At 69.2% G+C, this 57041-nt stretch carries 49 protein-coding genes and 2 tRNA genes (1 of these 51 running past the window's edge); 16 read left to right on the forward strand and 35 right to left on the reverse strand.

The genetic code is table 11. The features are described 5' to 3' along the window. Window positions 1–4: 4 nt before the first annotated feature. From iolD to BOSE46_RS15600, 5 genes are all read right to left on the reverse strand, one after another. Window positions 5–1918, reverse strand: a complete 1914-nt coding sequence (gene iolD / locus BOSE46_RS15580; protein WP_159541104.1) for a 3D-(3,5/4)-trihydroxycyclohexane-1,2-dione acylhydrolase (decyclizing) — start codon at window positions 1916–1918, stop codon at window positions 5–7. A gap of 79 nt (window positions 1919–1997) precedes the next feature. Then, window positions 1998–2843, reverse strand: a complete 846-nt coding sequence (gene iolB / locus BOSE46_RS15585) for a 5-deoxy-glucuronate isomerase (RefSeq protein ID WP_159541105.1) — start codon at window positions 2841–2843, stop codon at window positions 1998–2000. Continuing rightward, window positions 2840–3733, reverse strand: a complete 894-nt coding sequence (locus BOSE46_RS15590; RefSeq protein ID WP_159541106.1) for an aldolase — start codon at window positions 3731–3733, stop codon at window positions 2840–2842. The genes iolB and BOSE46_RS15590 overlap by 4 nt, the downstream gene beginning before the upstream one ends. Continuing rightward, window positions 3733–4656: a 5-dehydro-2-deoxygluconokinase gene (gene iolC / locus BOSE46_RS15595; RefSeq protein WP_159542858.1), complete on the reverse strand. Its 924-nt coding sequence runs from the start codon at window positions 4654–4656 to the stop codon at window positions 3733–3735. Before iolC ends, BOSE46_RS15590 begins: the two co-directional genes overlap by 1 nt. Window positions 4657–4676: 20 nt before the next feature. Further along, the gene (locus BOSE46_RS15600) at window positions 4677–5570 is read right to left on the reverse strand and encodes a TIM barrel protein (protein WP_159541107.1); all 894 of its coding nucleotides are present in this window, start codon (window positions 5568–5570) and stop codon (window positions 4677–4679) included. A gap of 122 nt (window positions 5571–5692) precedes the next feature. On the opposite strand from BOSE46_RS15600, the gene BOSE46_RS15605 reads away from it, so the two are divergent. Together BOSE46_RS15605 and BOSE46_RS15610 are read left to right on the forward strand one after the other, a co-directional pair. Beyond that, window positions 5693–6430 (forward strand): GntR family transcriptional regulator, encoded by a 738-nt coding sequence (locus tag BOSE46_RS15605; RefSeq protein WP_159541108.1) that lies wholly within the window; start codon window positions 5693–5695, stop codon window positions 6428–6430. Window positions 6431–6505: 75 nt separating this feature from the next. Next, window positions 6506–7147, forward strand: a complete 642-nt coding sequence (locus BOSE46_RS15610; protein WP_159541109.1) for a flavin reductase family protein — start codon at window positions 6506–6508, stop codon at window positions 7145–7147. Here BOSE46_RS15610 and BOSE46_RS15615 read toward each other — a convergent pair. The 5 genes from BOSE46_RS15615 to BOSE46_RS15635 form a co-directional block, all read right to left on the reverse strand. Next, window positions 7138–7614, reverse strand: a complete 477-nt coding sequence (locus tag BOSE46_RS15615) for an SRPBCC family protein (RefSeq protein WP_159541110.1) — start codon at window positions 7612–7614, stop codon at window positions 7138–7140. The two genes, BOSE46_RS15610 and BOSE46_RS15615, sit on opposite strands and share 10 nt — an antisense overlap. 28 nt (window positions 7615–7642) lie before the next feature. Next, a complete protein-coding gene (locus tag BOSE46_RS15620; protein ID WP_159541111.1) occupies window positions 7643–8902 on the reverse strand; it encodes a triacylglycerol lipase in 1260 nt (419 codons plus the stop codon). A gap of 57 nt (window positions 8903–8959) precedes the next feature. Then, window positions 8960–10327, reverse strand: coding sequence for a trigger factor (gene tig / locus BOSE46_RS15625; RefSeq protein WP_159541112.1), 1368 nt, complete (start codon window positions 10325–10327; stop codon window positions 8960–8962). A 131-nt stretch (window positions 10328–10458) separates the two neighbouring features. Beyond that, a complete protein-coding gene (locus tag BOSE46_RS15630; protein WP_236551773.1) occupies window positions 10459–12123 on the reverse strand; it encodes an alkaline phosphatase in 1665 nt (554 codons plus the stop codon). A 96-nt stretch (window positions 12124–12219) separates the two neighbouring features. Then, window positions 12220–12293: transfer RNA gene (locus BOSE46_RS15635), tRNA-Pro, on the reverse strand. 31 nt (window positions 12294–12324) lie between these two features. Between BOSE46_RS15635 and BOSE46_RS15640 the strand changes: the two genes are divergently transcribed. Both BOSE46_RS15640 and BOSE46_RS15645 read left to right on the forward strand, forming a co-directional pair. After that, window positions 12325–12870 carry a 4-amino-4-deoxy-L-arabinose transferase gene (locus tag BOSE46_RS15640; RefSeq protein ID WP_159541113.1) on the forward strand — a complete coding sequence of 182 codons (546 nt, stop codon included), beginning with the start codon at window positions 12325–12327 and terminating at the stop codon, window positions 12868–12870. A 47-nt stretch (window positions 12871–12917) separates the two neighbouring features. Continuing rightward, window positions 12918–12991 (forward strand) — tRNA-Gly (locus BOSE46_RS15645). 147 nt (window positions 12992–13138) lie between these two features. Here the strand turns inward: BOSE46_RS15645 and BOSE46_RS15650 are convergent. After that, window positions 13139–13681 carry a type 1 glutamine amidotransferase domain-containing protein gene (locus BOSE46_RS15650; RefSeq protein WP_159541114.1) on the reverse strand — a complete coding sequence of 181 codons (543 nt, stop codon included), beginning with the start codon at window positions 13679–13681 and terminating at the stop codon, window positions 13139–13141. Between the two features lie 151 nt (window positions 13682–13832). Here BOSE46_RS15650 and BOSE46_RS15655 point away from each other — a divergent pair, with 151 nt between their 5' ends. After that, entirely contained in the window at window positions 13833–14468 is a 636-nt protein-coding gene (locus tag BOSE46_RS15655; protein WP_159541115.1) for a hypothetical protein, read from the forward strand. A gap of 1 nt (window position 14469) precedes the next feature. On the opposite strand, the gene BOSE46_RS15660 is transcribed toward BOSE46_RS15655, so the two are convergent. Beyond that, window positions 14470–15042: a YdeI family protein gene (locus BOSE46_RS15660; protein ID WP_159541116.1), complete on the reverse strand. Its 573-nt coding sequence runs from the start codon at window positions 15040–15042 to the stop codon at window positions 14470–14472. A 40-nt stretch (window positions 15043–15082) separates the two neighbouring features. Here BOSE46_RS15660 and BOSE46_RS15665 point away from each other — a divergent pair, with 40 nt between their 5' ends. Further along, window positions 15083–15949 (forward strand): oxidoreductase, encoded by an 867-nt coding sequence (locus BOSE46_RS15665; protein ID WP_159541117.1) that lies wholly within the window; start codon window positions 15083–15085, stop codon window positions 15947–15949. Here BOSE46_RS15665 and BOSE46_RS15670 read toward each other — a convergent pair. The 7 genes from BOSE46_RS15670 to BOSE46_RS15700 are packed head-to-tail and all read right to left on the reverse strand — an operon-like array spanning window position 15870 to window position 22623. Next, window positions 15870–17045, reverse strand: coding sequence for a PP2C family protein-serine/threonine phosphatase (locus BOSE46_RS15670; RefSeq protein WP_159541118.1), 1176 nt, complete (start codon window positions 17043–17045; stop codon window positions 15870–15872). The two genes, BOSE46_RS15665 and BOSE46_RS15670, sit on opposite strands and share 80 nt — an antisense overlap. Window positions 17046–17055: 10 nt before the next feature. Beyond that, window positions 17056–17868: an Fpg/Nei family DNA glycosylase gene (locus BOSE46_RS15675; RefSeq protein WP_159541119.1), complete on the reverse strand. Its 813-nt coding sequence runs from the start codon at window positions 17866–17868 to the stop codon at window positions 17056–17058. Beyond that, window positions 17861–18319: a ribose-5-phosphate isomerase gene (locus tag BOSE46_RS15680; protein WP_159541120.1), complete on the reverse strand. Its 459-nt coding sequence runs from the start codon at window positions 18317–18319 to the stop codon at window positions 17861–17863. The genes BOSE46_RS15675 and BOSE46_RS15680 overlap by 8 nt, the downstream gene beginning before the upstream one ends. Window positions 18320–18352: 33 nt before the next feature. Beyond that, a complete protein-coding gene (locus tag BOSE46_RS15685; protein ID WP_159541121.1) occupies window positions 18353–19891 on the reverse strand; it encodes a CDP-glycerol glycerophosphotransferase family protein in 1539 nt (512 codons plus the stop codon). A gap of 16 nt (window positions 19892–19907) precedes the next feature. After that, window positions 19908–20801, reverse strand: coding sequence for an alpha/beta hydrolase (locus BOSE46_RS15690; RefSeq protein ID WP_159541122.1), 894 nt, complete (start codon window positions 20799–20801; stop codon window positions 19908–19910). 32 nt (window positions 20802–20833) lie between these two features. Beyond that, window positions 20834–21478 carry a disulfide bond formation protein DsbA gene (locus BOSE46_RS15695; RefSeq protein ID WP_159541123.1) on the reverse strand — a complete coding sequence of 215 codons (645 nt, stop codon included), beginning with the start codon at window positions 21476–21478 and terminating at the stop codon, window positions 20834–20836. Continuing rightward, window positions 21475–22623 carry a glutamate--cysteine ligase gene (locus BOSE46_RS15700; RefSeq protein ID WP_159541124.1) on the reverse strand — a complete coding sequence of 383 codons (1149 nt, stop codon included), beginning with the start codon at window positions 22621–22623 and terminating at the stop codon, window positions 21475–21477. Before BOSE46_RS15700 ends, BOSE46_RS15695 begins: the two co-directional genes overlap by 4 nt. Window positions 22624–22696: 73 nt before the next feature. Here BOSE46_RS15700 and pepN point away from each other — a divergent pair, with 73 nt between their 5' ends. Next, the gene (pepN, locus tag BOSE46_RS15705; protein ID WP_159542864.1) at window positions 22697–25216 is read left to right on the forward strand and encodes an aminopeptidase N; all 2520 of its coding nucleotides are present in this window, start codon (window positions 22697–22699) and stop codon (window positions 25214–25216) included. Window positions 25217–25277: 61 nt separating this feature from the next. Here pepN and BOSE46_RS15710 read toward each other — a convergent pair whose 3' ends face one another. Continuing rightward, entirely contained in the window at window positions 25278–26201 is a 924-nt protein-coding gene (locus BOSE46_RS15710) for a hypothetical protein (protein ID WP_159541125.1), read from the reverse strand. Window positions 26202–26387: 186 nt separating this feature from the next. Continuing rightward, the gene (locus BOSE46_RS15715; RefSeq protein ID WP_159541126.1) at window positions 26388–26672 is read right to left on the reverse strand and encodes a hypothetical protein; all 285 of its coding nucleotides are present in this window, start codon (window positions 26670–26672) and stop codon (window positions 26388–26390) included. Between the two features lie 32 nt (window positions 26673–26704). On the opposite strand from BOSE46_RS15715, the gene BOSE46_RS15720 reads away from it, so the two are divergent. Together BOSE46_RS15720 and BOSE46_RS15725 are read left to right on the forward strand one after the other, a co-directional pair. Further along, window positions 26705–27628 carry a mechanosensitive ion channel family protein gene (locus tag BOSE46_RS15720; RefSeq protein WP_159541127.1) on the forward strand — a complete coding sequence of 308 codons (924 nt, stop codon included), beginning with the start codon at window positions 26705–26707 and terminating at the stop codon, window positions 27626–27628. Continuing rightward, a complete protein-coding gene (locus BOSE46_RS15725) occupies window positions 27625–28005 on the forward strand; it encodes a globin (RefSeq protein ID WP_159541128.1) in 381 nt (126 codons plus the stop codon). The genes BOSE46_RS15720 and BOSE46_RS15725 overlap by 4 nt, the downstream gene beginning before the upstream one ends. On the opposite strand, the gene BOSE46_RS15730 is transcribed toward BOSE46_RS15725, so the two are convergent. Genes BOSE46_RS15730 through BOSE46_RS15740 form a run of 3 tightly spaced genes read right to left on the reverse strand, consistent with a single transcriptional unit; the run spans window position 27989 to window position 30464 of the window. Next, window positions 27989–28711, reverse strand: a complete 723-nt coding sequence (locus BOSE46_RS15730) for an acyl-ACP thioesterase domain-containing protein (protein ID WP_159541129.1) — start codon at window positions 28709–28711, stop codon at window positions 27989–27991. The genes BOSE46_RS15725 and BOSE46_RS15730 overlap by 17 nt on opposite strands. Before the next feature lie 20 nt (window positions 28712–28731). Then, window positions 28732–28956 carry a biotin/lipoyl-binding carrier protein gene (locus tag BOSE46_RS15735; RefSeq protein ID WP_056212772.1) on the reverse strand — a complete coding sequence of 75 codons (225 nt, stop codon included), beginning with the start codon at window positions 28954–28956 and terminating at the stop codon, window positions 28732–28734. Then, window positions 28956–30464, reverse strand: a complete 1509-nt coding sequence (locus tag BOSE46_RS15740; protein WP_236551774.1) for an acyl-CoA carboxylase subunit beta — start codon at window positions 30462–30464, stop codon at window positions 28956–28958. The genes BOSE46_RS15735 and BOSE46_RS15740 overlap by 1 nt, the downstream gene beginning before the upstream one ends. 169 nt (window positions 30465–30633) lie before the next feature. On the opposite strand from BOSE46_RS15740, the gene fabG reads away from it, so the two are divergent. Genes fabG through BOSE46_RS15755 form a run of 3 tightly spaced genes read left to right on the forward strand, consistent with a single transcriptional unit; the run spans window position 30634 to window position 33044 of the window. Beyond that, window positions 30634–31389, forward strand: coding sequence for a 3-oxoacyl-ACP reductase FabG (gene fabG / locus BOSE46_RS15745; protein ID WP_159541130.1), 756 nt, complete (start codon window positions 30634–30636; stop codon window positions 31387–31389). 1 nt (window position 31390) lies between these two features. Next, complete coding sequence (locus BOSE46_RS15750; protein WP_159541131.1) at window positions 31391–32416, forward strand: phosphotransferase family protein; 1026 nt, start codon at window positions 31391–31393, stop codon at window positions 32414–32416. Between the two features lie 10 nt (window positions 32417–32426). Next, window positions 32427–33044: a TetR/AcrR family transcriptional regulator gene (locus BOSE46_RS15755; RefSeq protein WP_159541132.1), complete on the forward strand. Its 618-nt coding sequence runs from the start codon at window positions 32427–32429 to the stop codon at window positions 33042–33044. A 9-nt stretch (window positions 33045–33053) separates the two neighbouring features. Here BOSE46_RS15755 and BOSE46_RS15760 read toward each other — a convergent pair whose 3' ends face one another. Both BOSE46_RS15760 and BOSE46_RS15765 read right to left on the reverse strand, forming a co-directional pair. Then, on the reverse strand, window positions 33054–33443 hold the full coding sequence (locus BOSE46_RS15760) for a holo-ACP synthase (protein ID WP_159541133.1): 390 nt from the start codon (window positions 33441–33443) through the stop codon (window positions 33054–33056). Further along, window positions 33440–42448 (reverse strand): type I polyketide synthase, encoded by a 9009-nt coding sequence (locus tag BOSE46_RS15765; protein WP_159541134.1) that lies wholly within the window; start codon window positions 42446–42448, stop codon window positions 33440–33442. The genes BOSE46_RS15760 and BOSE46_RS15765 overlap by 4 nt, the downstream gene beginning before the upstream one ends. Window positions 42449–42639: 191 nt before the next feature. On the opposite strand from BOSE46_RS15765, the gene BOSE46_RS15770 reads away from it, so the two are divergent. Both BOSE46_RS15770 and BOSE46_RS15775 read left to right on the forward strand, forming a co-directional pair. Further along, on the forward strand, window positions 42640–43599 hold the full coding sequence (locus BOSE46_RS15770; protein ID WP_159541135.1) for a LysR family transcriptional regulator: 960 nt from the start codon (window positions 42640–42642) through the stop codon (window positions 43597–43599). Between the two features lie 91 nt (window positions 43600–43690). After that, a complete protein-coding gene (locus BOSE46_RS15775) occupies window positions 43691–45295 on the forward strand; it encodes a M4 family metallopeptidase (protein WP_159541136.1) in 1605 nt (534 codons plus the stop codon). 62 nt (window positions 45296–45357) lie between these two features. Here the strand turns inward: BOSE46_RS15775 and BOSE46_RS15780 are convergent, their stop codons facing one another. Genes BOSE46_RS15780 through BOSE46_RS15790 form a run of 3 tightly spaced genes read right to left on the reverse strand, consistent with a single transcriptional unit; the run spans window position 45358 to window position 48538 of the window. Then, the gene (locus tag BOSE46_RS15780; protein WP_159541137.1) at window positions 45358–46116 is read right to left on the reverse strand and encodes an SDR family oxidoreductase; all 759 of its coding nucleotides are present in this window, start codon (window positions 46114–46116) and stop codon (window positions 45358–45360) included. Further along, window positions 46116–47333: an acetyl-CoA C-acetyltransferase gene (locus BOSE46_RS15785; protein WP_159541138.1), complete on the reverse strand. Its 1218-nt coding sequence runs from the start codon at window positions 47331–47333 to the stop codon at window positions 46116–46118. Before BOSE46_RS15785 ends, BOSE46_RS15780 begins: the two co-directional genes overlap by 1 nt. A 59-nt stretch (window positions 47334–47392) precedes the next feature. After that, window positions 47393–48538, reverse strand: coding sequence for an acyl-CoA dehydrogenase family protein (locus BOSE46_RS15790; protein ID WP_159541139.1), 1146 nt, complete (start codon window positions 48536–48538; stop codon window positions 47393–47395). 104 nt (window positions 48539–48642) lie between these two features. Between BOSE46_RS15790 and BOSE46_RS15795 the strand changes: the two genes are divergently transcribed. After that, entirely contained in the window at window positions 48643–49224 is a 582-nt protein-coding gene (locus BOSE46_RS15795) for a TetR family transcriptional regulator (protein ID WP_159541140.1), read from the forward strand. A gap of 10 nt (window positions 49225–49234) precedes the next feature. Here BOSE46_RS15795 and BOSE46_RS15800 read toward each other — a convergent pair whose 3' ends face one another. Next, window positions 49235–49780 carry a YceI family protein gene (locus BOSE46_RS15800; RefSeq protein WP_159541141.1) on the reverse strand — a complete coding sequence of 182 codons (546 nt, stop codon included), beginning with the start codon at window positions 49778–49780 and terminating at the stop codon, window positions 49235–49237. Between the two features lie 99 nt (window positions 49781–49879). On the opposite strand from BOSE46_RS15800, the gene BOSE46_RS15805 reads away from it, so the two are divergent. Next, a complete protein-coding gene (locus BOSE46_RS15805) occupies window positions 49880–50353 on the forward strand; it encodes a MarR family winged helix-turn-helix transcriptional regulator (protein ID WP_159541142.1) in 474 nt (157 codons plus the stop codon). Window positions 50354–50423: 70 nt separating this feature from the next. Here BOSE46_RS15805 and ettA read toward each other — a convergent pair whose 3' ends face one another. The 5 genes from ettA to BOSE46_RS15830 all read right to left on the reverse strand — a co-directional run. Beyond that, window positions 50424–52106 (reverse strand): energy-dependent translational throttle protein EttA, encoded by a 1683-nt coding sequence (gene ettA, locus BOSE46_RS15810; RefSeq protein WP_159541143.1) that lies wholly within the window; start codon window positions 52104–52106, stop codon window positions 50424–50426. Window positions 52107–52149: 43 nt separating this feature from the next. Then, complete coding sequence (locus tag BOSE46_RS15815; protein ID WP_159541144.1) at window positions 52150–52596, reverse strand: single-stranded DNA-binding protein; 447 nt, start codon at window positions 52594–52596, stop codon at window positions 52150–52152. Between the two features lie 115 nt (window positions 52597–52711). Continuing rightward, window positions 52712–54361: a GTPase gene (locus BOSE46_RS15820; protein WP_159541145.1), complete on the reverse strand. Its 1650-nt coding sequence runs from the start codon at window positions 54359–54361 to the stop codon at window positions 52712–52714. After that, window positions 54358–56073, reverse strand: a complete 1716-nt coding sequence (locus BOSE46_RS15825; RefSeq protein ID WP_236551775.1) for an ABC transporter — start codon at window positions 56071–56073, stop codon at window positions 54358–54360. The genes BOSE46_RS15820 and BOSE46_RS15825 overlap by 4 nt, the downstream gene beginning before the upstream one ends. Window positions 56074–56175: 102 nt before the next feature. After that, window positions 56176–57041: the 3' portion of a PrsW family intramembrane metalloprotease gene (locus BOSE46_RS15830; RefSeq protein WP_159541146.1), read on the reverse strand. 316 nt of this gene lie beyond the right edge of the window; the window shows 866 of its 1182 coding nt (coding positions 317–1182); its start codon lies off the right edge, out of view — the gene reads right to left on this strand; the stop codon is at window positions 56176–56178.

Raw genomic sequence — 57041 nt, forward strand, 5'->3', positions numbered from 1 at the left:
GCGCTCATGCCGAGTCCTCGCCGTCGCGCGGGGCGAGGTGGCTGCGCTGGTGGGTCTTGTGCTCCTCGTACGCCGTGCGGGCCTGCTGGGTCGAGTCGAGCGCGGAGACCTCGGCCACTGGGACGTCCCACCATGCCGGACTGTCCGGGGCGGGAGCCAGCGGGTCGGTCTCGACGTGGATCACGGTCGTCCGGGTCGACTGCTTGGCCTTGAGCACCGCCGTGCGGAAGTCCTCGATGCCGGTCGCGGTCAGCACGTCGGCGCCGAGGCTCGCGGCGTTGGCGGCGAGGTCGACCGGCAGCCGGTCCCCGTCGAGGCCGGTCTCGGTGCGATAGCGGTACTGCGTGCCGAATCGCTGCGATCCCAACGACTCCGAGAGCGCGCCGATCGAGGCGAAGCCGTGGTTCTGCACCAGCACGACGATGATCTTGACGCCCTCGGCGACCGCCGTCACGAGCTCGGTGTTCATCATCAGGTAGGAGCCGTCGCCGACCATGACGAACACGTCGCGTTGGTCGTGCTCGTCGAGCGCGGCGAGCTTGACCCCCAGGCCGCCGGCGATCTCGTATCCCATGCAGGAGAACCCGTACTCGACGTGATAGCCCTTGCGGTCGCGCGTGCGCCACAGCTTGTGCAGGTCGCCGGGCATCGAGCCGGCCGCGCACAGCACCACGTCGCGGGGGTCGGACAGCTCGTTGACGGCGCCGATGACCTGGGACTGGGCCGGCAGGGGCTGATGATCCTGGACGTACGCGGCCTGGACGATCGCGTCCCACTCCCCCGCGAGCTGCGTCGCCCGTGCGGTGTGGGCGCTGTCGACGGACCAGCCGTCAAGGCCCTCGGTGAGCGCACGCAGGCCCTCGCGGGCGTCGGCGACGAGACTGGTGGCAGCGAGTTTGTGCGAGTCGAACGCGGACACGTTGAGGTTGACGAACCGCACGTCGTCCGCGGCGAACACCGTGCGCGAGGCGGTCGTGAAGTCGCTGTAGCGCGTACCGACGCCGATCACGAGGTCCGCCTCCGCAGCGAGGGTGTTGGCAGCCGTCGTGCCGGTCGCACCGATCGCGCCGACGGACCGCGGGTGGTCGTAGGCCAGCGCACCCTTGCCGGCCTGCGTCTCGGCGACCGGTATGCCCGTCGCCTCGGCGAACTCGCGCAGTGCGTCGTTGGCGCGACTGTAGGTGACGCCGCCACCGGCGACGATGAGCGGCTTGCGGGCGTCGCGGATGGCAGCGACAGCACGCTCGAGCGCTGCCGGCTCGGGCACCGGCCGGGCCACGTGCCAGACCCGGCGGACGAACAGCTCCTCGGGCCAGTCCCACGCCTCGGCCTGTACGTCCTGCGGCAGCGCGAGCGTCACGGCGCCCGTCGCTGCGGGATCGGTGAGCACGCGCATCGCGTTGAGCAGCGCCGGAGCAAGCTGCTCGGGCCGGTGCACGCGGTCGAAGTAGGCAGAGACCGGCCGGAAGGCGTCGTTGACCGAGATGTCGCCGTTGGCCGGGTCCTCGAGCTCCTGCAGCACGGGGTTGGCGACCTTGGTGGCGAACGTGTCGCCCGGCAGCAGCAGCACCGGCAGCCGGTTGATCGTCGCCAGAGCCGCGCCGGTGATCATGTTGGTGGCACCGGGACCGACCGATGCGGTGACGGCCATCGTGGCGAGGCGGTCGCGCTGTCGGGCGTACGCCACGGCGGCGTGCACCATGGCCTGCTCGTTGCGGCCCTGGAGGTAGCGCAGGTGTGACGGCTCGTCGGCGACCTCACGCTCCAGCAGCGCCTGGCCGACGCCGGCGACGTTGCCGTGCCCGAAAATGCCCCAGCAGCCGGCGAAGAAGGCGTTCTCGACGCCGTCACGCTCGACGTGCTGGGCCTCGAGGAAGCGCACCAGGGCTTGCGCCACGGTCAGACGGACGGAAGTCATGCCGTCACCTCCGATGAAGAGCACACGGTACGGCGGCGCCGGCATGAACCCTGTCCCATGATTCGCTCGCTGCGCTCGCTCATACGAGCGCCTCCTGCCCGAACGGCAGTCGCGGGTCGACCGGCTGGTCGGCCCAGGTGTCACGGACCCACGTGTGGGCCGGGTCGTCGCAGATCAGCCAGGCACGCTCGGCGCCGGGGCCGGCCATGACGTTGAGGTAGTAGAGGTCGTAGCCGGGCGCCGCGATCGACGGGCCGTGCCAGCCGTGCGGGATCAGGACGGCGTCGCCGCTGCGGATCTCGGTCGTGACGTTGATGTCGGCACCATCGTGGCCGTAGACCCGCTGGAACCCGATGCCGGGGCCGTTGGGGCCGTCCGCGACCTCGAACCAGTAGATCTCCTCCAAGGCGGTCTCACCGTCGCGCTCCTCGTCGTGCTTGTGGGGAGGCCACGACGACCAGTTTCCGCCGGGCGTCAGCACCTCGCAGGCGATGATGCGGTCCGCCTCGAGGACACCGGGGATGCCGAAGTTGTTGACCTGCCGGCTGGACTGGCCCGCGCCGCGCAGTTCGACCGGAACGTCGGCCTTGGCCAGGTAGGCAGGCGCGAGCCGGTTGTCGCAGCGCGACGAGGCGAGGGCGAAGCGGCCTCCGGACTCGCTGCTGACCGACAGCTCGGCGTCGCGAGGGGCGTACACCACGTCGCTCGGCCCGGCGAACACGCTGGTGCGGCCCTCCAGGTCGTACGTGTGACCGTCGACCGTCACGACGGCTGAGCCGCCGAGTGACAGCACGACGTACTCGGAGCCCTCGGTGGCCAGTGCCTGGCTCTCGCCGGCGGCGAGCTCGACGATGCGCAGCCCGCTGTAGCCCCAGCCGGCAGACTCCGGCGTGATGTCCTGGGCCGAGCGCACCACGTACGTCATGAGCGAATCATCTCAACGGTCGCGTCGACGGCCGCCTCGACGTTGCCGTCGGGCGGGAACAGCAGGGTGCGCCCGACGACCATGCCGCGGACGTTCGGGCTGGTCAGGGCCTTGGACCAGGCGGCGAACTGAGCACCCTGGTCGGCCGAGACCTCACCGCCGAGCAGCACGACCGGCAGGGTCGTGGCGGCCAGCACCGACTCCATGTCGTCGACCACGGGGAGCTTGAGCCACGTGTACGCCGACGTGCTGGCGAGCCCCGCCGCGACCGTCGCGGAGCGGACGACCGCCTCGGTCGTCAGGTCGTTGCGGATGCGTCCCGAGGCGTCACGACGCGAGATGAAGGGCTCGACCATCGCCATCACCTGGTGCGCCGCGAGCTCGTCCACCGCATGGGCGCAGGCCTGCATCGTCGCCGGGGTCGCGTGGTCCTCAGGGTCGATGCGGAACAGCATCTTGCCGCCCTGGTAGCCCGCTGCCGCGATCGCGCCGGCGCCGTAGCCGGTGAACCGGTCGTCGATCTCGAAGACCGTGCCGGCCAGGCCGCCGCGGTTCATCGACCCGATGACGACCTTGCCCTCGAGGGCTCCGAGCAGCAGCAGGTCCTCGATGACGTCAGCCGTGCCGAGCACGCCGTCGACACCGGGGCGCTCGAGCGCGCGGACCATACGGCTCAGCAGCTCGGCCCGGTCGCCCATCGCGAGCGCGTCGTCGCCGGCCCGGAGGGCACCGCGGGCCGGGTGATCGGCCGCGACGAGCAGCAGTCGGCCCGTCTCCCCCGCGAGGCTGGTCGGCTGTTGCCGGCTCGCAGCGAGCTCGGCAATCCGTTCCGGATGGAGCGCACGCGTCGTCACGACGCGTGCGATGCTCTCGGCGTTCACCGCGGTCATCAGACTTTCCCCCGTTCGAGCACCGCGGCGACTTCGCCTGCGGTGGGCATGGCATCGGCACACGAGAGCTGTCCGGCGACGTACGCGCCGGCAGCGTTCGCGAACGCCAGTGTGGTCGTGAGGTCCCAGCCGCTGAGCAGGCCGTGGACGAGTGAGCCGCCGAACGCGTCGCCGGCGCCGAGGCCGTTGACCACGTCGACGGGGACGGGCGGCACGACGACGGACTCCTCGCCGCGTACGCCCAGCACACCGGCGGGGCCCTGCTTCACGACAGCGAGCTCGACGCCGGTGGCCCGCAACGCCTTGGCGGCGGCCTGCGGGTCGGTCTCGCCGATCGCGACCTCGCACTCCTCGCGGTTGCCGACGGCCACCGAGACGTATGGGAGGGCGGCCTGGATCTGGGCGGTGGCCGCCTCGGCGGACTCCCAGAACATCGGGCGGTAGTCGAGATCGAGCACCGTGATGCCCCGCTTGCCGCGCGCCTCGAGAGCGGCCAGGTGGGCAGCGCGACTCGGCTCCTGCGACAGCCCGGTGCCGGTGACCCAGAAGACGTCGGCGGCACGGATCGCGTCGAAGTCGAGCTCGTCGACGTTGATCTCCAGGTCCGGCGCCTTGGGCTCACGGTAGAAGTAGAGCGGGAAGTCATCCGGCGGGAAGATCTCGCAGAACGTGACCGGCGTCGGCAGGCCGGCGACGGGTGTCACCCACGTGTCGTCGACGCCGAAGCCCTGCAGCGCAGTGTGGATGAACCGGCCGAACGGGTCGTCGCCCGTACGCGTGATGGTGGCGACCCTGTGGCCCAGCCGTGACGCAGCCACCGCGACGTTGGTCGAGCTGCCGCCCAGGAACTTGGCGAACGAGGTGACGTCCTCGAGGTGGACGCCGACCTGCTCGGGATAGATGTCGACGCCGACGCGTCCCATCGTGATGAGCTCGAACGAGGTCACGCCAGGACAGCCTTCAGGTAGTCCAGGCTGGCGCGGACGTCAGCGATCGGGCCCTCGCCCTCGGGCTCGCCGTCCTTGAACATGACGTCCTGCTCCAGGACGTACCAGCCGTCGTAGCCGGCGCCCTGCAGCGCCTCGACCATGGCCTTGACGTCGACATCGCCGGTGCCGAGCACGCGCCACATGCCGTCGGCGACCGCGTCGGAGAAGGTGATCTCCTTGGCGACGACCTTGGCCGCCTTGGCGGCGTCGACGTCCTTGAGGTGCACGTGCTTGACCCGGTCGAGGTTGGCGAGCGAGATCGCGACGGGGTCAGCCCCCGCGGCCTTGAGGTGGCCCGTGTCGATGCAGAAGCCGATGTGCGATCCGTCGACGACCCGCTGGACGTCGTCGGCGTCCTCGACCATCGTGCCGATGTGGGGGTGGATCACCGCGAGCACGCCACGCTCCGCTGCGTGGTCTGAGATGCGGTCGAGGTTGGTCAGCAGGGTCTTCCACTGCACGTCGTCGAGCACCGGCCGCTCGTCATAGCCGTCGTGTCCGGTGGAGGCGGCGAGCACCACGACACCGGCACCGGTCGCGAGGCAGCTGTCGATGAAGACGTCGACCTCGGCGATGGGCTCGTGGGCCGGGTCGTGCAGCAGCACGGGGAGGAATCCGCCGACGGCCTCGAGTCCGTACGTCGCGAGGAACGTCGCCTTGGCCTCGGCGTCCTCGGGGAGGAATCCGTCGGGTCCGAACTCCGTCGCCGTGAGCCCCAACCGCTCCATCTCGGTCATGACGCGCTCGGGCGGCATCTGGTAGCCCCAGTCGGGCACCTCGCACACCCCCCAGGAGATGGGAGCACCGGCCACTCGGGGGCCGGTCTGACGCAGGTCGCTCGCGGTCATGCTGTTCCTTTGCGGGTTTGTGCTGACAAACTATCAAGAGCGAGTGTGGCGCTCCTCACAAGCCGTGTCAACCCTTTGTCCTGACATATTGACGTCTAGTCATGAACGGATACATTGTCCGCATGCCAGGCCCCAGGTTCACGCTCGACCGGTCGAGCCCCGTGCCCTTGTACTTCCAGGTGGCCGAGCAGTTCGAGCAGGCCATCCTGAGCGGCGAGATCGCGCCGGGAGAACGCATCGACAACGAGATCGCGCTCGCCAAGGACCTCGGGCTGTCGCGCCCGACCATGCGCCAGGCGATCCAGGTGCTCGTCGACAAGGGCATGCTCGTGCGCAAGCGCGGCGTCGGCACCCAGGTCGTGCACGGCAAGATCCGTCGCTCGGTCGAGCTGACCAGCCTGTTCGACGACCTCAGCGCCGCAGGGCAGAAGCCGCGTACGGAGGTGCTCGCGGTCGGCAAGGTCGCCGCCGAGGAGGACGTCGCGCACGAGCTGCAGCTCAAGGTCGGTGAGGACGTGTGGTCGCTCGAGCGCCTGCGCTACGTCGGCAAGCAGCCACTCGCCGTGATGCACAACTTCATCCCCGTCGACGTGGTCGACCTCGACGCCGTCGACCTGGCGAAGACCGGCTTGTACGCCCACATGCGGTCGTCCGGGATCCTCATGCGCGTCGCCCGCCAACGCATCGGCGCACGTGGCGCCGGCGCGGAGGAGGCGGAGCTGCTCGGCGAGAAGAAGGGCGCTCCCCTGCTCACGATGGCCCGCACGGCGTACGACAACGCCGGCCGCGCCGTCGAGTACGGCCGGCACGCGTACCGCCCCGACCTGTACGCCTTCGAGCTCACCCTCGTCGATCGCTGACGCTGCTCTCCGCCACTGAAACGTCACGTCCGAAACCCGCCGGTCCGCACGGCGGAACTCCCTGACGATGGATGCATGACCGTGACCACGCAGACCCTCGACCCGCACACCGTGATCGACCCGGCGATCCTCTACTTCGGCACCCCGGTGGTGCTCCTGACGTCGGTCAATCCCGACGGCAGCAGCAACATCATGCCGATGTCGTCGGCGTTCTGGCTCGGGCACACCGGCGTGCTCGGCATCGGTGCACGGTCGCAGACCGCGGCCAACCTGCAGCGCAACCCCGACTGCGTGCTCAACCTGCCGTCGGTGGAGCTCGTGACCGAGGTCGACCGACTGGCGCTGACGACCGGCCGGAGGGACGTGCCGCCCGCCAAGGCGGGGCGCGGATATGCGTACGAGCCCGACAAGTTCGCGCGAGCAGGTCTGACGGCGCTGCCCTCGGACACCGTCGCCGCAGCCCGCATCGCCGAGTGCCCGGTCAACCTCGAGGCGCACGTGGTCGACTCGCACCCGGTCGGCGACGGCGCGCTGATGTTCGAGGTGCACGTCGACCGGGTCCACGTGCACGAGGCGATCCGCATGCCCGGCACCGACCACCGCATCGACCCCGATCGCTGGCGGCCGCTCATCATGAGCTTCCAGCACTTCTACGGCCTCGGCGACCGCGTCCACCCGTCGCGCCTCGCGAGCATCGACGAGGAGTTCTACCGCTGAGCCTCGACCTCGGACCTGATCGTGGCCAGCGTGCGGTCGATGCCGTCGAGCAGTTCCGCGTCGTGTGAGTCTGCGCCACCGAGGGCGTACCGGGCGGTCAGACGTACGCTCAGCGACGGGTTGGGCAACGCCGTCCGCCGCTCGGTCAGCTCGGTGCCGCCGTCGACGGGCTCGATCTCGTAGGACCAGTCGACGTTGGTCGGCCACACGTGGAACCGGAAGACGCCACGGCCGTTGTCGTTGGCCGGCGGCTTCCACTGGACGATCCGGCTCAGCGTCGGCCAGGCGAAGCCCTTGCGCCGGTTGAGGTTGAGCCCGCGGCGGCCGACTCGCGGCTTGCCGAACAACCACATGCCGACGAGCTCAGGGCTGCGACGCGGCATGGCCTTGACGTCCGAGACCGCCGCCCACACCTCGTCGGGCGTCGCGGCGATCTGGATGCTCGACTCGAGCGGGGGTTGCCCCATGGTTCGGTCCTCTCGGTGCGTACGACGCTCAGGCGCGCCGCGGTGCGGCGGGCAGTGCGCGCACGTTGCGCGTACGGGAGTTGAGCCACTCGACGAGCCAGTCTCCCACCTGGGGGTGGTTGAGGAGCGCGAAGTGGTGGGCGCTCGGCAGGTACTCGAACGTCGCGCCGTCGACGATGGGCCCCGCGCGACCGACACCGGTCGCCGACGAGAAGTGCACCAGCAGGTCGCCGAGCACGGCGCTCAGCGGGTGGCGCTGCGAGGCACCGAGCGTGGCCGCGACGAAGTGGTACTCCGCGAGCGGCAGCGGCGCCGCGGCGATGCGATCGAGGCCCCACTGACCCGTGAGGTCCTGCCCTTCCCACTCGTCCTTGGTGATGTAGCCGTGGCGCAGGTCGACGATGCCGGCCGAGCGGCTCTCGAGGATCGAGCTGAACGGCGTGGACTCCGGCCAGAAGCGCAGCAGGCGGGAGCCGAGGTGAGCGACCTTCTCGAGGTTCGCGCCCGCATGCGGGGTGCCGAGGCACACCACGTCGCGTACGAGGTGCTGCCACGTCTGCCCGGAGGCGGTCGCATGGTTCGTCGCCGCGCGGGCGACCAGGCCGCCCATCGAGTGACCGACGAGGGTGATGCGCGTGACCGGCACGGGCCACGACTCCACGACCTGCTGGAGCAGCGCGTCGAGATGCTTGCCGTTCTCGGAGATGTGCAGCCCGGTGTTGTAGCGGATCATCACTGGCGTGCCGTCGGTCTCGGCCAGGATCCGCTCGGCGTACGTCGTGCCGTGCACCTTGGCGCCGTTGGCCCACGACTCGTCGTTCTCGCACAGCCCGTGCAGGAACACCACGGGATGGCTCGTGCCGTCACGGAATGCCTCGGCGAGGGGCCACGACGTCGCGGGCACGTCCTGGCCCTCGGACCGGATCGCCATCGTGATCGCCTGCGGGTCGTCGAGCATGCGGAGCTCGTCGCCGATCAGGCCGTTGACCGCCGCGACCACGAGCCGGCCCCGCCGGGTGTCCTCGATCGGCCGGCCGATGCCGCGCGTCGCGAGCGCCCGCACTGAGCCGCTCGAGACGCGCAGGACGCCGGAGATCGCGCCGTAGACCGACGTGACGACGGCATCGTGCAGCGACTCCGGGACGTGACCGCCCACGACCCGTGTCGCCTTGAACATGCGGGAGGCGACGGCCGAGTGCAGGTCACGTACGGTGCCGACGATCAGGCGGTCGCTGTAGTCGAGAGCCAGCGCCGCGACGTCAGTCGTCCGTGCAGGTTCATCGGGCATGTGTACATACTGCCGGTATCCGAACCGAAAATGAACTCCCACGCGGGGAGTTATGCATCACGCCTCGGCGGGAGCCTCTGCGTCATCCGCCTCGTCGCCGTAGGTACCGTCAGCGCGCAGCTTGGACAGCTCGATGACGTTGCCGGACTTGTCCGTGACCTTGGCCGACTCCACGAGCGACGCGAGCGCCTTGCCGCGCAGCACCTCGCTCACCATCTCGGGCACGTGGTTGTGCTCCATGATGTGCTGGATGTACGCGTTGGGGTCCTCGCCGGACTGCTGGGCGCGGCGCATGATGTGCTGCGACAGCTCGGCGTCGTCGATGCCGAACTCCTCGTTGGCGACGATCTGGTCGAGCACGAACTGGGCGATCAGCGAGTCGCGCACGCGCTTCTCGAGGTCGGCCTCGAACTCGTCGATCGTCTGCTTCTCGTCATCGAGGTAGGTCTGGAACTCGACCCCGGCCATCGCGAGCTGCTGCTCGATCTGCTGGCGGCGGCTGTCGATCTCCTCGGTGACGAGGTTCTCCGGCAGCGGCGCGTCGATCTTGCTGACGATCTCGTCGAGCACCAGGTCGCGGGCCTCGTTGGCCTGCTCCATGCGCTTGCCGCGCGTGACGCGGTCGGTCAGGTCGGCACGCAGCTCGTCGATCGTGTCGAACTCGGACGCGGTCTGGGCGAACTCCTCGTCGAGCTCGGGGAGCTGCTGCTCCTTGACGTCCTTGACCGTGACGGTGACGTCGACGTCCTTGCCGGCGAGGTCGCCGCCGACGAGCTTGGTCGTGAAGGTCTTGGACTCGCCGGCCTTGAGGCCGATGAGTGCCTCGTCGAGGCCGTCGAGCATCGTGGCCCGGCCGATCGTGTAGGGCATGCCCTCGGCCTGAGCCGCCTCGATGTCCTCACCGTTCTGCGAAGCCGACAGGTCGATCGTCAGGAAGTCGCCCTCGGCGGCAGCACGGTCGACCTCGGCGAACGTGGCGAAGCGCTCGCGGAGCGCCGTGAGCTGCTCCTCGACGTCGTCGTCGCCGACAGCAGCATCCTCGACGGTGACCGCGATGGTGGAGATGTCGGGCAGCTCGAGCTCAGGACGTACGTCGAGCTCGGCGGTGACCTCGATGGGCTCGCCGTCCTCGAACTTCGACAGGTCGATGTCGGGCTGGCTCAGCGGCTGGATCTTGGTGTCCTGCAGGGCCTGGCTGTACCAGCCGGGCAGTGCGGAGTTGATGGCCTCGTCGAGCACCGCGGTGCGGCCGACCCGCTGGTCGACGATCGCCGCGGGGACCTTGCCCTTGCGGAAGCCGGGGATCGTGATCTGCGAGCCGATGGTCTTGTATGCGGCGTCGAGGCTGGGCTTGAACTCCTCGAACGGCACCTCGATGGTGAGCTTGATCCGGGTCGGGCTCAGTGTCTCGGTGGTGCTCTTCACGTGACTGATCTCCTGCATGATCTCGATGCTTGACGGTGGGGGCTGCCGCGGACGTACGCCCGGCGATTGCAGCGACGTACCAGTCTCTCACGGGCGACAAGGCAACCCCGAATCGAGTCTCGCCCCCGCGATCAGGCGTCGAGCGGGTGATCGACCGGCTCGACCCGTGCCACCCCGGACTTCACGGACCACGACGCCAGTCGCCGCGAGCCCGAACGCGGGTCGCGGCGGTCGTGGACGGCATACCAGTCCATCTGGATCCGCTCCGGCGTCACCTCGAGGACGGAGTGCCCGTGGTCGTCGAGGTTGACGAAGCGTACGTGCGGGTTCTCGGCCTGGATCGCTGCCTCGAGGGTCAGCGAGACCGTCCGCGGCCGCGCACCGATGAAGTCGTCGACGTTGTTGCTCGTGATCGAGCTGCACACGAGCTCGGTGGCGACGACGCTGCCGCTCGGGCCGGGCACGTCGTTGGCCCACGCGGTGTGCACGTCGCCGGTCAGGAACACCACGTCGGTCGTGCCGTCAGCCTCGACCCGGCCGAGCAGCCGCCGGCGGTCCGACGGATAGCCGTCCCACTCGTCGGTGTTGGGGGTCGACGACCGGAGCGGCGTGAGGCTGACGGTCTGGCTCAGGGCGAACTCCTCCGCGGCCGGCCGGGGTGGCAGCCGCACGGGCGCGAGCATGACCGGGTTGCCGACGAGCTTCCAGCGGCACGGCGACGTCGCGAGGTTCCCGCTGAGCCACGCGAGCTGGTGCTCCCCCGCGATCGTGCGCGTGGAGTCGTTGATCGCCGGATCGTCCTCGCCGACGCGCTTGCTGCGATAGGTCCTCAGATCGAGCATCGACAGGTCGACCAGCCGGCCGAACTGCAGTCGCCGGTAGATCTTCCGCCCGTCACCCACCACCGCCGTGCCCGAGATCCGCACAGGCATCCACTCGTCGTACGCCTGTTGGGCCGCGCGCACGCGCTTGGCGTACGACCCCTCACGCGCCTGGTGCTCGTACGCTCCGTGAGCCCAGCTGCCGTCGGCCACCTCGTGGTCGTCCCACGTGACGATGAACGGCACCGCGGCGTGCAAGGCCTGGAGATCGCGGTCGGTCTTGTACTGCGCGTGCCTGCGCCGGTAGTCGCTCAGGCTGACGATCTCCCGCGGCGGGTCGTGCCGGCGCACGTCCTCGTTGCGGAAGCCGTACGAGTACTTGCCCGGCTGGTACTCGTACAGGTAGTCGCCGAGGTGGATCACGGCGTCGAGGTCTCCCCGCTCGGCGAGGTGCCGGTAGGAGTTGAACCAGCCTGCCTGCCAGTTGGCGCACGACACGACGCCGAACCGCAGTCGCTCAGGCGTGCTCCCCGGTGCGGGTGCCGTGCGCGTTCGCCCCGTACGTGACACGGCGTCGGCGTACGTGAAGCGGAACCAGTAGTCCGTCGCCGGCGCCAGCCCGGTCGCGTCGAGCTTGACCGTGTGGTCGCGCCCGGCGTCGGTGTGGACCGTGCCGGAGCGCACGACGTCCGTGAATGCGTCGTCGAGGGCGACCTCCCAGCGCACCGCGACGCGAGGCCCCTGACCCGACCCCGGGACCGACTGCTCGGTCGGGGTCACCCGGGTCCACAACACGACTGCGTCGGGGAGCGGGTCGCCCGAGGCGACTCCGTGGCGGAACGGCGACACCGTCGACGACGCCGCCGGGGTCGACAGGACCTCCGACCCCAGCACGCCCACCCCTGCGGCGAGACCGAAGCTGCCGATCAGGAACGTCCTACGATCCGGGAGCAGGGCTCCAGTCCTCGTCGTCACATGCCCATTCGGACAGGTGCGGCAGAACCAACCCTCCAGCGGAGGGTGAACGTCACGCGACGGTCAGACGTACGTCCGGTGCGGCATTTCACGAAGTCGGGATGACAGGATTCGAACCTGCGACCCTCCGCTCCCAAAGCGGATGCGCTACCAAGCTGCGCTACATCCCGTAGCCGCGTCAGTCTAGTGGACACTTGCCCCGTGACCTCGCATCGGTACGACGGGCTCGTCGCTCTCATCCACGAACGGCAGCCTGCGTGCGGCTCGACGACCGTCGTCGCGGTCGACGGACCGAGCGGATCGGGCAAGACGAGCCTCGTCGGCGAGCTGGCCGATGCGGCGGGCGCGAGCGTGCTGCACCTGGAGGATCTCTACCCGGGCTGGCACGGTCTCGCCGCGACTCCTCCGATGGTGCACGGCGTGCTCGAGTCTGTTGCGGTGGGCGACGTGGGCACGGCCGCCCGGTGGGACTGGGTCGAGGACCGACCAGGCGCGCCTCTGCACGTACCTCCCGTGCCTCTCCTCATCCTCGACGGCGTCGGCAGTGGGTCGGGGGCGATACGACCGTTCCTCAGCCTGCTGATCTGGGTCGAGGCACCCACGGCCGTACGGAAGCAGCGCGCCTTGGCGCGGGACGGTGGTGTGTATGCGCCGTTCTGGGACACCTGGGCGGCACAGGAGGCGGCTCACTTCTCGGCCGAGGAGACCCGCCGCCATGCCGACGTCATCGTGCACACCGACGCCTGATCCAGTCCGCGCATGTGGCAAGATGTATGTCGTTGCCGCAAGGCTTCGCGGACGTAACTCAATTGGCTAGAGTCTCTGCCTTCCAAGCAGAATGTTGCGAGTTCGAGTCTCGTCGTCCGCTCCGCCCCGAAGGGGCCCGTCCGGTCGTCGAGACTCGATGGGCCCCTTCGTCGCGCCGGAGGCGCCATAGCAGGGATCGTCGTCCGCTCCACCCCGTGACGTAGGGCCCCTCCATCGAGGGGCCCTACGTCATGCCGAACCTCTGGGGTTAGGCGTTCCCGATCGCCGACACCAGCGCGCCGCTGAAGGCGTCCAGGTCGTCCGGCGAGCGACTCGTGATGAGGTTGCCGTCCGTCGCGACCTCCTCGTCGACGACGGTCGCGCCGGCATTGCTCAGGTCCGTGCGGATGCTGGGGAACGATGTCACGGTCCGACCGGACACGACGCCGGCCTCCAGCAGGCTCCACGGTCCGTGGCAGATCGCCGCGACGGGCTTGCCGCTCTCGACGAACTCCCGCACGAACGCCATCGCGGTCTCGTCGACCCGCAGCTTGTCCGGGTTGACCGTCCCGCCCGGCAGCAACAGTGCGTCGTAGTCGTCCACCGAGGCGTCGCCGACCAGCGCGTCGACGTCGAACGTACCGGCGTCCTCCAGGTCGTTGTTGCGGGCAGCAATCTGCCCATCCTGCAACGACAGCAGATGCGTCGTGGCCCCTGCGTCAGTCAGGGCGCCACGCGGCTGCTCGAGCTCCACTCGCTCGACGCCGTCGGCGGCCAGGATCGCCACTCGTCGTCCGTTCAAGTCCGTCATGTTCCATCCCTCCGATCGTGTCGTGCTGTTCTCGATACCCAGCAGACCGAGGCCGAATCACCCCGAAATTGCTTGACATCCCCGCGACCTGGGTAGTCCCTCCACCACACCTCGTGATGGGCGCACCCGCGCTGGAGGACAGGAGACGGCCATGATCTGGAACAGGGACAAGGGCGAGCACGTCGACACGGACACGCGTACGCGCGACGACGTGGCCGGCCGCACGGCAGCTGTCGACCCCGACGAGCGCGACGCCACGGTCGAGCAGCACCAGCAAGAGCGCTGGGGCGGCATGAACGCGGGTGCCGGATTCTTCGGCTGGCTCGTCGCGGTCGGCATGGCGGTGCTGCTCTCGAGCATCATCGGCGCTGTCGCGGCCGCTGTCGGCAACGCCAATGACGTGACCCAGTCGCAGCTCGACCGGGAGGCCGGCAAGATCAGCATCGGCGCCGCCATCGTCCTGCTCGTCGTGCTGCTGATCAGCTTCTACGCGGGCGGGTACGTCGCCGGTCGCATGTCGCGATTCGACGGAGCCCGACAGGGCTGGGCCGTGTGGCTCATCAGCGTGGTGGTCGTCGTGATCGCCGCGATCATCGGAGCCGTGTACGGCTCGGAGTACGACGTCATGAACCGCGTCGACATCCCTGACGTGCCCATCCCCACCGACGACCTGACGCTCGGCGGTGCGGTCACGATCGCCGCGGCGATCTTCGCGACACTGCTGGCCGCGCTGGCCGGCGGCAAGGCCGGCACGCACTACCACCGCAGGGTCGACCGCACCTGGTAGGTCAGTGCAGGGTCTCCCCGCGCTCGAACATCGCGACGAACTTCGTGATGCGCCGGGCGCGGGTCTCGGGACGCTTGGCGTGATGGAGCTGGTAGTAGACCGCGAACGTGTTGCGCTTGTTGAGCGTCGCGAAGAACTCCTTCGCAGCCGGGTTCGCCTCCAGCGCCTCCAGGAAGTCCGCAGGCACCTCGGCCGTGGACGGGCTCGCGGTCGCGGCGTCCCACCGGCCGTCCTGCTTGGCCCGCTCGACCTCTGCGACACCGGCCGGGCGCATGCGGCCAGCCGCGGTCAGGGCCGCGACTTTGTCGCGGTTGATCTCCGACCACGGGCTCTGCGGGCGCCGGGGCCCGTACGACTGGAGGTAGGCCTGCTCGTCGAGCGATCGCCGCTGGCCGTCGATCCAGCCGAACGCGAGAGCGAGGTCGAGCAGCTCCGCCAAGGTCGGCGTCTGCAGCGCTGAGCCCTTCTTGGCGATCACGAACCACGCCCGATCGGTGTCGGCATGGTGTGCCTCGTACCAGGCCTCCGCTTCGGCGACGTCGGCGAATCGGATGGGCTCGGGGGCGTCGGCCATTCCCGTAGCGTAGCCACGATCTGCCGCCATACTGGGCGACATGACCGATCCCGCTGCTCGAACCGTGCTCATCACCGGCTGCTCGTCCGGCATCGGGGAGGCGACGGCTGCTCGCCTGTCGAAGTCCGGCTGGACCGTCTACGCCACGGCGCGCAGGCCCGAGACCCTCGACGCATTGGCGGCGGGCGGGTGCCGCGCCCTCGCGCTCGACGTCACGAGTGAGGACTCGATGACCACAGCCGTGGACACGGTGCTCGGCGAGGCCGGTCGCATCGACGCACTCGTCAACAACGCCGGATACTCGCAGTCCGGTGCGGTCGAGACGCTGGACCTCGACGACGTACGCCGGCAGTTCGAGACCAACGTGTTCGGCCTGGTCCGGATGTGCCAGCTCGTGCTGCCGTCGATGCGACAGAAGGGCTCCGGGCGCATCGTCAACATCTCGTCGATGGGCGGCCGGCTCGTGTTCCCGGGCGGCGGGGCGTACCACGCGACGAAGTACGCCGTGGAGGCCTTGTCGGACGCGTTGCGGTTCGAGGTCGCCGGGTTCGGCGTCAAGGTCGTGATCGTCGAGCCGGGCCTGATCACGACGAACTTCGAGAATGCCGCAGTCGCGTCGATGGCGGGCAACGACGACGGCCCGTACGCGGAGTTCAACGCCGAGGTCGCCAAGGCGACCAAGGAGGTGTATGCGGGGCCCATGCGGCACCTCGGAGGGGGCCCTGACGCGGTCGCCAAGGTCATCGAGAGGTCGCTGACCACCCGTCGGCCCAGGATCCGCTACACCGTCACGCCGTCTGCGAGCCTGTCGATCCGCAGCCGCAACCTCATGGGAGCGCGTGGTTGGGACGCGGTGCTGCGGACTCAGTTCCCTCAGCCGGCAGCGCCGGCACCCCAGGACGACTGAGGATCAGCACCGCTCGGTCGTCGTCGCCCGTCGTGACCATCTTGAGGATGCGGCGTGGTGCCTGGTCGAAGCCTGCCGTCACGATCGTCGCCGCCTCCGTGCGCAGCCACTCGATGCCGGCCGTGAAGTCCTGCGTCCGCGACTCGACGACGCCGTCGGTGTAGAACATCAGCGCATCGCCGACCTCGAGGCGTCCGGTCGTCTGGTGGAAGTCCGGCCGCTTCATGATGCCGAGCGCCGTGCCGCGCGCACCGTCGATCTGCCACACCGAGCTGGCCGAGTCCCAGCGCAGCGCCGGAGGGTGTCCGGCGTTGATGATCGAGTAATTCCCGCTCGGCAGGTCGATCAGGACGTGCACCGCCGTGGCGAAGCCCTCGTCCCAGTTCTGCCGGACCAGGAAGTCGTTGCCGGCGGCGAACAGGCCGAGCGGAGGCAGGGCACCGATGAGGCCACCGAGCGCGCCCGCGAACTGCAGGGACTGGGTGCCTGCGGCCACGCCCTTGCCGCACACGTCGACCAGGACCATCTCGAGCTTGGTCTCGTCCTCCGACAGGTTGGCGACGAGGAAGTCACCGGCGAACTTGGCGCCCCCCGCCGGCAGCATCGCGGACTGCGACTTCCAGCCCGTGGGCAGCGGCGGAACGACGCCCTGCGCCTGGAGCCGGTCCTTGAGGTCGACCAGCATCGCCTCACCGAGAGGGCCCGGCAGGCCGCTGCGGTGACGGCTCGACTCGAACAGCACGATGACGGCGACGAGCGCCATGACGATCAGAGTGCTGACCCGGCCCGTGGTCATGCCCGACTTGATCGTCTCGTGCGTCACTGTGATCGCCGTCGCCGCGACGATGAACAGCACCAGTGCGAGCAGCGGCTTGTAGCGCAGGGCCATCGTGCCGAGCAGGATCGGGATCACGAAGGTCGCCGCCGGGAATGTGTTGTAGCTGATCAGCGACAGCAGCATGATGCCGGTGGACAGGACGATCAAGCCGCCGAGGACCGCGACCTGTCCTTCACTGGTGCCGGTGCGCCACCGGACGATGCGCTCATCGACGTAGCCCGCCAGTGTGGGCAGCGTCCGCCGGAACCGAGTCGTCACACCATCGACCCTATCCACGATGCTGGCATGTCGGACACCAAAACAGGTTTCTGCCGGCGAGGACTCGGCGTCGCACGGGCATCCCGCAGACGAGACAGGCTTGCCCTTCTCGCCGGTAGACGTAGACCTCTCCCCCGTGGTCGTCGGCACGCGGCGGACGGCCCATCGCCTCGGGCTCGTGCTCGGGCCTGACGGTGTCGATCCGGCCGGTGCGCACCCCGTCGCGCATCAGGTCGACGAGGTCGGCCCACATCGCGTTCCAGCGCTTGTGAGTGACTCGGCGCCCAGCGGTCATCGGAGCCACCTCGTTGCGGAACAACACCTCCGCCCGGTAGACGTTGCCGACCCCGCCGAGCACCGCCTGATCCATCAGCAACGCGGCGATCGGGGTCGTGGAGCGGTGGATGCGGTGCCAGGCGCGATCCGGGTCGGCATCAGCCCGCAACGGATCCGGGCCGAGTCGGGCGATCCGGGCGTCGACCTCCGGGGGCGTCAGCAGCTCGCACGTGTTGGCTCCTCGCAGATCGGCCGTCGACCCGGCTTCGAGGCGCCACCGCACCTGCCCCACGACGGGACGATCGACGCCGGGGCTGATGACGAACGTCCCGTAGAGGCCGAGGTGGACGTGCGCCTGCTCCGGCACGTCGGCGAACGAGACGAAAAGGTGCTTGCCCCACGCCTCTGCGCCGTCGAGCACGTGTCCGTCGATCCGTGCCGCCTCGGCGGCGAACCGGCCCTGCGGGCTCGACGAGGTCACGGCCCGCCCGACGTACGTCGTGCGGAGCTCGTCGGCCAGGCGGTGGAGCGTGTGCCCCTCAGGCAAGCTCGCCGGTCTCCTCGTAGGAGAGCAGCATGTCGATCCGGCGCTGGTGGCGCTCGGCGTGGCTCCACGGCGTCGTCAGGAACGTCTCGACGATCGCCGTCGCCTCGTCGGCGGTGTGCATCCGCGCACCGACCGCGACGACCTGGGCGTCGTTGTGCTGACGGGCCAGCGAAGCCGTCTCGGTGCTCCAGGCGAGCGCGGCACGCGCACCCCTGACCTTGTTGGCGGCGATCTGCTCGCCGTTGCCCGAGCCTCCGATGACGACCGCCAGCGAGCCGGGTTCGCCGACCGCGGCGGCAGCCGCAGCGATGCAGTAGAGCGGGTAGTCGTCCTCGGAGTCGTATGTCTCGGCGCCATGGTCGACGGCTTCGTATCCGTTGTCGTTGAGCCAGGCGATGAGGTGGGTCTTGAGCTCGAAGCCTGCGTGGTCTGAGCCGATGTGGACGCGCATGTGCTCAGTCTTCCAGTCCCTGCGGCAAGCTGCTCAGGCACCTCTGACGAGCTCGCGCACGAAAGCCGCGAACGCGTCGGCGGACTCCTCGCCCACGAAGTCCCCCAGCACGTAGCGCTTGCGTTCGGCCCGCGCCGCGGCGAGCGGGTCACGTACGAGGAGGTCGTCAAGCACCTCGTCGAGGTTGGACATGTCGCCGAGCAGGACGTAGCCGGTCTGCGCGACCGAGAACTCGTCGCGAAACTCCTCGATGCCGGCGCGCATGCTCGTCATGGCGTACGGCTTCTCGGACTGCAGGAAGTCCGAGACGACGCTCGAGACGTCGGAGATGAGGGCGTGCGAGTGGTTGGCGCAGTCGACCACGCTCCACTCCTTGTCGACGACCTTGCCCCAGCGATGGCGACGGTCCGAGGAGTTGCGGTCGGCGCGCAGGATGTCGCGGATCTCCTGGATGACCGCTGCGCGGCGGCGCCAGCGATAGCTCAACGGGTGGGGCCGGAAGATCACCGAGACGTCCCGGGCGATGAGGGCTCGCACGATGTCTGGCCCCTTCTCGAGCGACGAGAAGTTGACCGCGTCGTCCACACCGTGCCAGGTCGGGGCGTAGAGCACGCGCTTGGGCCGGCGCTCGGCGATCGGACCTCGTGCCGGCAGCACCCCGGAGGCCTGCGGACGGCCCAGGATGCGGAACTTCTCGGGCGCTACGTGGATGCCGTGGCGCTCATAGCGGTCGATGCCGGCCTGGCCGCAGACCACGAGGATGTCGTACAGCGCGTGGCGCGGGTTGAAGTTGGCCGGCTTGTCGGAGTCGCCGTGGTTGAGCCACACGTGGGTCAGGTCGGTGTGGTCCATGAACCCCTTGTTGGACTGCGCGTTCTGCACGTAGAAGACCGCGCGGATCGAGCGCACGAACAACGAGTCGAGATCGCGCGTCCCGCGGGAGCCGAGCTGGACGAGCGGCGACGTGAGGTCGGCGCCGTCGAGGATCAAGGGGAGGTACTTCTCGTGCAGTGTGATCACGACGCAGCGCTCGCCGGAGCGCAGCAGGTAGGGCTCCCACATGCGCAGCTGCCAGGGCCCGCCCGAGCGCCCGGCGAAGCCCATCGCGATCGTCGGCGCGTACGCCTCCAGAGCCTCGCGGACCCGCCGGCCGTGGCGCAGGTAGCGGAGCATCGTGCCCGCGCACGCGAGCCACGCGACGACCGCCACGACAGCCAACGCCACGAACGCCGCCGATGGCGCGCCGACAACCGTCAGCATCACCGCCACGACGGCAGCGGCGAGGCTGACCCAGGTGTGCGCCTCGACGGGGATGCGGCTGGGTCGCGGTGGACCGTCCGGCACTCCCGGCAGCCCGTACGCGTACGAGGGGGTCTCCGAGATCCGCGGGACCAGGAAGGAGCCGGCGACCAGCACGACCAGCGATGCGAACGTGGCCGGGCCGGGAAGGAGTGCCAGCAGGACGACGAGGGCGACGCCGACGACGGGCAGGACGATCAGCCTCGGGCGTTCGGCGACCTGCTTGCGGAGGGTCTGGGTGCGCTTGCTCGACAGCCACACATCCCCGCTCACGCGCCCAGTATGCCAGTCAGCGGGCACGCGCCCGACGGGCGTCGAGCAGGGCGCCGACCATCGTCACCGACGCACGTGCTGCATCGAACACCGCCGGCTGGCGCCAGTAGGAGTGCACCATGCCCAGCGCGCGGAACGCCGTCACGTCGACGCCGGCCTCGGCCAGCTGGGCCGCGTAGACCTCGCCCTGGTCGCGCAGCAGGTCGTGCTCGTTGGTCACCAGGAACGCCGGCGGGTGGTCGGCGAGGTTGGTCGCGTTGACGACCGACACCTCCGGCAGGTCACCCGTGGCGCCGGGCGCGTAGGACTCCCAGAACCAGTCCATCGCCGTGCGCTCGAGTGCCGCGTTGTCGTCGGGACCGCTGAGGTCAGCGCGTCGGTCGACCGGCGGGTACATCAGCACCTGGAAGTCGATCGCGGTCGGCTCCCGCACGGCCAGTCCGGCGACGAGGTTGGCGCCTGAGGAGTCGCCGATCGCCGGCAGGAAGGACGCGTCGATCCGGTGCTCACGATCGTGCGACCGGAGCCACCTCGCGGCGGCCTGCACGTCGTCGAGCGGCGCTGGGTAGGGCTCCTCGGGCGCCCGGCGGTAGTCCACCGCCAGCAGCGCCCACCCCGTCGTGTGCGCGAGGTAGCGGCAGAAGGCGTCGTGGGTCTCGAGGTCGTGCAGGACCCAGCCGCCACCGTGCACGTACAGGGCGACGGGCGCGCCCTGCCGCGGCCGGTAGAGCCGGCACGACACACCGTCGGCGTCCACGTCGCTGACGTGGTCGAGGCCGATCTGGTCGGTGCTCGCCAGCGCGGCGGCCCGGGCGGTCGCACGGACCTCCGCGTACGTCTCGCCGAGCGAGCCGTACGCGGAGGGGCCGAGCGTGTCAAGCAGCGCTCGCGACTGCGGGTGAAGACTCATGCAAAAGAGCCTAGTGGCGGCCCGCGGTCGGTTCAGTCGAACGACAGCTCGCCCTTGCGGGTGCGCTTGAGCTCGAAGAAGTCCGGGTAGTCCGCGAGCAGGCGGGCGCCGTCGAACACCGAGCCGGCCACCTCACCGCGCGGGATGCTCTGGAGCACGGGGCCGAAGAACGCCGTGCCGCCGATGGAGATGACCGGCGTACCGACCTCCTCACCGACCCGGTCGATGCCGTCCTGGTGCGAGGCGCGCACCGCGTCGTCGAGGGAGATGTCCTCGGCGGCATCGGCGAGGTCGACCGGCAGGCCGATCTCCTCCAGCACCTCGGCGTAGAGCTGCTTGTCGAACTCGCGGCCTTCGTTGTGGTGCTTGGTGCCGATCGACGTGTAGAACGACCGCAGTGCCTCCGGGCCGTGGGCCTGCTCGACGGCGATCGCGAGGCGTACGGGGCCCCAGCCGCGCTCCAGCATGTCCTTGTAGCGCTGCTCGACGTCCTTGTCGGCATTGAGCACCGAGAGGCTCATGACGTGGAACGTCGTGTGCACGTCGCGCACCTGCTCGACCTCGAGCATCCAGCGGGAGGTGATCCAGGCGAACGGGCACAAGGGGTCGAACCAGAAGTCGACCGTCTCGGTCGAGGTCGAGACGGTCGGGGACGTGGCGGTGTCAGAAGAAGTCATGGAAAGTTCAACAACGCACGACCCGCTCGCATTTCCTCCACGAGAGATCCGACCACGGCGTCGAGCTCTCCGCCGTTCAAGGCGGCCACCCGGCGCTGGCGCTGGTAGGACGCTCCGCCGGAGATGATGTCGTGGATGCCGGCCAGCTCGTCGGTGCACTTGAGCCGCTCCGCGACGGGTGCGAGCTGCTCCAGGACGCGGTGCAGATGGGTCGTCACGAGCTCCTCGTCGGCGTGCTTGTCGAGGATCAGGATCGCGTCCATGCCGTAGCGGGCCGAGCGCCACTTGTTCTCCTGCGCGAACCACGGCGGCACGGTCGGCAGCTCGCGGCCGGCGTCGAGCTCTGACGAGAAGAACTCGACGAGGCAGTGCGTCAGTGCCGAGATGCTGAGCAGCTCGGCCATCGACGGGATGCCGTCACACACGCGTACCTCGAGCGTGCCGAACTTGGGTGACGGGCGGATGTCCCAGCGGATCTCGTCGAACACGTCGATGACGCCGGTGTGCAGCATGTCGTCGACATAGCCCTCGAGCTGACCCCACTCCTCGAACTGGAACGGCAGCCCGGCGGTCGGCAGCTGCTGGAACATCAGGGCGCGGTTCGAGGCGTACCCCGTCTCCTTGCCACCCCAGAACGGCGACGACGCACTGAGCGCCTGGAGGTGGCCGTAGTACGTCAGCAGGGCACGGCTGATCGGCAGCACCTTGTCGCGGTCCTCGATGCCGACGTGGACGTGGACGCCGTAGATCAGCATCTGGCGGCCCCACCACTGCGTGCGGTCGATCAGCGTCGCGTACCGCTCCTTGTCGGTGACCTTCTGGTGGTCCCACGCGGCGAACGGGTGCGTGCCGGCGCACATCAGCTCGACGCGCAACGGATCCGTCACCTCGCGGATCTCGTCGATCGCCCGCTCGAGGTCGGCGCCCGCCTGGCCCACGGTGTGGCAGACCCCGGAGACGATCTCCACGGTGTTGAGCAACAGCTCCTGGCGGATGTGCGGATGCTCTCCGCCGCCGTCCGGTGCGACCGCGTCGAGCACGGTCTGCGCGACCTGGCGCAGGTCGCCGGAGTCCGAGTCGACGAGCGCGAGCTCCCACTCGATGCCGACCGTTGAGCGCTCGGACTCGGCGAACGGAATGTTCATAGGTCCATCCTGCCCGAGATCGGACCGTCCACCCGCCTCGTCCCACGGACGGCAGCGTGAAACCATGACGAACATGCCTGGTACCAACCTCACCCGCGAAGAAGCCAGCGAGCGCGCCTCGATCGTCTCCACAGAGACGTATGACGTGCAGCTCGACCTCACCCTCGACTCCAACACCCGTTTCGGGTCGATCACCACGATCCGGTTCACCGCGACCCCCGGGGCTGCGACGTTCGTCGACCTCGTCGACGCCGAGATCTCCTCGATCACGCTCAACGGCACCCCGGTCGACCCCTCGGCGTACGCCGACAACCGCATCGCGCTCACCGGCCTCGCCGAGAGCAACGAGCTCGTCGTCGACGCCACCTGCGCGTACTCGCGCTCCGGCGAGGGCCTGCACCGGTTCGTCGACCCCGTCGACCAGCGGGTCTACTTGTACACGCAGTTCGAGGTTCCGGACGCCCGCCGTGTGTTCACGACGTTCGAGCAGCCCGACCTCAAGGCCGTCTTCACGTTCCACGTCACGGCGCCGTCCGAGTGGGCCGTGGTGTCCAACTCCCCCACGCCCGAGCCCGTCGCGGCCGACGAAGGAACGTCGACGTGGCACTTCGAGCCGACCAAGCGCATGTCGACCTACATCACCGCGGTGATCGCCGGTGAGTACGTCTCGGTGACCGACTCCTACCGCGGAGCGTACGACGAGATCCCGCTCGGGATCTTCTGCCGGCAGTCGATCGTCGAGCACCTCGATGCCGACGACATCTTCCTCGTCACGAAGCAGGGCTTCGAGTTCTTCGAGGGCGCGTTCGAGATGGGCTACCCGTTCGGCAAGTACGACCAGCTGTTCGTGCCGGAGTACAACATGGGCGCGATGGAGAACGCCGGAGCCGTGACGTTCCGCGACGAGATGATCTTCCGCAGCCGGCAGACCGTCGCCGCGTACGAGTCGCGGGCCAACACGATCCTGCACGAGATGGCGCACATGTGGTTCGGCGACCTCGTGACGATGAGGTGGTGGGACGACCTGTGGCTCAACGAGTCGTTCGCCGAGTTCGCCGCCTCGCACTCGGCCACCAACGCGACGCGGTTCACCGACTCGTGGACGAGCTTCACCAACGCCCGCAAGAACTGGGCGTACCGGCAGGACCAGCTGCCGTCGACGCACCCGATCGCCGCGGACAACTACGACCTGCGCGCGGTCGAGGCCAACTTCGACGGCATCACGTACGCCAAGGGCGCCTCGGCGCTCAAGCAGCTCGTGGCGTGGGTCGGCGAGAAGGACTTCTTCGCGGGTCTGCGGGCATACTTCGGCAAGCATGCGTACGGCAACACCGAGCTCAAGGACCTGCTCGTCGAGCTCGAGGAGGCCTCCGGTCGAGAGCTCAGCGAGTGGGCCGAGGAGTGGCTGCAGACGTCGGGCGTCAACACGCTGCGCGCGTCGTTCGAGACCAACGCTGAGGGCTACTTCACGTCGTTCACGGTCGAGCAGACCGCGATCGAGGCCTACCCGACGCTGCGCCGCCACCGCATCGCGATCGGTCTCTACGACCAGGTCGAGGGCAAGCTCGTGCGCCGCGAACGTGACGAGACCGACATCCGCGGCGCGTCGACCCAGATCGTCGAGCTGCTCGACACCAAGCAGCCCGACCTGATCCTGCTCAACGACGACGACCTGACGTACGCCAAGATCCGCCTCGACGAGCGCTCGTTCGCGACGCTGATCGAGAGCATCGCGACGTTCGAGGACTCCCTCCCCCGCGCCCTGTGCTGGGGATCGGCGTGGGACATGACCCGCGACGCCGAGCTGTCGTCCTCGGACTTCGTCACGCTGGTGCTCGCGGGCGTCGGCTCGGAGACCGACCTGACGGCCGTCGCCTCGCTGCTGCGACAGGGATCGAGTGCGATCAACCTCTACACGCCGGACTCGGCACGTCCCGAGCTCAAGGAACGCTGGGAGTCCGGCGTTCGCGCGCTGATGGAGTCGGCCGAGCCGGGCAGCGACCACCAGCTCGCCTTCGTTCGGGCGTACGCATCGGCGGCCTCCGGTCCTGATCGGCTGCGGGAGATCCTTGACGGCAGCCTTGAGGGCCTCACGGTCGACACCGACCTGAGGTGGACGATCGTCATGGCGCTGGCTCGCATCGGCGTGGCCGACGAGGCCGAGATCGCCGCCGAGCTGGAGCGCGACAACACGATCTCCGGCAAGGAGAACGCCGCCGCAGCCCGGACGATCCGCCCGTCGGCCGAGGCGAAGGCCGAGGCGTGGCAGGTCGCAGCCATCGACCCGTCGACGCCCAACGAGACACGGCGCCAGACCGCGCTCGCGTTCCAGGTCACCGGACAGGCCGAGATCCTCGAGCCGTACGTCGACCGCTACCTCGAGGTGGCAGACTCGATCATCGACGAGATGGGCGTGTGGATCGGGCAGGTCGTGCTGATCTACATGTTCCCGACGGCGAACCCGTCCCAGGCGACGCTCGACAAGGTCGATGCGTGGCTCTCGTCGACGAGCGCCAACCCGGCCGCCGTGCGCTACGTCTCCGAGGGTCGCGACGACCTGGCCCGCGCGCTGAGGGCCCAAGCCGCCTTCTGATACCAGCCCCGCTGGGAGTGACGTTTGGGTCGCGAATCGCCGTGATCCCCCGACGCGAACGTCACTCCCAGCGCGGCGCGTGCTTCCAGGTGTGCCACCAGTCGGGCTTCTCGAGAGTCCACAGCCGGCCTCGTTCGCGTGAGGCGTCGAGGCGCGCTCGGTGAATGCGGCCAACCGTCGCCCAGCGATCGACGTGGTCCAGCGACGTCACACGGCACACGACGAGCCGTGCTCGTTCAAACTTCTCCTCGCGGATGTTGTCGTCCGTATGCCTCTGGGCCTCGCGGTGGTCCGCTCCGTCTGACTCGATGACGAGCCCCGTGGCGGGGTCGATCAGATCGGCGATGCCGAGGAGATTTCCGAATAGGTCGAACACCGGGACGTTCACTTGCAGACCGTGAATGTCTGCATCCAGCTCTGCCATCAGCCTCGTGCGGGACTCCCAAGGGCTCGCCGAACGCGAGACAGCTTGACCCAGGGCCCACCGCGCCTGGGCAATCCCACGGGTCTTCGCATGTGAGTTGACCACACGCGCCACGTCATCGATCGAGGTGTGCGGGACGTCCGAGGTCGTACTGCAGGCCATGTCGAGCACCACCACCGCCTCGCGCCGGTTGCGGGCAAGTCGCATCTCGTCGTACTCGGCGCGCGCCATCGTCGTGACCTCGACCGATCCGATCCAGATTCGCTCGTCGCGATCGACCAGTCCACGCGATGGCGCAATCCCGGGTCGTACGCGGATCTGGCTGTTGTGCCAGCAATGGACGAGGACGTCACGACGTGTGCCGTCCGGGCCGAGTCCGTCGAACCACGTGTTGCCGTGCGCGGCCAAGGCGGCCCATCCACCGAGCGCACCGTGCTCGCGCGCGAGCGCTGCAGCGTCCGCAAGTATTTCGCTCAACGCGGTGAGGCCGACGTACGCAGGTCTGACCACTCCGCGAAAGGGGTGGGACCACTGATCGCCACGCAGCTGGCGTGGAGTCATTCCCGCGCTCAGCGCGTGCGATGTGCGACGCGAAACACCCGTGGCGTCCAAGGGCTCCATCGGGCGAGCATCACCGAGATGTCTCAGTTCTGCAGCGCCTCATCCACAGATCGCCCTGAGCGTGACGTTTGCGTCGGGGGTCGACGGCGATTCGCGACCCGAACGTCACTGCCAGCGGGATCTGGGTCAGTGGTGCGGGGTGGGGGTGCTGTCGGTGCGGACGTGGATCTCGTTGCCCGGAGCCGGCGGTACGTAGTTGTTGCGCGCCGTGAGGAGTGCGAACAGCGAGATGAGCACGAACAGGCCGACCGTGCCACCGCCGAAGAGGATCAGCAGATCGAGGTGGCTGCGATCCGGGCCGTCGGGCCAGGCGCCACCGGTGGGCTCGTCGGCGAAAGCCGCGGCCGACCCGGCGAAGAACGTGACGACGAAGGCGAACGCGGGGCCGAGCAGGCGAGCGGGTGTCCTCATGGGCCCATCGTATCCACCCGTAGGCTGGAGGAATGTCACCCCTCGACGTGAATTGGGACCTGCCCGCCGACACGGCGTACGACTGGTTCGTCGCCGCGCCGCTGTCGATCCTTCTCATCATCGTCCTCGGGCTCGCGTTCCGTTGGTTCATCAACCGCGCCGTCGACCGGTTGGTGTCACGCGCCGTCAAGGGCGCGGTGCCGGGTGTCATCGCCAACTCCAAGGCCGGTGAGTTCCTCGCCGACCTGCGCCCCGGCTCCAGCGAGCGCCGCACGCAGCGTGCCCAGACCATGGGATCGCTGCTCAAGAGCATCTCCACGGGCGTCATCCTCGCGATCGTCGTGGTCATGGTCCTCGCGCAGCTCGGGGTCAACATCGCGCCGATCATCGCCAGCGCCGGCATCGTCGGCATAGCTCTCGGCTTCGGCGCACAGAACCTGGTCAAGGACCTGCTGTCGGGCATCTTCATGATCCTCGAGGACCAGTACGGCGTCGGCGACGCGGTCGACCTCGGCGAGGCCAGCGGAACGGTCGAGGCAGTCGGCCTGCGGGTCACCCGGCTCCGGGATGTCAACGGCACGGTCTGGTACGTCCGCAACGGCGAGATCCTGCGCGTCGGCAACCAGAGCCAGAACTGGGCGCGCACGGTCCTCGACATCACGGTCGACTACGAGGCAGACCTCGATCGTGTCCAGGTGGTCCTCGAGGAGGAGGCCACCGCTATGTACGAGGACGAGCGCTATCACGACGTCATCATCGAGCAGCCCGAGGTCTGGGGTGTCGAGCGCTTCGACAAGGACGGCGCGGTCGTACGCGTCGTGCTCAAGACCGCACCGTTGCAGCAGTGGCTCGTCGCCCGGGCCATGCGCCAGCGCGTCAAGGCTCGCTTCGACAAGGAAGGCATCCGTATCCCGACCACATTCCGTACGACTGTCGACGAGGAGCCCCCGGCATGACCGAGCAGACGTTCTACGACGCGATCGGCGGGCACGACACGATCAAGCTGATCGTCGACACGTTCTACGAGGGTGTCGCGACCGACGAGGTCCTGCGACCGCTCTACCCCGAGGAGGACCTCGGCCCCGCGGCGCACCGCTTCACGATGTTCCTGGAGCAGTACTGGGGCGGACCGACGACGTACTCCGACCAGCGCGGACACCCGCGCCTGCGGATGCGGCACGCGCCGTTCGCCGTGACGCTCGAGGCGCGCGACCGCTGGCTGGTGCACTTCCGCGAAGGTCTCGACAAGGCCAACCTCTCCCCCGAGCTCGACGCGCAGTTCTGGGCGTACGTCCAGCACGCCGCCAACTTCATGGTCAACCAGGCCGGCTGAGCGACTCGAACGCCGCGCGCTCCTCGTCGGTGTAGGGCCGGGAGCGCTGCGTCTCCAGGTCGAAGCCGATCAGCGCGGCACTGGCCCGGACGTGCACCGTGCCCTCGCCGATGATCTCGGTCTCGATCACCGCCGACGAGGTGCCCAGCCGGCTGACCCATGACGCGATCTCGTACGGTTCGCGGCGCCACGGCATCCCGTCGCCGTACGTGACGTCGACCCGGCCGAGCACGAACCGGCCGGCCGACAGCGCCTTCAGCCTGCTGGCGATCAACAGGATCCGGGCCTCCTGCAGCAGCTCGAACACCTTGACGCCCGTGACCAGGCCGTCGGGCCCGAGGTCGCTGCGCCGCAGCTGGCACGGCAGGGTGTCGGCGTACGGCGGTGCGGGAGCGAACGGCTCGAGCGTGCCGAACATCGTGACGACGCGGGCGAACGGCGACGACTCCGCAGCAGGACGGATCTCCTGCACGAGCTCGTCATCGCCGACCACCGCGGTGAGGTGGATCGGGTGACGGCTCAGCAGCAGCGGGCGCAGGAACTCGACGACGATCCGGCGTACGGGCCGCTCGTCGAGGAGGCCGTCCTCCACGAGCGATGCGCGACTCTCCGCGGCGTAGTCGAGGTAGACGACATTGTTGACGTGGTTGAGCACGTCGAGATCCGCCCAGCGCATGGGCAGCTCATGGACGACGGTGGTGGACACCCGCCGATGATGCCAGACGGTCAGGCGTGGCTCTCGTCGATCTCGATGAGCGGGTCGCCCTCCTGGACGATCTGGCCCACCTCGACGAGGACCTTGCTGACGAAGCCGGATGCCTCGGCGTAGACCGGGATCTCCATCTTCATGCTCTCCAGGACGGCCAGCACGTCGCCGACACCGACCTGGTCACCCTCGCGGGCGACGATCTTCCAGACGTTCGCAACGATCTCGGCCCGCGCAGCGAACATCAGATCGACGACTCGTGGGTCAGCATGCGCAGGGCGGCAGCCATGCGGTCGCGGGTTTCCTCGGGCAGGATCACGTCGTCGACGATACCGGCTTCGGCCGCGATGTAGGGACGCGCGACCTCTTCGCGATAGACCGCGGCGAGCTCGTCGCGCAGCTTGGTCGGCTCCTCTGCCGCCTTGAGCGCGCGGCGGTGCAGCAGCGCCACGGCGCCACCGGGGCCCATGACCGCGATCTCCGAGCCCGACCAGGCCCAGTTGACGTCGGCGCCGAGCGAGGCCGAGCCCATCGCGATGTAGGCGCCTCCGTATGCCTTGCGGACCACGACGGTCAGCTTGGGCGACTTGGTCTCGACGTACGCCTTGAGGAGCTTGGCGCCATGCGTGATGACGCCGCGTCCCTCCTCTACCGTGCCGGGCAGGAAGCCGGGCACGTCGACGAACGTCAGGACCGGCAGGTCGAAGCGGCCGCAGAACTCGACGAACCGGGCCGCCTTGACCGAGGCCTTGGCGTCCAGGATGCCGCCGCGTGAGTTGGGCTGGTTGGCCAGGATGCCGACGGCGTGGCCGTCGAGCCGGCCGAACAGCGTCAGGATGCTCGGCGCGTGCGTCGGCATGAGCTCGAGCCGGGCGCCGTTGTCCAGCACGCCGTCGAGCAGGGCGTTCATGTCGAACACGACGCTCGACTTGTCGGGCACGAGCCCGGGCAGGCGCTCGACCGCGCCGGGGTTGGCCGGCACCGAGCTGTGCCGCTTCTGCGGACCGCCCTTGTGCGTCGGCAGGAACGACAGGAGCAGGCGTGTCGCGTGGAACGCCTCTTCCTCGTTGTCGACCTCGAGGTGCGCGACCCCGCTGACCTTGGTGTGCAGAGCCGATCCGCCGATGTCCTCCGCCGAGGCGTCCTCACCCGTGGCAGCCTTGACGATCTCGGGGCCGGTCAGGAACATCTGGCCCTGCTCCTTGACCATGATGGTCCAGTCCGTCAGCGCCGGTGAGTATGCCGCGGCGCCCGCGCACGGGCCGATGATCAGCGAGATCTGCGGGATCCGCTGCTGGGCCTCGATGTTGTTGGCGAAGATGCCGCCACAGCCGTGCAGCGCGAAGATGCCGTCGTGGATGCGCGCGCCGCCCGAGTCGTTGATGTAGACGATCGGGTAGCCCTTGTCGATCGCGAACCGCTGGGCCTTCATGATCGCGTCGGCCATGACGGCACCGATCGCTCCGGAAGCCACAGCCGCGTCGTGCGAGACGACGACGACCGCGTGGCCGTCAGTCGTACCCCATCCGGCGACGACACCGCTGCCGGCGCCGCCTCCCGCCGTGCGCAACGGCGTCATCTCGACGAAGGAGCCGTCGTCGACGAGCATCTCGGCCCGCTCACGGGCTGTGAAGACGCGCTTGCCCTTGGGCTCAACGCGGGCGAAGCGATCCTGTCGGCGCTGCGTGAGCGTCGTACGGTGATCGGCCTGGTCCGGCGCTGATACCACCGAGGGGGTGTCGAGCTGCGTCACAAGGACTCCTAAAACATGAGGTTTTCCTCAACTATACACAAACGTGAGGAATCCTTCATCTTCTGCGACGGCAATTTCGGTGGTGATCTCGCACACGCGGACGTCGTGCGATAACGTGCGGGAGGAATCACTAAGCAAGCGCTTAGGCGCACCGTCGAAGGAGCAAGCCGTGACCGAAACCCGTACCGCGATCGTCACCGGAGCCGCACGAGGCATCGGCGCCGCCGTCTCGCAGCGTCTCGCCGCCGACGGCTTCCAGGTCGCCGTCGTGGATCTCGACGAGGCATCGTGCGCCGGCACCGTCGACGCGATCACCGCTGCGGGCGGCAAGGCCCTGGCCGTGGGCGCCGACGTCAGCAACGAGGAGCAGGTCGCCGCCGCCCTCGAGCGGATCACCGCCGAGCTCGGTGCGCCCACCGTGCTGGTCAACAACGCGGGGATCATCCGCGACAACATGCTGTTCAAGATGACGGTCGACGACTGGGACGCCGTCATGAACGTGCACCTGCGTGGCGCGTTCCTCATGACCAAGGCCACCCAGAAGCACATGACCGAGGCCGGCTTCGGTCGCATCGTCAACCTCTCGAGCACCTCGGCGCTCGGCAACCGCGGCCAGGCCAACTACTCGGCTGCCAAGGCCGGCATGCAGGGCTTCACCAAGACCCTCGCGATCGAGCTGGGCAAGTTCGGCATCACCGCCAACGCGATCGCACCGGGCTTCATCCAGACCGACATGACCGCCGCGACGGCCGAGCGCATGAAGGTGCCGTTCGACGACTTCATCAAGTTCAGCGCCGAGCAGATCCCGGTCGCCCGCGTCGGTCAGCCCGAGGACATCGCCCACACGGTCTCGTTCCTCGTCAGCGAAGGCGCCGGGTTCGTGTCGGGCCAGGTCATCTACGTCGCCGGCGGGCCCAAGGACTGACATGACGACTGGACCCAAGGGGCTGGACCTCGGCGCGCTGCAGGACTGGCTGGAGCGCGAGCGCCCCGAGCTGGTCACCGGCCCGCTGACGGCGAGCCTGATCACCGGTGGCAAGTCCAACCTGACGTACACGCTGAGCGCGGGCTCCCGCGACTACGTCGTACGCCGGCCGCCCCTGGGTCACGTCCTCGCCACGGCACACGACATGGGGCGGGAGTACCGCGTCATGGCCGCGCTGGCGCCCACGAACGTACCCGTGCCGCAGATGATCGCGCACTGCGAGGACACCGACGTCATCGGCGCCCCGTTCTACGTCATGGAGAAGGTCGCCGGCACACCGTACGGTCGCGCGTCCCAGCTCGAGCCGGTCGGTCCCGAACGCACCCGCGCGATCACCGAGCGCATGGTCGACACCCTCGTGGCGCTGCACGCCGTGGACTACGCCGCGGTGGGCCTTGGCGACTTCGGCCGGCCCGACGGCTATCTCGGACGCCAGGTCGCCCGCTGGAAGAAGCAGCTCGAGGCGTCGACCAGCCGCGAGCTGCCGGGCATGGACGAGCTCGTCGCGCACCTCGAGTCCAACCTCCCGGCCAGCGGCGACGGCACGATCGTGCACGGCGACTTCAGGCTCGACAACCTGCTCGTCGACGACGCAGACCAGGTCACGGCGGTGCTCGACTGGGAGATGAGCACGCTCGGAGATCCGCTGACCGACGTCGCGGTGCTGCTGGCGTACCAGCAGATCGCCGAGATCGCGCCGCGCGAAGGTGCGGCGATCGTGACCGATGCACCTCTTGCGCCGGGCTACCTCACCCGCGACGAGGTGCTGGCGCGGTATGCCGAGCAGTCGGGTCGCGACGTGAGCGACATCGGCTTCCACCTCGCACTGGCGTTCTTCAAGCTCGCGGTGATCCTCGAGGGCATCCACTACCGCCACTCGCACGGGCAGACCGTCGGCGCCGGGTTCGACGGCATCGGCGACATGATCGTTCCTCTGATCGCCGCGGGACGCGCCGCTTCAAGATAGGGTTGCGCGCGTGACGGCCGAGATCCTAGAACCCCGGCGCCGCCCGACGCAGGAGCGAAGCCACAAGAAGTTCGACCACCTGTTGCAGGTGTCGCGCGAGCTGCTGCTCGACGTCGGATTCGAGTCGTTCACCTGCGAAGAGGTCGCGCACCGGGCCGGCCTGCCGATCGGCACGCTCTACCAGTTCTTCCAGAACAAGTACGTCATCGTGTGCGAGCTCGACCGCGTCGACGCCGTTGCCGTACGCCAGGAGCTCGCGAGCTTCGCGCAGGAGATCCCGACCCTCGACTGGCTCAAGTTCCTCAACCGCATCATCGACCACATGGCTGCGCTGTGGGTCAACGACCCGTCACGCCGCGCCGTGTGGCTCGCGGTGCAGTCGACGCCCGCGACCCGCGCCACTGCCGCGGTGACCGAGCGCGAGCTGGCGGGTGAGGTGTCGCGCGCGCTTGCACCCCTCACTCCGGGCACGCCGCGCGAGCGCCGCACGATCATGGCCGAAGTGCTGGTGCACGTCGTCTACTCGATGCTCAACTTCTCGATCCGCGACGGCCAGGAGCACGCCGAGTCGATCATCGAGCTCAAGCGGCTGGTCACGGCATACCTGCTCAGCGCCGAGCACGCCTGACGCGTCGGTTCAGCGGGACAGGACGACGTACGCGATGGCGTAGTCGCCGTCGTGGCTCAGCGACACCTCGAGCTCGTGGTCAGCGAGCCGCTTCGCCACCTCGCCGTGCAGGCGTATGCGCGGGCGACCCCAGGCATCGGCCACGACCTCGATCAGGTGGTGCACGTGCTCGTCCATGACCGGCGGCTCGCCGTAGAGCGACGCCGACCAGGCCTTGATGACGGCTTCCTTCGCGGCCCAGCGCACGGCGAAGTGACGCGCGGCGTCGGAGGGACGACTCCGCACGTCACTTCGCTCACCGGGCAGGAATGCCGTGGCGAACGTGGTGCCGGGTTGTTCCAGCTGGTCCGCGAACGTGGGTACGTGGACCAGATCAACACCGACACCGACGATCGTCACTGGCAGGACGCTCCGAAGTAGACGTCGTCCTCGCCCAGCCGTGCCTGCGGATCCAGGAGCATTCCAGCCTCCCGGTTCCGCACTCCCTCACTGCCGAGGCGCCGATCGGCAGGACGCTCGTACAGCGAGGGACCGCCGTACATTGCCCTGACGAGACGCATCCGACCCTCGATGAGCCGTGCTTCCGCACGGGCGGCGTACGAGTCGCGCTCTTCGCCGCTCAAGGTCGCAAGGAATGCCTGTGGGTGCGCCAGCGCGATGAGGCCGGCGACGTGACCGAAGCCGAGGCTCGTCAGGATGCCCGCCTTGAGCTGACCCGTCTGCAGCGGCTTGCGCAGCCACACCAGGTGCTCGTGCTCGGCGAGGTCGTCCATGACGCAGTCCAGGCTCCGGTTCGGCGGGATGACCCCACCGGACAGGACCTGGCACAGCCCGACGATCTGGAACGCCGCGGCGCCGCCCTTGGTGTGGCCCGTGATGGTCTTCTGCGAGATGACGTAGAGCGGGTTGCCCTCGCTGCGACCGATGGCCGCGGCGAGCCGCTCGTGCAGCTCGGACTCGTTGCGCTCGTTGACGCCGGTCGACGTGTCGTGCTTGGACAGCACGCCGATGTCGTCGGCCGTGAGGCCGAGCGTGCTCAGCGACTTGGCCAGAGCGGACTGACGACCGCCCAGACCCGCAGCGAGCGCGCCCATGCCCGGCGCCGGGATCGACGTGTGCACGCCGTCGGCGAACGAACCGGCGTACGCCACGACGCCGAGGACCGGCAGGCCCATGCGCAACGCGAGGTCACCGCGGGCGAGCAGGATCGTGCCGCCGCCCTGTGACTCCACGAAGCCGCCGTAGCGACGGTCGTTGGCCCGGCTGAAGTAGCGGTCCTCGAGCCCCTTGGCGCGCATGGCTCCCGAGTCGGCGGTCGCGGACATGTCGGCGAAGCCCACGATGCCCTCGACGCTCAGGTCGTCGAACCCGCCGGACACGACGAACTCCGCCTTGCCGAGCTTGATCTTGTCGACGCCCTCCTCGACCGAGACGGCCGTGGTGGCGCAGGCGGCGACGGGGTGGACCATCGCGCCGTACGAGCCGACGTACGACTGCACGACGTGCGCGGCGATGACGTTGGGCAGCGCCTCCTGCAGGATGTCGTTGGGCTTGCTCTCACCCAGCAGCGTGTCGAGGTAGAGCGACTGCATCGACTGCATGCCGCCCATGCCGGTGCCCTGCGTGTTGGCGACGAGCGCGGGGTGGACCCAGCGCATCAGCTCGGACGGGTTGAACCCGCTCGAGAGGAAGGCGTCGACCGTGCAGATCAGGTTCCACAGGCCCACGCGGTCGATCGACTCGACCATCTCGGCCGGCACGCCCCACACCGTGGGGTCGAAGCCGGTCGGGATCTGGCCGCCGACCGTACGCGTGAGGGCCATGCGGCGCGGCACGCGGATCTCGGTGCCGGCCTTGCGGGTCACGCTCCAGTCGCCGTCGGCCGTCGCGGAGATGACCGTACGCTCGGGGTCGGCGTCGCGCATCGCCTGCGCCTCGGCCTCGTTGGAGACGGTGAACGTCAGGTCCTTGTCGAGGAACACCGAGGTGAGCAGCGGGGCCGCGTTGTCGACCATGTTGCCCTCGTCGACGTAGCGCCGGATGCCGACCGCCTCGCGGACCGTCTCCTCGTACCGGTCCACGAGGTCGGCCTCGTCGACCTTCTCCTGGGTCGCGGTGTCGAACCAGCCGCCACCCTGCTCGTCCCAGCTCACGAGGCCTGTCGTCCAGGCCAGCTCCAGGACACCGGCGGCCGACAGCTCGTCGGACACCTCCATCTCGAAGCGTGTGCGCGAGGAGCCGTAAGGTCCGAGCTCGCCGGCGCCCACGATGACCACGAGGTCCTCGGGCCGGGCGTCGACGGGTGCCCAGTCGATCTGCTCGACGCGGTCGAGCTGTGCCGGCGAGGCGGCGAGTGCGGCGATCGTCGCACCCTCGTCCTCCTCGACGGCGGCCGGACGCTCGACACCCTCGGCGAGGGCCTTCATGTCGAGCTTGGCGCCGGCGAGTCCGCCGGTGAGGTCGACCGTGAGCGGCTCGACACGGGCGGCAGCGCGTGCCTCCGTCGTCGCCGTCTCCAGCAGGGCCTCGGCCATCTCGGCGGGTGACCAGGTGCGGACGCCGCGAGCCTCGATGGCCTCGACCAGCGGGTCGTTGCCACCCATGAGGCCCGTGCCGCGGACCCAGCCGATGATGGCGTGGCTCAGCGTGACGCGATCGGCCCACGTACGCTCTGCGGACCAGCGGGTCACGAGCGCGTCGAGCGCGGACTTGGCCTCGCCGTATCCACCGTCGCCGCCGAACATGCCGCGGTTGGGCGAGCCCGGCAGCACGACGTGCAGCGTCGAGGTGAGGTCGCGGTCCTGGATGTTGGCGGAGAGCTGCCCGATCAGGCGCTCGACCGACCACAGCAGGATGCGCATGTCGATCTCGGTGCGGCTGCCCGCATCCGTGAGGTCACCGGCCACCCGTCCTGCGGCGAACGGGAACAGCAGGGTCGGCGTCATGGCCGGCTTGGCCACCGTGGTGACTCCCGCGCGGGTCTGCGTCTGCTCGCTGGAGATCCAGCTCGTCAGCGCGTCCACGTCGGCGTACGACGCCATGTTGGCCGGGACGATCCACAGGGCGGCTCCGGCGACCGCGTGGGTCCGGTAGAGCTCCTTGTAGAACGCGAGGCGCTTCGGGTCGAGGCCCGAGGTGGTCGCGACGACCGTCGCACCGCCCGCGAGCAGCTTGCCGGTGACGGCGGCCGCGATGGATCCCTGGCTCGCACCGGTCACGACCGCGAGCTCGCCGGACCAGGTCTGGTCCGTCGGGCTGAGCGCGTCCGCTGCGATCTGGGTGAAGCGGTCGGACAGGCGCGGGTCGGAGTGAGCCGCGTGCCAGCGTGCCTGCGCCGCGACCACGTCGCCGGCACCGATGAAGCTGGCGTCGACGGTCTCACCTGCGGCGATTCGGGCGAGGTCCTCACGGGCGCTGGCCCAGCGGTCGTCGAGGACGACGGCCTTGAGCGGGTCGAACGCCGGTGCGGTGAGCTTGGCCCACTCGCTGCCGAGCTCGGTCTCGACGCGGGCCAGGATCTCGGCCTCCGCCTCGTCCGTCTCGACGACAGCCGGTACGTCGGTGAGTCCGAGCTGGTCGAGGACCAGTCGGGCCGACGAGGCCAGGACGCCGTCAGGGCCGGTGATCTGCGCGGTGAACTCGCCGAGGGCGGCCGCGTCGATCGTGGCGCCCTCTCCCCCGCCGGTGGACGGCAGGTCGACGCTCACGCCGTGACGCGCGGCGACCGCCTGGACGCTCGCGTCGATCGCGGCGTCGACGTCGGCGCCGGAGGCGAGACCACTCAGCGAGCCGTAGTCACCACCGCGGACGCTCGAGCCCTCACGGCTCGAGAGGGCGAGCTCGACGAGTGCGTGACTCGCCCAGCCCGGTCCGAGCTGCCACACGTCGGAGACGCGCTCGGCAACGGCCGACTGGCGCTTGCCGGTGGGGCCGAAGACCTTCTTGAGGTGGTCGCCGAGAGCCTCGGTGAGCACCGGGCCGAACGGCTTGTAGCCGCGGGCCAGGCCCTTGACCTGCGCAGACAGGGTCGGCAGGTCGGCGTCAGCGGCACCGTCGATGGCGCCGAGGCTGAGTTCGCCACCGAGGTCGACGAGCAGCTGGTTGCGGCGCGAGGACGCACCGTCGCACAGCGACTCGATCGTGTCGGCGGCGCCGATCTGGTCGAGGCGCATCTTGGTCCACCAGGCGATCAGCACCGTGGTGGCGTCGGCGGCGTCGAACGTCAGGTCAGCCGGTCGGGGGCCGCTCGAGGTCGCCGGAGCGGCAGCGGGTGCTGCTGCGGCGGCAGGAGCGCTCGACGCCTCGGTCGGCGCGATCTCCTCGGCTTCGTCGTCGACGACGATCTCCTCGTCGGTCGAGAACACCGCGGCGCTGTCGCGCTCGAAGTTGAGCACCTCGACGGGTCCGCCGAAACGGCCCGGGAGCTTGAGCGTCGACGAGGCCAGGTTGGCCACCGTCGGGGCCTGGCCGACACCGATCTCGATGAAGCGCTCGACGCCGAGCCCGCCCTCGGTCTCCGCGCGGAAGAACAGGTCCTGGGTCTCGATCCAGCGCACCGGGCTGGCGAACTGCCAGGCCAGCAGCTCGATCAGCACGACGCGGCACAGCTCGCCGGGCTTGGCCGACCAGGTCGCGAAGTCCGCCAGGACCGCGTTGAGCGGCTCCGACGGCACGAGATCGGCGATCTCCTGCAGGAACGCCCGGTCGAGCGAGAACGGCTTGGGCACGAGGTTGGGGACGTAGCGGCCTGCGAGGATCTCGGGGTCGATCGTCACCGGCAGCAGCTCGGTCAGGCGGTCGCGGAAGTCCGGGACGCCGTCACGCAGCACCGTGGAGTGGAACGGCACGTCGATGCCGGGCACCAGGATGTAGGCAGCCTTGCCACCGAACTCCTCGCGGCGACGCGTGATGTCCTCCTCGAGGACCTCGAGACCGCGCACCGTGCCGGCGATCGCGTACTGCGAGTCGCGCAGGTTGTAGTTGACGATCTGCAGGAACTCGCCGGACTCCTCGGCGATGCGGTCGACGTACGCCGTGACGTTGTCGTCGTTGAGCCCGATCTGCGCGGGGCGGATCGCGGCGAGCCGGTAGTTGCTGCGGCCCTCGGCGTCGCGGGGCACGAGCGTGTGCATGACCGAGCCGCGCTGGAACACGACCTCGACGACGGCCTCGAGCGGGATGACGCCCGAGACGGCGGCGAGCGCGTTGTACTCACCGACGGAGTGGCCCGCGAGGATCGAGCCCTCGACGAATGCGCCGGACTCACGCAGCTCGGCCATCTGGGCAGCACCGAGAACGGCCATCGCGACCTGCGTGAACTGGGTCAGGAACAGCACGCCGTCGGGGTGCTTGTGCGTCACGCCGTTGGTCACGAGGACCGTCGGGTTGTCGCGGACGACCGTGAGGATCGAGAAGCCGAGCGCGGCCCGGGTGTGCGCGTCGGCGCGGTCCCAGATCTCACGAGCGGCCTTGGAGCGCTGGTACGCCGCCATGCCCATGCCCTGGTGCTGGATGCCCTGGCCCGGGAAGGCGTACGCGGTGCGGGGCGCCTCGAGGCGTGCGGTCGCCGACATGACGACCTCGCCCTCGGCGCGGCACGTGATGTCGACCAGCTCGGCACCGGCGTCGAGGCCGATGCGGTCGGCCTTGACGTCGACCGTGACACCGGGGCGTACGGGCGCGAGGAAGCGCGTCGTCCAGCCCGTGATGCGGCGGTCGGACAGCACCTGCTGCGCGGCTGCGGAGACCCACATGCCGTGCACGATGGGTGCGCCGAGACCCGCGAGGCGGGCAGCCGCGACGCTGGTGTGGATGGGGTTGTGGTCGCCCGTGACAGCGGCGAAGCCACGCAGGTCGGTCGGGGCCGTCAGGGTCGCAGCACCGCGCGACTTGCGCGGGGTGTCGGAGACGTCCTCGCCGAGTGCACCACCGGCGCGGGCCGGATCGGCGAGCTCGCCGGCACCGGTACGTCCGCGGATCGCGAAGCGCTCACGCAGCGTCGCGATCTCGCCACTGGCAGCGGAGACCGTGACGTCGACCGCGACGACGCGACCGAAGCCGGTGTCCTCGATCGAGTCGATGACTGACGAGATCGTCAGGGCGGACGGCGCGACCGGAAGGCTGCCGTTCAGGGCGATCGCGTGATCGAGGTGGACCAGGTCGAGCATGCCCTCGATGACCGGGATGCCCGTTCTCGTGGTGGCCTCGCCGAGCACGGCGAACACCGACGGCCAGGCGAGCCCGACGAGCACGTCGGGGACCGGGTGGACCGGGGTGTGCGCGCCGGTGACACCGGCGTGGTCGGCGATCAAGTCCGGGTCCCAGTCGACGTTGACCGTCGCGCGGCCGTTCGTCACCGTCGGGACCACGCCACCGGCGGCACCGGCGACGAGCGAGGACATCGCGGACGCGGCGACCTCGGTCGACACGATCGGAGCAGCACCGGCGAGCACGGCGTCGTCGACCGAGATGCGCAGCGAGAGCGGACGGGCCAGCGGCACCTGGAGCTCGGCGGTACGACCGTCGATCGCGACGAGCGCGGCACCGGTCTCGGGGTGCTCGGCGCGCTCGGGGTCGACGATGACCCACTCGGCACCGAGACGGTGGACGGGGTTGCGAACCGTGCGGCCGGCCCAGACCAGGTCGGGAGCGGCGAGGACGAGCGACAGGACGTCGCCGGCCTCCTCGACGCGGCGGCGGCCGGTGACGCGCTGAGCCGAGCGACCGGCCGCGAGCAGCCCGTCGATCGTGGCGTCCTCGAAGCGGCGCAGCAGCTCGGCGACGGGCTCGTCGACGCGGTCGATGCCCGCGACGGAGACCGTGCCGGGGATGATGCAGACCTCGTCGGCGGCGTAGCGCGCGTCGTGCGCCTGCCACAGCGAGTCCGAGCGCCACCAACGACGTACGTCCTGGTCGAGGACCGGCACGAAGTTGACCGGCTTGCCCGGCGTCCTGCACTGCTCGACGAAGAACAGCACGTCGGCCGGGTGGAGGATGACGCCTTCGGCGTTCGGGTATGCCTCGACGAGCGTGGCCAGAGCCTGTGCACCGTCGTCGACCAGGGAAGCCTCGGCGAACAGCGTCGGGATCGTGCCACGGTCGGCCTCGTTGAGGCGGGCCTCGGCACGCTGCAGCATCGCGTGGAAGCGATCACGGATCGTGACGTCGAGCCAGGTCGGCGTGCCGGACAGCTCGAGGTAGCGACGCAGCCACTGGGCGTACGTCATGGTCTCGACGTCGCCGAAGTAGGGCTTGGCGGTGCGGTTGAGCGCCTCGATGATCTCGTCGCGGCGCGCGGCGACTGCCTTGGCGTCGCCGGCGACCTCGTCGAGCAGCCGGCCCGTGCGGGACGCGGTGTTGTCGATCTCGTGGATGTCGGCGCCGAGCTGGCTGCGGCCCGAGGCCATGCCACCCTTGGCGCTGCCCGCGCCGACCCAGGTGCCGGTGCCGCGGGTGTCGACCAGCAGCTGCTTGACCTCCGGGGCGGTGGTCGCCTCGAGGGTCGCCATGGCGGCGGTGCCGACGAGGATGCCGTCGAGCGGCATGACGGGGAAGCCGTGACGGCGGGCCCACTCGCCGGTGAGGTACGCCGAGGCGACCTCCGGCGTGCCGATGCCGCCACCGACGGCGACGACGACGTTGTCGAGTCCGCGCAGCTCGCCGTACGTTGCGAGCAGCAGGTCGTCGAGGTCCTCCCACGAGTGGTGTCCGCCGGCGCGGCCGCCCTCGATCTGGACGATGATCGGCGTCGGCGCAACGGCCTTGGCGATCGCGAGCACCTGACGGATCTGCTTGACCGTGCCGGGCTTGAAGACGACGTGGGTGATCTCGGCGGCACGCAGTTCCTCGACGAGCGCGACGGCGTCATCGAGCTCGGGGATGCCTGCGGTCACGACGACGGCGTCGATCGCGGCACCGGCGGCGCGGTGACGCTGCACGAGGCGCTTCTGGCCGAGCTGGAGCTTCCAGAGGTAGGGGTCGAGGAACAGCGAGTTGAACTGGTACGTCCGGCCGGGCAGCAGCAGCTGCTCGAGCTCGGCCACGCGGTCGGCGAAGATCTCCTCGGTGACCTGGCCACCACCGGCGAGCTCGGACCAGAAGCCGGCGTTGGCCGCGGCGGCGACGATCTTGGCGTCGACGGTCGTCGGCGTCATGCCGGCCAGCAGGATCGGGGACTTGCCGGTGAGGCGGGTGAACCGGGTCTCGACGTGCAGCTTGCCGTCGGGCAGCGTGACGACGGTCGGGGCGTAGGCCGACCACGGCGTCGCCAGGCGCGGCGCGGCACCGGCTGCGGTCAGCTCGCGGTGGCCGCGGCGGGTCGTCGTCGCGATGATGCCGGCTCCGCGGCTGCGCAGCTCGCGAGCGGACAGGCGGGCGGCGATGTCGGAGGGGCCGAGGTCGAGGACCCAGGTCGCGCCGGCGTCGAGCGCCGACTCGAGCGACTCGACCCAGTCGACGGGGTCGACGATCGAGCGCATCGTGAGCGTACGGGCGCGTGCGCCGTCGAAGCCGCAGGCCTCCGCCCAGGTGGCGACCAGGTCGGCCGCCTCGGCGAGGTCGGGGTGGTGGAACGCGAGCTGCGCGGGCAGCGGCTCGAGGACGGGCGCGAACGGCGAACCGCCCGTGACCTTGCGCTCGCGGTCCGACTTCTCGGCAGCGGCGACCTCCTCGAGGCGGGCCTCGACGACGCGCAGGCTGTCGGCCGGGCCGGAGAGCACGACGCCACGACGGCCGTTGCGCAGGCGCGACACGACGCGCAGCGAGGCCGGCAGCTCCGCGAGGATCGCGTCGATGCGCTCGGGCACGACGTTGGAGACGCTGAGCATCGTGGAGCCGAGCAGCCCACGGCGGCGGCCGACGAGCTGCGCCGCAGCACCCATCAGGCGGGCGAGGGCGAGCAGCTCGACGTCGTCGACACCGGCGATCGACTGGGTCGCGAGGTCGCCCTGCGAGTGGCCGATGACGGCCGCCGGAGCGGTGACCTGCGTGTCGACGCCCTGGCGGTGCAGCGCGCGGAGACCGGCGAGCTGGGTCAGCAGGATGCCTGGTACCGAGGCTCCGGGTGTATCCAGCACCGCGGAGCTCGGCAGTTCGGGAGCGTCGTCGTCCTCGGCGGACTCGCCGACAGCGATGACATCGGCCCACTCGAGGGGCGTGAACGTCACGCCGACCCGTGCGAGCTCGGCGGCGACCGGAGCGAGACGCTCCTCGGCCTGCGACACGAGGGTCTCGAGCTCGGCCTCGAGCGCGAAGTCACGGATCAGACCGGCGAGCGGCTCAAGCCATGGGGCACCTTGGCCACCGAACGCGATGGCGTACGGAGTGCCGGATGAGATGCGATCGACGAGTGCGCCGCGGCGCTCGGTCGGCTGGGTCGTGGCAAGCGGGGTGTCGATGGTCGTCACGTGGTGTCCCTCTGGGTACTGCCGTCGCTGGATCGACGGGCGGTCCCTCCATCATCGCAAAACATGAGGGGTTCCTCAAGTTTAATGCGAGGGTTTCCTCATGTTTCTTCGGAGATCTGGCTCACACGAGCGCTGAGATTGGCACGCGCGCTCGCGGCGACACGCGGATAAGGTGGCCCGAGGGGGATCACATGGAGATCGAGACGCGCCATCTGCGCATGGTCAAGGCCGTGGCGGACGAAGGCAGCATCACGCGTGCCGCATCCACGTTGGGCACGACGCAACCCGCGCTGACGCGACAGCTGCGGCGCATCGAGGACAACCTCGGCGGTCCGCTCTTCGAGCGCTCACACGCCGGGGTCGAGCAGACCCCGCTCGGGCGGCTGGTCGTCGGTCGCGCCACCGCGGTCCTCTCGGTGCTCGACACCCTCAAGACCGATGCCTCGAGCCTGCGCACCGCGCCGGCCCAGGTACGCATCGGCGTGCGCTTCGGCAACGCCCTGGTCGGCCTCATCCGCGGCCTGCGTGCGACGCTGCCCAGCACCGAGATCGTGACCGAGAGCGAGACCCGCATCGACGGCTTGCTCGACCTGCTCGGGTCGCACCGGATCGACTTCGCGGTGATCCATGAGTACGTCGGCAACGAGATCCCGCTCGACCCACGGCTGCTCGTACGCCCCGTGGGCTGTGAGCCGGGCTTCGTCCTGATGTCGGCCGATCACCCCCTCGCGGATCGCGGCGAGCTCGAGCTCGCCGACCTGGCCGACGAGACCTGGCTGCTGTCACCTCTCGACGTCGACCGCGAGGCCGACTGCATGACCCGCATCTGCTGGGATGCCGGCTTCACCCCCAAGATCGGCCACTACCTCAGCGACGGCCTCAGCGTCGAGCTGATCCGCGCGGGCGAGGCCATCGCGCTGAGCACGCCGACCAACCGCGACTCCGGCATGGTGCTCAAGCCGGTGGCCGGCACCCCGATGCAGGTCCGCCGCCTGCTGCTCACCGAGCGCGACAATCCCTTCGCCGAGCACCTCGACAAGCTCGCCCGGTTCACCGCGGACGTCCTCACCGAGACGCTGGAGCGCCAGCCCGTCTACCGGTCGTGGCTCGACCGCCACGGCCCCTTGGCGACGACTCGTCCGCGACCCTGACCTGCGCCCGATGGCATGGGCATCTGGCATGACCCAACGCCTCTCGATGTGACTAGCGTCACGCCTACGTCAACCGAGAGGACCACCACTCATGAAACATGTCTTTGCCATCGGAGGAGCAACCCTCCTCGTGGCCGGGCTGGGCGTTGCCACGCCCTCTCTGAGCGCAGCGGCCGACAGCAGCGGCGATCCCGCTGTCGTGGCCAAGGAGTACATCCAGGAGCATCCCGGCAAGGTCGAGGGCACGTCCAAGGACAGTTACCAGCTCGTCGACACCGTCGGCTCGAGCAACGGTGCATCGCACGTACGGTTCAACCGTACGTACGCCGGCCTTCCGGTCCTCGGTGGCGACCTCGTGGTCCACCTCGACGCCGCCGAGAACCCGCAGAGCGTCTCGGTCGCGCAGACGGAGCCTGCTGCGGTGAGCACGACGCCCAAGGTGCCGGCGTCATCGGCAGCCGACCGGGCCCGCGGCGAGTTCTCCGGGCGCACGGTCTCCAAGGCGGGCTCGCCCAAGCTCGTCGTCGATGCGCGTCACGGCAAGGCGGTGCTGGCCTGGCGCTCCACCGTCACCGGCGTCCAGGCGGACGGCCAGACGCCGAGCCGGCAGGTCATCGTGACCGACGCCAACACCGGCAAGGTCCGCAGCGCCGATGAGACGATCCTGACGCCGCTCAAGGTGGGCACCGGATCCCATCAGTCCGCGGCCGCACCGAGGGCGGGCGTCGCGGCGACCGGATCGGGCCGCGGCATCTTCGTCGGCACGGTGTCGCTCAGCACGACCGGCAGCGGCAGCAGCTACACGATGGTCGACGCGGCGCACGGCAACGGGCGTACGTGCGACCTCAAGAACCGGACCTCCGGGACGTGCACGACGTTCGCCGACTCGGACAACTCCTGGGGCAACGGCACGGTCAGCGATCGCGCCTCGGCGGGTGTCGACGCCCATTACGGTGCGGCCAAGACGTTCGACTACTTCAAGTCGAGCTTCGGCCGACAGGGCATCTTCAACAACGGCAGCGGCGTGCCCTCGCGCGTCCACTACGGCAACAGCTACGTCAACGCCTACTGGGACGGCAGCCAGATGACGTACGGCGACGGTGCGGGCAACCGGGCCCCGCTGGTCGAGCTGGATGTCGCGGGCCACGAGATGTCGCACGGGGTCACCGAGAACTCGGCCAACCTCGGCTACTCCGGTGACGCCGGCGGGCTCAACGAGGCCACCAGCGACATCTTCGGGACGATGGTCGAGTTCTACGCCAACAACCCCAGCGACGCGCCGGACTTCCTGATCGGCGAGGAGATCGACATCAACGGCGACGGCACCCCGCTGCGCTACATGGACGATCCGCGTCGCGACGGCGCGTCGTACGCCTGCTGGAGCACCTCGGTGCCCCGCTCGGACCCGCACTACTCCTCAGGAGTGGGCAACCACTTCTTCTTCCTGCTCGCCAACGGCAGCGGGCAGAGCACGTACGGCAACAGCCCGACCTGCAACGGCTCCAGCGTCACCGGAATCGGCCGGGCCAAGGCTGCGGCGATTTGGTACAAGGCGCTCACCGAGCGCATGACCAGCACCGAGACGTACGCCAAGGCGCGGGTCGACACCGTCGCCGCCGCGACATCGCTCTACGGCGCCTCGAGCGCCGAGGTCGCTGCCGTCAAGGCCGCGTGGTCGGCGGTCAGCGTCAACTGACCCGCTCCACAAGCGTGCGGCCCATCTCCTCTCGGGAGATGGGCCGCACCGCGTTGCAGGACCTACACGCCGCCGGTCAGCGTGAGACCGCCGTCGATCGTGATCGTCTGGCCGGTGATCCACGCGGCGTCCTCGGAGAGCAGGAACGCCACGACCGAGCCGATGTCGTCCGGCACACCCAGCCGCTTGAGCGGGTAGGTCGCCGCGACCTCGTCCTCACGGCCCTCGAAGAGCGCCGTCGCGAACTTGGTCTTGACGACCGCCGGGGCCACGGCGTTGACCCTGATGCCCGGCCCGAGCTCCAGTGCGAGCTCCTCGGTGACGTGGATGACGCCCGACTTCGACGCACCGTAGACACCGATGCCCGGCGCGGGCTTGAGCCCGGCGACCGAGGCGACGTTGACGATCGCCCCGCCGTTGGCCTCCATCCACGCGCGATAGACCTTCTGCGCCCAGGCGATCGAGGAGACCACGTTGACCCGGAACGTCTTCTCGGCGGCGCCCAGGTCGACGTCGATCATGCGACCGTACGTCGGATTGATCCCGGTGTTGTTGACCAGGAAGTCGATGCGGCCGAACGCGTTCATCGTCGCGGCGACAGCCTCGTCCTGGTGCTCCGCGTCGTCGGCCGCACCGGCGGCGAAGATCGCTTGATCGGAACCACCGAGCGAGTCGACCGCCTCGGCGAGGGCATCGGCCTTGCGAGCCGTGATGCAGACCTTGGCGCCGTCGGCGACCAGTCGCTCGGCGACAGCGAGGCCGATCCCCCGGCTCGCGCCGGTGACGATCGCGACCTTGCCGTCGAACCTTCCAGAGGCCATCAGGACAGTCGCTCCAGGACCATCGCCATGCCCTGCCCGCCGCCGACACACATCGTCTCGACGCCGAACTGCTTGTCGTGGTGCTGCAGCGAGTTGATCAGCGTGCTGGTGATGCGCGCGCCGGTCATGCCGAACGGGTGGCCGACCGCGATGGCTCCGCCGTTGACGTTGAGCTTGTCGATGTCGATGCCGAGGGCCTGGGCCGAGCCGAGGGCCTGCACCGCGAACGCCTCGTTGATCTCGAACAGGTCGATGTCGTCGATGCCCATCCCGGCGTGACCGAGGGCCTGCTTGACCGCCTCGACCGGGCCGAGGCCCATGATCTCCGGCGAGAGGCCCGTGACACCCGTCGAGACGATGCGGGCGAGCGGGGTGAGGCCCAGTTCCTTGGCCTTGGTGTCACTCATGATGACGACCGCCGCTGCGCCGTCGTTGAGGGCACAGCAGTTGCCGGCCGTGATGGTTCCGTCGGGGCGGAACACCGGCTTGAGCTGCGACACGGCTTCATACGTGACTCCGGCGCGGGGCCCGTCGTCGGTGCTGACGACGGTGCCGTCGGGCAGCGTCACCGGGGTGATGTCCTTGGCCCAGAAGCCGTCCGCAAGCGCCTTCTCGGCGAGGTTCTGGCTGCGTACGCCGAACTCGTCCTGCTCCTGGCGGCTCATGCCGATGAGCTGCTGGACGTTCTCGGCGGTCTGGCCCATCGCGATGTAGGCATCGGGAAGCGTCCCGTCCTCGCGCGGGTCGTGCCACGCCTCGGCGCCACCCTGCGCGCGCTTGTCGGTGCGGCTGACGGCGTCCTCGAAGAGTGGGTTGTGCGCAGCAGCCATGTCGGACATCCCGTTGGCGAACCGGCTCACGGTCTCGACGCCCAGGGACAGGAAGACGTCACCCTCGCCGGCCTTGATCGCGTGGAACGCCATGCGGGTCGTCTGCAGGCTCGAGGAGCAATAGCGGTTGACCGTCACGCCTGGGACGTGGTCCATGCCCGCCTGGACCGCGACGATGCGGCCGAGATTGTTGCCCGACTCACCGGCCGGCTGGCCGACGCCCAGGTGCAGGTCGACGATGTCGCGGCGGTCGAGCTCGGGAACCTTGGCCAGCGCAGCCTCGAGCATCAGGACCGACAGGTCGTCGGGACGCATGTCCTTGAGCGATCCCTTGTTGGCTCGACCGATGGGTGAACGTGCGGTGGCCACAATTACTGCTTCAGTCATGTCATCCTCTGGCTTTCAGTTGCGCTGCACCCACGTAGGTGCAATCAATGGCTGGGTACTCAGAATCCGAGGTCGCGGCCGATGAGCTCTTTCATGATCTCGTTGGATCCGGCCCAGATCTTGCTGACGCGGGCGTCCCGCCATGCGCGAGCGACCCGGTACTCGTTCATGAATCCGTAGCCGCCGTGCAGCTGGACGCAGTGGTCCAGCACGTCGTTCTGGATCTCCGACGACCACCACTTGGCCTTGGCCGCGTCGATCGCGCTCGCCTCGCCGTTGGTGTGCGCGAGCACGGCCTGGTCGACGTACGCCTCGGCGACCTCGATCTTGGTCACGAGCTCGGCGAGCAGGAACTTGTTGTGCTGGAGGCTCCCGATCGGCTGCTTGAACGCGACGCGGTCATGGGCGTACTGGATCGTCTCGGCGAGGATCTGCTTGGCGTGCGCGACGTTGGACACCGCGCAGCTGAGGCGTTCCTGCGGCAGCCGCTCCATCATGTAGATGAACCCGCGGTCCACCTCACCGATGATGCGGTCGTCGCCGACCCGGACGTTCTCGAAGAACAGCTCGGACGTGTCGGCCTCGCTCTGCCCGACCTTGTCGAGCTTGCGACCCCGGCTGAAGCCCTCGTCGGTCGCCTCGAGGCCGAACAGGGTGATGCCCTTGGCGCCCTTCTCCGGCGACGTACGCACGGCCGTCAGGACCAGGTCGGCGGAGTAGCCGTTGGTGATGAAGGTCTTGGACCCTTTGATGACCCATTCGTCGCCGTCGCGGACCGCCGTGGTCTTGAGCGCGGCCAGGTCCGAGCCGCCACCGGGCTCGGTCATGCCGATCGCCGTGACGATCTCGCCGGTCGCGCAGCCGGGCAGCCAGCGCTGCTTCTGCTCGTCGGTGCCGAGATCGACGAGGTAGGGCACCGCGATGTCGGAGTGGATCGCAGCGCAGGAAGCGAGGGCCGCATTGAGCTTGCTGAGCTCCTCGGCCCAGATCGCGTTGAACCGGAAGTCGCCCGCCTCGGCCCCGCCGAACGCCTCGGGGATCTCGAGCGCCAGGAAGCCCTCGGCACCCGCTGCGAGCCAGAAGTCCCGCGGAAGCGCCTTGTCCTCGAGGTAGGTCTCGAGGTTGGGAGTCACGTGCTTGGCCAGGAAGGCCGCACAGGAGTCCCGAAATGCTTCGTGGTCTTCGTCGTAGATCGCTCGCCGCACTGCGCTGCCTTCGTGGTCAGGAGAACTCGGAACAGGTACACGCCCTAAGCGCTTGCTTAGCATGCAAGCACTCCGTCATGCTGTCAACCGAAGAAGGGGTGGACATGACGACGATCACGGCACGTGAGCGGCTGATCAACGCTGCGATCGAGGCCTTCGCCGAGAAGGGCTTCGCAGGTACGACCACGCGCGACATCGCGTCTCGTGCAGGGATGAGCCCGGCGGCGGTCTACGTCCACCACGACTCCAAGGAGAGCCTGCTCTTCACCGTGAGCATCGAGGGGCATCGCAGCGCTCTGGAGGTCATCACCAGCGCCGCGGCGTCGAGCGCCGACCCCATCGAGCGCCTGCGGACGATGGTCTACGACTTCAGCCTCTGGCATGCCGACAACAGCAGGGTCGGACGGATCGTGCAGTACGAGTACCACGCGCTGACCGACGAGCACCGCGCCGAGGTCGCGACCTATCGGCGCAGCATCGAGAAGACGATGCAGGACGCCCTGGCCGACGGTGTCGGCCAGGGCGTCCTGGATGTCGATGACATTCCCGGGACAGCGTTCTCGCTGCTGTCGCTGGGTGTCGATCTGGTGCGCTGGTTCGAGCCTGGCGGGTCACGCTCCGGCCACGAGCTGGCCGGCCTGCATGCCAAGCTGGCGGTCAGGATGACCCTTCGGACTCAGTCCTAGCGAGCTGGACTCAGGCCTGGAGGACGGCCTCGGCCACGATGTTGAGCTTGATCTTGTCGCCGATCATGACCTTGTCACCCTGGACCGGGATGTTGAAGTCGATGCCGAACTCCTTGCGGCTGATCTCGCCCTTGGCCTCGATGCCCACACGGGTGCCGCCCCACGGGTCGCTGCCCTCACCGAGGAACTCGACCTCGAGCTCGACAGGCTTGGTGACACCCTTGATCGTCAGGTCGCCGGTGAGGACGAACTCGTCGTCGCTCTCCTGCTTGATGCTCGTGCTCTTGAACGTCATGGACGGGTAGCTGTCGACCTCGAAGAAGTCGGCCGAGCGCAGGTGGGCGTCCCGGTCGGCGGTGCCGGTGTTGATCGAGTTGAGGTCGACCGACACCTCCACCGTCGATGCGCCGAGATCCTCGGCGGAGACGATCGTGCCCTCGAACGTGTCGAACTTGCCGCGGACCTTGCTCATCAGGTGACGGACGGTGAAGCCGATCTCGGTGTGCGTGGGGTCGAGCTTCCAGGTGCCGGTCGTGACTGCAGCTGTGGTGGTCATGAGTTCTCCTCAGAAGTATGTAGTTGATCCTTCAACAAAAATAACTCTACCACGCGATTGAAAATTCAATCAACCGTCTCACGGAGTAGGATAGGTCACATGGAGACGACGACCGCCACCCCGTGGCTCAGTGCCGAGCAGCAGCGCGTCTGGCGCTCGTTCCTCGGCGGCACGACCGTCTTGATGGACCGGCTCGACCGCGACCTGCGCGCCGCGCACGGCCTGTCGATGCCCGAGTACGAGATCCTCGTGCGCCTGTCCGAGGCGCCCGGCCGCTCGATCCGCATGGCCGAGCTCGCCGACGCCGTCGCCCACTCGCGCAGCAGGGTGACCCACACGATCGCCCGGCTCGAGCGCGAGAACATCGTCGTGCGCGGGCAGTGCTCGGAGGACGGTCGCGGCGTCTCCGCCGTGCTGACCGATCACGGCTTCAGCGTCCTCGAGGCGGCCGCGCACACCCACGTGCAGGGCGTGCACGACTACCTGATCCAGAACGCCGACGCGGCGGACTTCGTCGCGATGGGCCGCATCATGCAGAACGTCGTCGAGGACCTGCACGGCAAGAACTTCTGAGTCTCGGCAGAACGCGTTCCTTGAGCTTGTCGAAAGGACGTCCTTTCGACAAGCTCAAGGACCGAAGGCTTCAGTCGCGCGTCAGCTTGCGGTAGGTGACGCTGTGCGGACGGGCGGCCTCTTCGCCCAGACGCTCGACCTTGTTGACCTCGTAGTCGGCGAAGTTGCCCTCGAACCAGAACCAGCGGGCCGGCGTCTCGGCGTTGCCCTCCCACGCCAAGATGTGCGTCGCGACGCGATCCAGGAACCAGCGATCGTGCGAGACGACCACGGCGCAGCCCGGGAAGTCGAGCAGTGCGTCCTCTAGGGACTGCAGCGTCTCGACGTCCAGGTCGTTGGTCGGCTCATCGAGCAGCAGCAGGTTGCCGCCCATCTTGAGCGTCAGGGCCAGGTTGAGCCGGTTGCGCTCGCCGCCTGACAGCACGCCGACCTTCTTCTGCTGGTCGGGGCCCTTGAAGCCGAACGACGCGACGTACGCGCGGCTCGGGACCTCGTAGTTGGCGACCTTGATGAAGTCGAGCTCACCCGAGACGAGCTGCCAGATGTTGAGGTTGTTGTCGATGCCGCCGCGCCCCTGGTCGACGTAGGAGATCTTGACGGTCTGACCGACCTCGAGGGTGCCCTCGTCGGGCTTCTCCTCCCCCACGATCATGCGGAACAGCGTCGACTTGCCGACGCCGTTGGGGCCGACGACGCCGACGATGCCGGCGCGCGGCAGGTCGAACGTCAATCCGTCGAACAGCTCGCGGTCACCGAAGCTCTTGTGCAGGTCCTTGGCGTTGAGGACGACATCGCCGAGCCGGGGCCCGGCCGGGATGTTGATCTCCTCGAAGTCGAGCTTGCGGCCGCGCTCGGCCTCCGCGGCCATCTCTTCGTAGCGGCTGAGTCGGGCCTGGTTCTTGACCTGGCGGGCCTTGGCGTTGGACCGCACCCACTCGAGCTCCTTGGCGAGGATCTTGGCGCGCTTGGCGTCCTTCTTGCCCTCGACGACGAGACGGGCCTGCTTGGTCTCGAGGTAGGTCGAGTAGTTGCCCTCGTAGGGGTGCGTCTTGCCGCGGTCGAGCTCGAGGATCCACTCGGCGACGTTGTCGAGGAAGTAGCGATCGTGGGTGATGGCCAGTACGGCGCCGGGGTAGGACGCAAGGTGCTGCTCGAGCCACAGCACGCTCTCGGCGTCCAGGTGGTTGGTGGGCTCGTCGAGCAGCAGGAGGTCAGGCTGCTCGAGGAGCAGCTTGCAGAGCGCGACGCGCCGACGCTCACCACCCGACAGGTGGTCGACCAGCTCGTCCGGCGGCGGGCAGCGCAGCGCGTCCATGGCCTGGGCGAGGCGGGAGTCGAGGTCCCACGCGTTGGCGTGGTCGAGATCGGTCTGCAGCTCGCCCATCTCGGGCAGGAGCGTGTCGTAGTCGGCGTCCGGATCGGCGAGCTCCTCGCTGATCTTGTTGAACCGGTCGATCTTGCCCTTGATCTCGCTGACGGCCTCCTCGACGTTCTCGAGGACGGTCTTGCCCTCGGTCAGCGGCGGCTCCTGCAGGAGGATGCCGACCGACGCCTCGGGGTCCTTGATCGCATCGCCGTTGTCGGTCTGGACGAGGCCGGCCATGATCTTGAACAGGGTCGACTTGCCGGTGCCGTTGGGGCCGACGACGCCGATCTTGGCGCCGTGGAGGAACGACAGCGTGACGTCGTCGAGGACGACCTTCTCGCCGAGCTTCTTGCGTACGTTGCGGAGGGTGAAGACGTAATCGGCCATATGCCCCAGCCTAACGAGCCGGGCCCACTGCAGACGAATCGGATCACGCTGCGGGAACCTCGACCGACTCACCCTCGAGCTCGGCAAGGGCGGCGACCGTGTCGTCACTCTTCGCCGCCGCGGCTGGCTGGCGGTCGACGCGCTGCAGCTTGGTCACGCCCCACGTCAGGTCGTGCCCGATCAGGTTGGCCTCGAGGACCGTGCTCTCACGCGGCTGGCCGTCCTGTGCGGTCCACTTCTCCGTGCGGACCTTGCCGATCACGACGACCGGGTCGCCGACCTCGAGCGACTCGGCCGCGTTCTGGGCGAGGTTGCGCCACGCCTTGACCGAGATCCAGATCGTCTCGAGGTCGCGCCAGGTGCGCGTTGCCTGGTCGAACCAGCTCGGCGTGGACGCGACCCGGAACAGCACCCACGGGACGCTGCCCTCGCGGAGCTCGACCTTGGTGCCGACCCGGCCGTGGAACGTCATGGTGTTGTCGTTGGACATGGATGACTCCTTCGCAGTTGAGGAGCTCCAGACTTGCGAGCCGCTTCAGACCGCAACAGCACCCGCAGCGACGGCTGTGGAGACGCGCCAGGCGGCAGCCACCTGTGGAGAGAGGTCAGGACAGGGCGTCGAGGATGCCTGAGCGGTACTTCGCGTAGGCGTCGAGCTCGGCCTGGATCGGCGCGATGACCCGCTCGGTGGTCACCCGGTCGATCGCCTCGCGCAGCTGGCGGTCGGCCCGCTTGGCCTTGCGCCGGCCACCGATGCGTGACGCCAGGCTCGACACCGCGGCGAGCACGAGCCCCGCGACGAGGGAACCGCCGGCCACGACCGCGGCCATCGGGACTCCGCCGACCTTGCCCAGGTCGGGCAGGTCGAACGAGGCGAGCTGCTGGATCCCTTGGGCGGCGAGCCAACCGAGCCCGCCCACCATCGCCAGGAACAGCAGGAGCTGGACGCCCTGGACCAGGCGCCACCAGATCGCCGGACGGGCCACGCCGAGACTGGTCTCGTGGATGGCCCGGTCGAGCGCGTCGATGATGTCGTCACCGGGCGGGTTGGAGGCATCGCGGACGGCGTCGCGCCACGGCCGCTCCAGCCCGACCGAGGCCTTCTCGGCCGCGTCGCGGATCGCGAGCTCGGCGTTGGCGCGCTGCACGTTGCCGGTCTCGGGGACGGCCGCACGGGCCAGCGCCGACATCGACAGGTCATCGCCGAGTCCCAGCTCCTTGAGCGGGTCCTTGCGGAACCGGCCGAGCCACCGGGCGACCGGCCAGCCGGTGCGCTGGGCTGCACGCCGACGGGTCGACGTCGACACGGCATCCACGATGTGCGGGACGCCGGCGCACTCGACGAGCGCCTCGTCAAGGGCCTGTCGGTCGGCCGGCGCCAGGCCCGGGGTCTCGCTGGACCCGCCGACCTGGGCGATGACGCCGGCCGCAGCCGAGATGTCGGAGGACAGCCGGGACTTGGCCGACGACTTGGCCCGGATGCGGGTCGCCATCTCGCGCTTGAGGTCCTCGATGCCGTCGCCGCGGGTCGCCGAGACGCCGATGACCGAGACGTCGGGCAGGCCCTCGTCGGTGAGGATGCGCTTGACGTCGGTCAGCGCCCGCTCGCGCTGCTCGAACGGGATGCGGTCGATCTGGTTGAGCACGACCAGCGTGACATCCGCGTAGGACGCCATGGGCCGGATGTAGCGGTCGTGGATCGCCGCGTCGGCGTACTTCTGCGGATCCAGGACCCACACGAGCAGGTCGGCGTACTTGATCAGCCGATCCATCTCGAGGTGGTGCGAGACCTCGGTCGAGTCGTGGTCGGGCAGGTCCAGCAGCACCAGGCCGTCGAGCTTGGTGTCCTCGGCCGAGTGGTCGAGCATGCTCATGCGGGACACCTGGTGCCGCGGCGGGATGCCCATCCACTCCAGCAGCCCCTGGGCGCCGTCAGGACCCCACGCGCACGCCAGGGCCCACGACGTCGTCGGTCGGCGTACGCCGACGCCGGCGAGCTCGAGGTCGGTCAGCGAGTTGAACAGCGACGACTTGCCCGAACCGGTGGCACCGGCGAGCGCGACGATCGTGTGGTCGCCCGACAGGGTGAGCCGTTCGGCGGCCCGGCCCGACAGCATCTCGGCGGGGGCGAGGATCTCCGGATCGATGCGCCCGCGGCTCGCCTCGACCGCCTTGGTCAGGCCGTCGAGCCGTTTGGCGACATCGTTTCGACCACCGCCGAACACTGCTTCGGCGGTGTCGCTCGGCGCGGTCATGACGTCGTTTCTCCGTTCAGGAAGTCGGCATGTCGAGCGTATTCGGCCTGACGTGCAGATTCGCGGAGGACCGCCTGGTGAGCCTTGACGGTGTCGGGAGACTCGACGAGGTCGAGGAAGCGCTGCATCTCACCCTCGAACAGCGCGGCGACGCGTGACTCGAGGTCGGCCTGGGCGCGCGCGGAGAGGGACTCGACCGCTTCCTCGCCGAAGATCGCGTCGAGGAGCTTGTGGCCGAGCGCAGCTGTGCCGCCGGCCTCCTTGCCCTCGCCGTTGCGCGAGAACATCACGATCATCAGCGCGACACCGATGCCGTTGACGCCGAACGCGAGGAAGCGCGCCGTCATGCGTTTGTCGGCGCCCTCGATGCGTACGAGCTCGAGCACGGCCTGGCGCCAGTCGTGCACCATGCGCTGCGCGCGGACGCGGAAGTCGCGGGACGCGCGCTCGATGCCTCGGTTGGCGTCGAGCAACGTGCGACCGGCCGGGTTGTCGGCCCACGCGCGGGACGCCACCTCGGCGGCGGCCTCGGCGTGCTCGACCAGGAGCATCTGGACACCGTTCTCGATCGCCTCGACGACCTCGGTGGAGCGCGTACGTTTGCCCGTGACGCCGTCGACGAAGCGGTCACGGATGCGGGTGACCTTCTCCTCGACGGAGCGGAGCAGCTCGCCGGTGCCGACGAACTCCTGCCAGCGCGCCAGCACCTCGCCCTTGAGCACCGTGCCGTCGGTGACCTGCACCGCGAACGTGTCGAGCGCCTTGCGGTAGATCGTGTCGATGTCGCCGTGCAGGACCTCTGCCGCCGCGATCTGGGCGTCCATCGCGTCGGCGACGTCGTGGGTGCGCAGCACCACGTGGCGGACGGCGCCGTCGAGCGTACGAGCCATGACCATCTTGCGGGCAGCGGGATCGGCGGCGAGCTCGTGCAGCCAGCCGACGATCGGCGAGACCGCGTCGCGCGGCAGAAGGCCATCGGCATCGACGCCGGACTCCGGCACGGTGAACAGTGGTGAGTCGGACAACCCGCGCGAGGTCATCATGCGGGCGAGGTGTCCGCGGACCTCGACCACGGCTTCTGCGGTCGTCCGGTCGAGGACGACGGCCACCGAGGTGCTGCGTTCGGCCGCCTGACGGAGGTAGTCCCACGGCACCTGGTCGGCATAGCGAGCCGCCGAGGTGACGAACAGCCACAGGTCGGCGGCGGCGAGGAGCTGCGCGGCGAGCTCGCGGTTGCCCCGGTCGATCGAGTCGACGTCGGGCGCGTCGAGGATCGCCAGGCCACGCGGGATCTTGTCGGACGTCGCGAGCCGCAAGGCGTACGTGTCGTTGGTCGGCACGTCGGTGCGAGGCAGGTCGGGCAGGATGCGATCGGGCAGGAACCACTCCGCGTCCGCGGGGTTGTGCACCAGCACGGGCGATCGGGTCGTGGGTCGCAGGACGCCGGACTCGGTGACCCGCTCCCCCACCAACGAGTTGACCAGGGTCGACTTGCCGGCACCTGTCGACCCGCCGACGACGGCGAGCAGCGGGGCATCCAGCTGGACGAGCCGCGGCAGGATGTAGTCGGAGAGCTGGTCGGCCACCTTGGACTGCGTCTCGCGGGCGGTGTCGACACCCTCGACCTCGAGTCGCAACGTCAGGTCGCGAACGCTGGTCAGCAGCTTGCTCATCGCGCCAACGAGCTCGGCCGAAGCGTGTTCGCTGGCCACTGGTTGCTCCTCTCGTTGACGATGATCTGCGCGAATGCGGGTCTGTGCACAGATTAGTGGACGAGGGGGCACTTCGCCGCCACGCCTCGTGCTACTGGGGGGTCAGGAGTGACGAGCCGTGGTTTGCAGTGCCGGCGGGAATCGCAACATCGGCCGCAGCTCGTACATCGCGTCGAGCAGGGCATACGTACGTTCGACGCCTCGCGGGATGGTGCGACCGCTCATCAGGCCGTCGTGCAGGAACGCCATCTCGGTCGCGAGCCGCTGGTATCGGGTGACGACCTGCGCGGCGACCTTGCCGCCATGGTCCTTGGCGTAGCGCCGGGCGGCCTTGCGGTAGCCGAAGCGCGACAGGTAGGGGATCTCGGCCGGATGGATCCACCCGCGCTGCGCGACGTAGGACAGCGAACGCTCGAGGATGCGGACCTGGCGGCTGCGGACGATGATCGCCAGCACGGTCAGGCCGGCCAGGACGACGGCGAGGGCGAGGTAGGCCAGGAAGAACCCGGCACCGCCGCCATAGCTCAGCGAGCCGTTCCACAGCCCGTGCAGACCGGCGCTGACGAGCAGGCCGGCGGAGCAGATCAGGACCTTGACGGTCTTGGACCTGCGCGCCGCGGCGAGGCCGATGGCGATCCCGAACGCCGAGGTGAACAGCGGGTGGGCGAACGGGCTGAACAGGCCGCGCACCACGAACGTCGTCGTGACGCCCTCCGCCCCGGCGACCTGGATGTCGGGCGAGCCGAGGTAGCTGCTGGCGTAGTAGCCGATGTTCTCGACGAACGCGAAGCCGATGCCGACGATGCCGGCGTAGATCAGGCCGTCGAGGAAGCCGTCGATGACCCGACGGGCGCGCAGGAACGTCAGGATCAGGAACAGGCACTTGGCCGGCTCCTCGACCAGCGGTGCCACGAACGACGCCGCCTGCTTGTCGCTGAGGTCCCAGGTCTTCTGGATCCAGATCTCCA

The organism is Aeromicrobium sp. 9AM (assembly GCF_902506105.1).
Classification (GTDB): Bacteria; Actinomycetota; Actinomycetes; order Propionibacteriales; family Nocardioidaceae; genus Aeromicrobium.

Bases quoted from the DNA above. Each gene is read 5' to 3' on its own strand.
- ettA (WP_159541143.1), bottom strand. From the start codon at position 52,106: ATGGCCGATTACGTCTTCACCCTCCGCAACGTACGCAAGAAGCTCGGC.
- BOSE46_RS15590 (WP_159541106.1), bottom strand. From the start codon at position 3,733: ATGACCGCGGTGAACGCCGAGAGCATCGCACGCGTCGTGACGACGCGT.
- BOSE46_RS15650 (WP_159541114.1), bottom strand. From the start codon at position 13,681: ATGACGGACTTGAACGGACGACGAGTGGCGATCCTGGCCGCCGACGGC.
- BOSE46_RS15770 (WP_159541135.1), top strand. From the start codon at position 42,640: ATGGAGATCGAGACGCGCCATCTGCGCATGGTCAAGGCCGTGGCGGAC.
- BOSE46_RS15665 (WP_159541117.1), top strand. From the start codon at position 15,083: ATGACCGATCCCGCTGCTCGAACCGTGCTCATCACCGGCTGCTCGTCC.
- BOSE46_RS15690 (WP_159541122.1), bottom strand. From the start codon at position 20,801: ATGAGTCTTCACCCGCAGTCGCGAGCGCTGCTTGACACGCTCGGCCCC.
- BOSE46_RS15605 (WP_159541108.1), top strand. From the start codon at position 5,693: ATGCCAGGCCCCAGGTTCACGCTCGACCGGTCGAGCCCCGTGCCCTTG.
- BOSE46_RS15655 (WP_159541115.1), top strand. From the start codon at position 13,833: ATGATCTGGAACAGGGACAAGGGCGAGCACGTCGACACGGACACGCGT.
- BOSE46_RS15715 (WP_159541126.1), bottom strand. From the start codon at position 26,672: ATGAGGACACCCGCTCGCCTGCTCGGCCCCGCGTTCGCCTTCGTCGTC.
- pepN (WP_159542864.1), top strand. From the start codon at position 22,697: ATGCCTGGTACCAACCTCACCCGCGAAGAAGCCAGCGAGCGCGCCTCG.
- BOSE46_RS15775 (WP_159541136.1), top strand. From the start codon at position 43,691: ATGAAACATGTCTTTGCCATCGGAGGAGCAACCCTCCTCGTGGCCGGG.
- BOSE46_RS15620 (WP_159541111.1), bottom strand. From the start codon at position 8,902: ATGCCCGATGAACCTGCACGGACGACTGACGTCGCGGCGCTGGCTCTC.
- BOSE46_RS15800 (WP_159541141.1), bottom strand. From the start codon at position 49,780: ATGACCACCACAGCTGCAGTCACGACCGGCACCTGGAAGCTCGACCCC.
- BOSE46_RS15680 (WP_159541120.1), bottom strand. From the start codon at position 18,319: ATGCGCGTCCACATCGGCTCAGACCACGCAGGCTTCGAGCTCAAGACC.
- BOSE46_RS15660 (WP_159541116.1), bottom strand. From the start codon at position 15,042: ATGGCCGACGCCCCCGAGCCCATCCGATTCGCCGACGTCGCCGAAGCG.
- BOSE46_RS15725 (WP_159541128.1), top strand. From the start codon at position 27,625: ATGACCGAGCAGACGTTCTACGACGCGATCGGCGGGCACGACACGATC.
- iolB (WP_159541105.1), bottom strand. From the start codon at position 2,843: ATGACGTACGTGGTGCGCTCGGCCCAGGACATCACGCCGGAGTCTGCC.
- BOSE46_RS15750 (WP_159541131.1), top strand. From the start codon at position 31,391: ATGACGACTGGACCCAAGGGGCTGGACCTCGGCGCGCTGCAGGACTGG.
- iolD (WP_159541104.1), bottom strand. From the start codon at position 1,918: ATGACTTCCGTCCGTCTGACCGTGGCGCAAGCCCTGGTGCGCTTCCTC.
- BOSE46_RS15610 (WP_159541109.1), top strand. From the start codon at position 6,506: ATGACCGTGACCACGCAGACCCTCGACCCGCACACCGTGATCGACCCG.
- BOSE46_RS15720 (WP_159541127.1), top strand. From the start codon at position 26,705: ATGTCACCCCTCGACGTGAATTGGGACCTGCCCGCCGACACGGCGTAC.
- BOSE46_RS15785 (WP_159541138.1), bottom strand. From the start codon at position 47,333: ATGACTGAAGCAGTAATTGTGGCCACCGCACGTTCACCCATCGGTCGA.
- iolC (WP_159542858.1), bottom strand. From the start codon at position 4,656: ATGGGACGCGTCGGCGTCGACATCTATCCCGAGCAGGTCGGCGTCCAC.
- BOSE46_RS15780 (WP_159541137.1), bottom strand. From the start codon at position 46,116: ATGGCCTCTGGAAGGTTCGACGGCAAGGTCGCGATCGTCACCGGCGCG.
- BOSE46_RS15615 (WP_159541110.1), bottom strand. From the start codon at position 7,614: ATGGGGCAACCCCCGCTCGAGTCGAGCATCCAGATCGCCGCGACGCCC.
- BOSE46_RS15700 (WP_159541124.1), bottom strand. From the start codon at position 22,623: ATGAACATTCCGTTCGCCGAGTCCGAGCGCTCAACGGTCGGCATCGAG.
- BOSE46_RS15820 (WP_159541145.1), bottom strand. From the start codon at position 54,361: ATGACCGCGCCGAGCGACACCGCCGAAGCAGTGTTCGGCGGTGGTCGA.
- BOSE46_RS15695 (WP_159541123.1), bottom strand. From the start codon at position 21,478: ATGACTTCTTCTGACACCGCCACGTCCCCGACCGTCTCGACCTCGACC.
- BOSE46_RS15815 (WP_159541144.1), bottom strand. From the start codon at position 52,596: ATGTCCAACGACAACACCATGACGTTCCACGGCCGGGTCGGCACCAAG.
- BOSE46_RS15805 (WP_159541142.1), top strand. From the start codon at position 49,880: ATGGAGACGACGACCGCCACCCCGTGGCTCAGTGCCGAGCAGCAGCGC.
- BOSE46_RS15735 (WP_056212772.1), bottom strand. From the start codon at position 28,956: ATGTTCGCTGCGCGGGCCGAGATCGTTGCGAACGTCTGGAAGATCGTC.
- BOSE46_RS15710 (WP_159541125.1), bottom strand. From the start codon at position 26,201: ATGACTCCACGCCAGCTGCGTGGCGATCAGTGGTCCCACCCCTTTCGC.
- BOSE46_RS15600 (WP_159541107.1), bottom strand. From the start codon at position 5,570: ATGACCGCGAGCGACCTGCGTCAGACCGGCCCCCGAGTGGCCGGTGCT.
- BOSE46_RS15795 (WP_159541140.1), top strand. From the start codon at position 48,643: ATGACGACGATCACGGCACGTGAGCGGCTGATCAACGCTGCGATCGAG.